Source organism: Pseudoalteromonas sp. XI10 (assembly GCF_001469895.1).
GTDB lineage: Bacteria > Pseudomonadota > Gammaproteobacteria > Enterobacterales > Alteromonadaceae > Pseudoalteromonas.
The window spans coordinates 1-57,671 of sequence record NZ_LOPY01000006.1; the positions used below are offsets into that span (position 1 = coordinate 1).

Annotated in this window: 55 protein-coding genes, 3 tRNA genes and 1 rRNA gene (1 of these 59 running past the window's edge); 37 read left to right on the plus strand and 22 right to left on the minus strand. The window is 41.2% G+C overall.

Features of this window, described 5'->3' with window-relative positions; translation table 11 throughout:
- Window positions 1–179: 179 nt before the first annotated feature.
- Window positions 180–294 (plus strand): 5S ribosomal RNA (rrf, locus tag AUR67_RS00335).
- 592 nt (window positions 295–886) lie between these two features.
- On the opposite strand, the gene AUR67_RS00340 is transcribed toward rrf, so the two are convergent.
- From AUR67_RS00340 to uvrD, 4 genes are all read right to left on the minus strand, one after another.
- Window positions 887–1,735: a CZB domain-containing protein gene (locus AUR67_RS00340; protein ID WP_055199374.1), complete on the minus strand. Its 849-nt coding sequence runs from the start codon at window positions 1,733–1,735 to the stop codon at window positions 887–889.
- Between the two features lie 67 nt (window positions 1,736–1,802).
- On the minus strand, window positions 1,803–2,927 hold the full coding sequence (locus tag AUR67_RS00345) for an ABC transporter substrate-binding protein (protein ID WP_152996448.1): 1,125 nt from the start codon (window positions 2,925–2,927) through the stop codon (window positions 1,803–1,805).
- Window positions 2,890–4,959: a GNAT family N-acetyltransferase gene (locus AUR67_RS00350; RefSeq protein ID WP_058583695.1), complete on the minus strand. Its 2,070-nt coding sequence runs from the start codon at window positions 4,957–4,959 to the stop codon at window positions 2,890–2,892. The genes AUR67_RS00345 and AUR67_RS00350 overlap by 38 nt, the downstream gene beginning before the upstream one ends.
- Window positions 4,937–7,102 (minus strand): DNA helicase II, encoded by a 2,166-nt coding sequence (uvrD, locus tag AUR67_RS00355; protein ID WP_058583696.1) that lies wholly within the window; start codon window positions 7,100–7,102, stop codon window positions 4,937–4,939. Before uvrD ends, AUR67_RS00350 begins: the two co-directional genes overlap by 23 nt.
- 259 nt (window positions 7,103–7,361) lie before the next feature.
- On the opposite strand from uvrD, the gene AUR67_RS00360 reads away from it, so the two are divergent.
- Together AUR67_RS00360 and AUR67_RS00365 are read left to right on the plus strand one after the other, a co-directional pair.
- Window positions 7,362–7,586, plus strand: coding sequence for a hypothetical protein (locus tag AUR67_RS00360; protein ID WP_054554878.1), 225 nt, complete (start codon window positions 7,362–7,364; stop codon window positions 7,584–7,586).
- A 122-nt stretch (window positions 7,587–7,708) separates the two neighbouring features.
- Window positions 7,709–8,077 (plus strand): YacL family protein, encoded by a 369-nt coding sequence (locus tag AUR67_RS00365; RefSeq protein WP_058583697.1) that lies wholly within the window; start codon window positions 7,709–7,711, stop codon window positions 8,075–8,077.
- A 32-nt stretch (window positions 8,078–8,109) separates the two neighbouring features.
- Here AUR67_RS00365 and AUR67_RS00370 read toward each other — a convergent pair whose 3' ends face one another.
- Window positions 8,110–8,739, minus strand: a complete 630-nt coding sequence (locus tag AUR67_RS00370; protein WP_058583698.1) for a peroxiredoxin-like family protein — start codon at window positions 8,737–8,739, stop codon at window positions 8,110–8,112.
- A gap of 133 nt (window positions 8,740–8,872) precedes the next feature.
- On the opposite strand from AUR67_RS00370, the gene AUR67_RS00375 reads away from it, so the two are divergent.
- Complete coding sequence (locus AUR67_RS00375) at window positions 8,873–9,493, plus strand: dUTP diphosphatase (RefSeq protein ID WP_058583699.1); 621 nt, start codon at window positions 8,873–8,875, stop codon at window positions 9,491–9,493.
- Here AUR67_RS00375 and yrfG read toward each other — a convergent pair whose 3' ends face one another.
- Window positions 9,494–10,150: a GMP/IMP nucleotidase gene (gene yrfG, locus AUR67_RS00380; RefSeq protein WP_058583700.1), complete on the minus strand. Its 657-nt coding sequence runs from the start codon at window positions 10,148–10,150 to the stop codon at window positions 9,494–9,496.
- 61 nt (window positions 10,151–10,211) lie between these two features.
- Here yrfG and nudE point away from each other — a divergent pair, with 61 nt between their 5' ends.
- The 10 genes from nudE (at window position 10,212) to AUR67_RS00430 (ending at window position 22,991) form a co-directional block, all read left to right on the plus strand.
- Window positions 10,212–10,784, plus strand: a complete 573-nt coding sequence (gene nudE, locus AUR67_RS00385) for an ADP compounds hydrolase NudE (RefSeq protein WP_171040476.1) — start codon at window positions 10,212–10,214, stop codon at window positions 10,782–10,784.
- Complete coding sequence (cysQ, locus tag AUR67_RS00390; protein WP_055021754.1) at window positions 10,777–11,574, plus strand: 3'(2'),5'-bisphosphate nucleotidase CysQ; 798 nt, start codon at window positions 10,777–10,779, stop codon at window positions 11,572–11,574. The genes nudE and cysQ overlap by 8 nt, the downstream gene beginning before the upstream one ends.
- Window positions 11,575–11,814: 240 nt before the next feature.
- A tRNA-Met gene (locus AUR67_RS00395) sits at window positions 11,815–11,891 on the plus strand.
- A gap of 44 nt (window positions 11,892–11,935) precedes the next feature.
- Window positions 11,936–12,012 (plus strand) — tRNA-Met (locus AUR67_RS00400).
- A 46-nt stretch (window positions 12,013–12,058) separates the two neighbouring features.
- Window positions 12,059–12,135, plus strand: a tRNA-Met gene (locus AUR67_RS00405).
- Between the two features lie 412 nt (window positions 12,136–12,547).
- Window positions 12,548–16,534 (plus strand): two-component regulator propeller domain-containing protein, encoded by a 3,987-nt coding sequence (locus AUR67_RS00410; protein WP_058583701.1) that lies wholly within the window; start codon window positions 12,548–12,550, stop codon window positions 16,532–16,534.
- A 296-nt stretch (window positions 16,535–16,830) separates the two neighbouring features.
- On the plus strand, window positions 16,831–20,331 hold the full coding sequence (locus AUR67_RS00415) for a PKD domain-containing protein (protein ID WP_152996449.1): 3,501 nt from the start codon (window positions 16,831–16,833) through the stop codon (window positions 20,329–20,331).
- 53 nt (window positions 20,332–20,384) lie between these two features.
- On the plus strand, window positions 20,385–20,756 hold the full coding sequence (locus AUR67_RS00420) for a hypothetical protein (RefSeq protein ID WP_058583703.1): 372 nt from the start codon (window positions 20,385–20,387) through the stop codon (window positions 20,754–20,756).
- Between the two features lie 70 nt (window positions 20,757–20,826).
- Window positions 20,827–21,441 (plus strand): trimeric intracellular cation channel family protein, encoded by a 615-nt coding sequence (locus tag AUR67_RS00425; RefSeq protein WP_054563935.1) that lies wholly within the window; start codon window positions 20,827–20,829, stop codon window positions 21,439–21,441.
- Window positions 21,442–21,479: 38 nt separating this feature from the next.
- Entirely contained in the window at window positions 21,480–22,991 is a 1,512-nt protein-coding gene (locus AUR67_RS00430; protein ID WP_054563934.1) for a YifB family Mg chelatase-like AAA ATPase, read from the plus strand.
- 8 nt (window positions 22,992–22,999) lie between these two features.
- Here the strand turns inward: AUR67_RS00430 and AUR67_RS00435 are convergent, their stop codons facing one another.
- Together AUR67_RS00435 and AUR67_RS00440 are read right to left on the minus strand one after the other, a co-directional pair.
- Window positions 23,000–23,704, minus strand: coding sequence for a response regulator transcription factor (locus tag AUR67_RS00435; protein ID WP_054563933.1), 705 nt, complete (start codon window positions 23,702–23,704; stop codon window positions 23,000–23,002).
- A gap of 165 nt (window positions 23,705–23,869) precedes the next feature.
- Window positions 23,870–26,365 carry an alpha/beta hydrolase family protein gene (locus AUR67_RS00440; RefSeq protein ID WP_058583704.1) on the minus strand — a complete coding sequence of 832 codons (2,496 nt, stop codon included), beginning with the start codon at window positions 26,363–26,365 and terminating at the stop codon, window positions 23,870–23,872.
- 144 nt (window positions 26,366–26,509) lie between these two features.
- On the opposite strand from AUR67_RS00440, the gene AUR67_RS00445 reads away from it, so the two are divergent.
- Entirely contained in the window at window positions 26,510–27,574 is a 1,065-nt protein-coding gene (locus AUR67_RS00445) for a hemolysin family protein (protein ID WP_058583705.1), read from the plus strand.
- Here AUR67_RS00445 and AUR67_RS00450 read toward each other — a convergent pair.
- Window positions 27,571–28,791 carry an EAL domain-containing protein gene (locus AUR67_RS00450; protein ID WP_058583706.1) on the minus strand — a complete coding sequence of 407 codons (1,221 nt, stop codon included), beginning with the start codon at window positions 28,789–28,791 and terminating at the stop codon, window positions 27,571–27,573. The genes AUR67_RS00445 and AUR67_RS00450 overlap by 4 nt on opposite strands.
- Window positions 28,792–28,966: 175 nt before the next feature.
- On the opposite strand from AUR67_RS00450, the gene AUR67_RS00455 reads away from it, so the two are divergent.
- The 7 genes from AUR67_RS00455 to AUR67_RS21095 all read left to right on the plus strand — a co-directional run bounded on the left by AUR67_RS00455 (window position 28,967) and on the right by AUR67_RS21095 (window position 34,853).
- A complete protein-coding gene (locus AUR67_RS00455) occupies window positions 28,967–29,983 on the plus strand; it encodes a metalloprotease (protein ID WP_058583707.1) in 1,017 nt (338 codons plus the stop codon).
- A gap of 195 nt (window positions 29,984–30,178) precedes the next feature.
- Window positions 30,179–31,423 carry an HlyD family efflux transporter periplasmic adaptor subunit gene (locus AUR67_RS00460; protein WP_058583708.1) on the plus strand — a complete coding sequence of 415 codons (1,245 nt, stop codon included), beginning with the start codon at window positions 30,179–30,181 and terminating at the stop codon, window positions 31,421–31,423.
- A 200-nt stretch (window positions 31,424–31,623) separates the two neighbouring features.
- The gene (locus tag AUR67_RS20820) at window positions 31,624–31,767 is read left to right on the plus strand and encodes a class IIb bacteriocin, lactobin A/cerein 7B family (protein ID WP_082422993.1); all 144 of its coding nucleotides are present in this window, start codon (window positions 31,624–31,626) and stop codon (window positions 31,765–31,767) included.
- Window positions 31,751–31,966 carry a Blp family class II bacteriocin gene (locus AUR67_RS00465; RefSeq protein WP_058583709.1) on the plus strand — a complete coding sequence of 72 codons (216 nt, stop codon included), beginning with the start codon at window positions 31,751–31,753 and terminating at the stop codon, window positions 31,964–31,966. The genes AUR67_RS20820 and AUR67_RS00465 overlap by 17 nt, the downstream gene beginning before the upstream one ends.
- Before the next feature lie 49 nt (window positions 31,967–32,015).
- A complete protein-coding gene (locus AUR67_RS00470) occupies window positions 32,016–32,399 on the plus strand; it encodes a hypothetical protein (RefSeq protein ID WP_152968931.1) in 384 nt (127 codons plus the stop codon).
- Between the two features lie 26 nt (window positions 32,400–32,425).
- Entirely contained in the window at window positions 32,426–34,576 is a 2,151-nt protein-coding gene (locus tag AUR67_RS00475) for a peptidase domain-containing ABC transporter (protein WP_082665535.1), read from the plus strand.
- A gap of 106 nt (window positions 34,577–34,682) precedes the next feature.
- Window positions 34,683–34,853 (plus strand): hypothetical protein, encoded by a 171-nt coding sequence (locus AUR67_RS21095; protein ID WP_161936918.1) that lies wholly within the window; start codon window positions 34,683–34,685, stop codon window positions 34,851–34,853.
- Window positions 34,854–35,390: 537 nt separating this feature from the next.
- Here AUR67_RS21095 and AUR67_RS00480 read toward each other — a convergent pair.
- Together AUR67_RS00480 and AUR67_RS00485 are read right to left on the minus strand one after the other, a co-directional pair.
- Entirely contained in the window at window positions 35,391–36,704 is a 1,314-nt protein-coding gene (locus AUR67_RS00480) for a short-chain fatty acid transporter (protein ID WP_058583710.1), read from the minus strand.
- Window positions 36,705–36,819: 115 nt separating this feature from the next.
- A complete protein-coding gene (locus AUR67_RS00485) occupies window positions 36,820–37,773 on the minus strand; it encodes a chemotaxis protein CheV (RefSeq protein WP_058583711.1) in 954 nt (317 codons plus the stop codon).
- A gap of 145 nt (window positions 37,774–37,918) precedes the next feature.
- On the opposite strand from AUR67_RS00485, the gene AUR67_RS00490 reads away from it, so the two are divergent.
- Together AUR67_RS00490 and AUR67_RS00495 are read left to right on the plus strand one after the other, a co-directional pair.
- Window positions 37,919–38,983: a potassium channel family protein gene (locus AUR67_RS00490; RefSeq protein ID WP_058583712.1), complete on the plus strand. Its 1,065-nt coding sequence runs from the start codon at window positions 37,919–37,921 to the stop codon at window positions 38,981–38,983.
- A 163-nt stretch (window positions 38,984–39,146) separates the two neighbouring features.
- Window positions 39,147–39,359, plus strand: coding sequence for a hypothetical protein (locus AUR67_RS00495; RefSeq protein WP_054563926.1), 213 nt, complete (start codon window positions 39,147–39,149; stop codon window positions 39,357–39,359).
- A 26-nt stretch (window positions 39,360–39,385) separates the two neighbouring features.
- Here AUR67_RS00495 and AUR67_RS00500 read toward each other — a convergent pair whose 3' ends face one another.
- Window positions 39,386–40,417: a hypothetical protein gene (locus AUR67_RS00500; RefSeq protein ID WP_058583713.1), complete on the minus strand. Its 1,032-nt coding sequence runs from the start codon at window positions 40,415–40,417 to the stop codon at window positions 39,386–39,388.
- Window positions 40,418–40,502: 85 nt separating this feature from the next.
- Window positions 40,503–40,964, minus strand: coding sequence for an EVE domain-containing protein (locus AUR67_RS00505; RefSeq protein ID WP_058583714.1), 462 nt, complete (start codon window positions 40,962–40,964; stop codon window positions 40,503–40,505).
- A gap of 79 nt (window positions 40,965–41,043) precedes the next feature.
- Here AUR67_RS00505 and tesB point away from each other — a divergent pair, with 79 nt between their 5' ends.
- Window positions 41,044–41,901, plus strand: a complete 858-nt coding sequence (tesB, locus tag AUR67_RS00510; protein ID WP_054552365.1) for an acyl-CoA thioesterase II — start codon at window positions 41,044–41,046, stop codon at window positions 41,899–41,901.
- Here the strand turns inward: tesB and plsB are convergent.
- A complete protein-coding gene (gene plsB, locus AUR67_RS00515; protein WP_058583715.1) occupies window positions 41,898–44,348 on the minus strand; it encodes a glycerol-3-phosphate 1-O-acyltransferase PlsB in 2,451 nt (816 codons plus the stop codon). The two genes, tesB and plsB, sit on opposite strands and share 4 nt — an antisense overlap.
- 431 nt (window positions 44,349–44,779) lie before the next feature.
- Between plsB and rpsJ the strand changes: the two genes are divergently transcribed.
- Genes rpsJ through rpsQ form a run of 11 tightly spaced genes read left to right on the plus strand, consistent with a single transcriptional unit; the run spans window position 44,780 to window position 49,747 of the window.
- On the plus strand, window positions 44,780–45,091 hold the full coding sequence (rpsJ, locus tag AUR67_RS00520; RefSeq protein WP_002957900.1) for a 30S ribosomal protein S10: 312 nt from the start codon (window positions 44,780–44,782) through the stop codon (window positions 45,089–45,091).
- A 27-nt stretch (window positions 45,092–45,118) separates the two neighbouring features.
- Window positions 45,119–45,754, plus strand: a complete 636-nt coding sequence (rplC, locus tag AUR67_RS00525) for a 50S ribosomal protein L3 (RefSeq protein WP_036974218.1) — start codon at window positions 45,119–45,121, stop codon at window positions 45,752–45,754.
- Window positions 45,755–45,771: 17 nt separating this feature from the next.
- The gene (rplD, locus tag AUR67_RS00530) at window positions 45,772–46,377 is read left to right on the plus strand and encodes a 50S ribosomal protein L4 (protein WP_054552367.1); all 606 of its coding nucleotides are present in this window, start codon (window positions 45,772–45,774) and stop codon (window positions 46,375–46,377) included.
- Entirely contained in the window at window positions 46,374–46,676 is a 303-nt protein-coding gene (rplW, locus tag AUR67_RS00535; RefSeq protein WP_054552368.1) for a 50S ribosomal protein L23, read from the plus strand. The genes rplD and rplW overlap by 4 nt, the downstream gene beginning before the upstream one ends.
- A 17-nt stretch (window positions 46,677–46,693) precedes the next feature.
- Window positions 46,694–47,518, plus strand: a complete 825-nt coding sequence (gene rplB / locus AUR67_RS00540; protein ID WP_058583716.1) for a 50S ribosomal protein L2 — start codon at window positions 46,694–46,696, stop codon at window positions 47,516–47,518.
- Between the two features lie 16 nt (window positions 47,519–47,534).
- Window positions 47,535–47,813, plus strand: a complete 279-nt coding sequence (gene rpsS, locus AUR67_RS00545; RefSeq protein ID WP_010376377.1) for a 30S ribosomal protein S19 — start codon at window positions 47,535–47,537, stop codon at window positions 47,811–47,813.
- Window positions 47,814–47,827: 14 nt separating this feature from the next.
- A complete protein-coding gene (rplV, locus tag AUR67_RS00550; protein WP_055016519.1) occupies window positions 47,828–48,160 on the plus strand; it encodes a 50S ribosomal protein L22 in 333 nt (110 codons plus the stop codon).
- A gap of 11 nt (window positions 48,161–48,171) precedes the next feature.
- Window positions 48,172–48,873, plus strand: coding sequence for a 30S ribosomal protein S3 (gene rpsC, locus AUR67_RS00555; protein ID WP_054552370.1), 702 nt, complete (start codon window positions 48,172–48,174; stop codon window positions 48,871–48,873).
- A 12-nt stretch (window positions 48,874–48,885) separates the two neighbouring features.
- A complete protein-coding gene (gene rplP / locus AUR67_RS00560; RefSeq protein WP_036974208.1) occupies window positions 48,886–49,299 on the plus strand; it encodes a 50S ribosomal protein L16 in 414 nt (137 codons plus the stop codon).
- The gene (gene rpmC / locus AUR67_RS00565; protein WP_054552371.1) at window positions 49,299–49,490 is read left to right on the plus strand and encodes a 50S ribosomal protein L29; all 192 of its coding nucleotides are present in this window, start codon (window positions 49,299–49,301) and stop codon (window positions 49,488–49,490) included. Before rplP ends, rpmC begins: the two co-directional genes overlap by 1 nt.
- Window positions 49,490–49,747, plus strand: a complete 258-nt coding sequence (rpsQ, locus tag AUR67_RS00570) for a 30S ribosomal protein S17 (RefSeq protein WP_054552372.1) — start codon at window positions 49,490–49,492, stop codon at window positions 49,745–49,747. Before rpmC ends, rpsQ begins: the two co-directional genes overlap by 1 nt.
- Before the next feature lie 178 nt (window positions 49,748–49,925).
- Here the strand turns inward: rpsQ and AUR67_RS00575 are convergent, their stop codons facing one another.
- From AUR67_RS00575 to AUR67_RS00605, 8 genes are all read right to left on the minus strand, one after another.
- Window positions 49,926–50,810 (minus strand): hypothetical protein, encoded by an 885-nt coding sequence (locus AUR67_RS00575; protein WP_058583717.1) that lies wholly within the window; start codon window positions 50,808–50,810, stop codon window positions 49,926–49,928.
- Between the two features lie 129 nt (window positions 50,811–50,939).
- Window positions 50,940–52,133, minus strand: coding sequence for a dipeptidase (locus AUR67_RS00580; protein ID WP_058583718.1), 1,194 nt, complete (start codon window positions 52,131–52,133; stop codon window positions 50,940–50,942).
- Window positions 52,134–52,193: 60 nt separating this feature from the next.
- Window positions 52,194–52,451, minus strand: a complete 258-nt coding sequence (locus AUR67_RS00585) for a YheU family protein (protein WP_058583719.1) — start codon at window positions 52,449–52,451, stop codon at window positions 52,194–52,196.
- The gene (locus tag AUR67_RS00590; RefSeq protein ID WP_058583720.1) at window positions 52,448–53,428 is read right to left on the minus strand and encodes a hydrolase; all 981 of its coding nucleotides are present in this window, start codon (window positions 53,426–53,428) and stop codon (window positions 52,448–52,450) included. The genes AUR67_RS00585 and AUR67_RS00590 overlap by 4 nt, the downstream gene beginning before the upstream one ends.
- Window positions 53,429–53,570: 142 nt before the next feature.
- Complete coding sequence (locus tag AUR67_RS20990; protein ID WP_119852677.1) at window positions 53,571–53,711, minus strand: DUF3149 domain-containing protein; 141 nt, start codon at window positions 53,709–53,711, stop codon at window positions 53,571–53,573.
- A 229-nt stretch (window positions 53,712–53,940) separates the two neighbouring features.
- The gene (locus AUR67_RS00595; protein WP_058583721.1) at window positions 53,941–56,097 is read right to left on the minus strand and encodes an ATP-binding protein; all 2,157 of its coding nucleotides are present in this window, start codon (window positions 56,095–56,097) and stop codon (window positions 53,941–53,943) included.
- Between the two features lie 117 nt (window positions 56,098–56,214).
- Window positions 56,215–56,871: a helix-turn-helix transcriptional regulator gene (locus AUR67_RS00600; RefSeq protein WP_054563917.1), complete on the minus strand. Its 657-nt coding sequence runs from the start codon at window positions 56,869–56,871 to the stop codon at window positions 56,215–56,217.
- Between the two features lie 230 nt (window positions 56,872–57,101).
- Entirely contained in the window at window positions 57,102–57,473 is a 372-nt protein-coding gene (locus AUR67_RS00605) for a histidine triad nucleotide-binding protein (protein WP_058583722.1), read from the minus strand.
- A 105-nt stretch (window positions 57,474–57,578) separates the two neighbouring features.
- Here AUR67_RS00605 and AUR67_RS00610 point away from each other — a divergent pair, with 105 nt between their 5' ends.
- Window positions 57,579–57,671: the 5' end (the start) of a DUF2057 domain-containing protein gene (locus AUR67_RS00610; RefSeq protein ID WP_058583723.1), read on the plus strand. Its footprint extends 531 nt past the window's final position; only the first 93 of its 624 coding nucleotides appear in the window; its start codon is at window positions 57,579–57,581; its stop codon lies beyond the right edge, outside the window.

The following is a 57,671-nucleotide window of genomic DNA, read 5'->3' on the forward strand; positions in this document are numbered from 1 at the left end:
AAGTGGTGCGAGCCATTAAGCTAACCTGTACTAATTACCCGTGAGGCTTAACCATACAACGCCAAACGCGTTTTATGACAGCGTAACAAACAGAAGTTAAGACACTAAAGTAGACATTTACTTGATATCAGCATTCCGAATTTTAGTTAATTGCCAAGGCGATTAACGAACCAAATTTGCTTGGTGACAATAGCGTTTTGGACCCACCTGACCCCATGCCGAACTCAGTAGTGAAACGAAACAGCGCCGATGATAGTGTAGCAGCTGCTATGTGAAAGTAGGTCATCGCCAGGCTCCAAATAAGAGAAAGCCCGATTCGAAAGAGTCGGGCTTTTTTGCGTTTTAGCTGTCAGCTTTCAGCCGTCAGACGTCAGCTGAACTGTGGGGTTGTCCTGTAAAGAGTCACCCTCAGCAACAAAATCCTGTAGGAGGCACTTCAGTGCCGAATCTAGACTATAACAACCACATTCATGGCTAAAGCCATTCCTACGTGATGCATATCTCAGATGTCAGTTGAGCTGTGTGGTTGTTTAGTACAGAGTCACCCTCAGCAAGAATACCCGTAGGAGGCACTTCAGTGCCGAATCTAGACCATAAAAACACATTCATGGCTAAAGCCATTCCTACAAGTACACTTTGCCTAGAACCTAGAACCTAGAACCTAGAACCTAGAACCTAGAACCTAGAACCTAGAACCTAGAACCTCCAGCAGAGGTAGACGCAGCACCAAACACTTCCACCGCGCGGCTGATCGCTGATCGCTGACGGCTGAAAGCTGATAGCTCTTCTGTGATGTGTTGGGTTTCGCTCCGCTCTACCCAACCTACGCCAGACCTTTCAACTTTCCCCTCACTAACTTTACTCTTTCAAACTCGCTAACTAGCGACTAAAAAAGCCCATACTCTTCGGTTTCTTCTGCTTCGTGGCGCATGAGGTGCTCTGGACGGAAGATGGCACTTGGGTCTAATAATAAGCTGTGTTTATGCTTCATTTTAATTAGTCCGCGCATCATGTTTTTAGTTTGCGGATCAACATCAAAACCAACCGAGGTAAGTTGGTCTAACGGTTTGATGTCTTCTTTTTTTACGTTGATGTTGTCTTCTACTTTGTCGACTAGAAGGCCTATATGAGGTGTTACGCCGTCTTTAGTAGTGAAGATGATGATTGGCTTGTAATCAAGAATGATCTGCTCACGTGCCGATTCAAACAGCCTAATAAGTTGGTTGAATGTTTGGCGTTTTTTCTCTGCAAACAAGCTAATTACCTTATCGTGAGGTTGGCTTTTTTGCAATTCTAATAACTCACCAGCCATGGCATGTAATTCTCGGTGTGGCTTATCAAACTTGGCTAAGATGCTTTGTAAGTCTTCGTTATCGGTTTCGAAGTTGTTATACCAACGACCAAAGGCACATTTGTCTGGATCTGTGGCTTTTGTAAAAGGCGCACCTGTTACTAAGCTATTTTCTAAGGCATCTAGCCAATCTAAATGGTCTTTCTCTCTTTCGACTAAAAGGTCGGATAATTCGGCATTGGTTTCTTTGGTTGAGTGATTGTTTAATACAATTCCTAAATCAAAGATAGGCGTTGGAGTTTCCATATAATCTTTAACTCCAATGAAGCTTTTATTTTCATTTGGCAACGACGTTAAGTTTCCTTCGTAACGCTCGGTTAGAAGAATATCGAGAATTTTTAGTGAAATGGTCTTTTGGCCAACTCGAAAATTAATCAGATCCATATTTCCCTCAAAGCCTTGTTAAGTCTCTATAGCATAGAACATTATTGTAATTTAGTCGTAGTTTAACCTAATTACTTTTAAAATATGAGCGGTAGATTTTTTTGTTATTTCCAGATGTGTGAGTGTTAAATAGATCAGCGAAATCTGATGTATCAGTAAAGAGTCGATTTAGCTCGGTCAGTAGGCATTGATTGTTTAGTGGTGTTGGGCATTTTTGGGCAGCGCTAACCAATGCAACAGCATTCAAATAACCTTCAAAAATAATTCTATTTGCACTAGTGTGATAAGGCTCTATATCTTCAATAAATTGCTTACACCAAGGGTTTTTACAATTATTTGGGTCAGGTACCACTTCAGTGACCATTATGTTGGCGGGCTGCTTAATTCGCTGATATAAATCATGACTCGATACGAAAGACACCGAAGTATAGTCTGGGTTGAAGCTTTGTTTGTTTGCAGCATTAATAAATTCAGCGAGAGGCTCGTAGGTGCCGACTAAACAAATTGCGGTTGCCTTACTTTCTTTTAGAAGCGCTAAAGCTTTTGAAATATCATCACTATTGCGCTTAAACCGTGCGACTTCTACAGGTTTAATACCATGTGTTTTTAGGGCGTTAACGAGATTGCTCTCTACCATGTAACCAAACTCATCGGCTTGGATCATTAAGCCAATTTTTTCATGCTTACGCTCTTTAACTAGGTAGTTAATTTGCTCTATGGCTTCATCTTGGTAGCTCGCACGAAGATTAAATACATTCGGCATTGAGCTGTTATGTAAAAAGTCAGCGCCTGTAAATGGCATGAGAAATGGAATTCGGTGTCTATCTAGTAGGGGCTTAATTGCATGAGCTGTTGGCGTGCCCATAGAGCCAAAAATCGCATGGATCTTTTGGTCAAATAGAAACTCGCGGGTATTCACTACGGTATTTTTTGGCTCATAGCCATCATCAGCTAAGATCAGATCGATACTTTGGCCATTAATACCGTCTTCTTTGTTGATTTTGTTAAAGTAAATATTACTGCCAAGCGCTAGCTGTTCACCTATTTGCTTAGCAGGTCCAGTCAGTGCCGTCGACATCCCGAGTTTAATGGTAGGTTGTTCGTGTTCAGCTAAAGCTAACTGAGATAGTAGCAAGGCATAAAAACATAAACACTTAATGGCTGTTATTTTGAAGTGATTTATAGTGAGCATACCAACCTTGCACTGCGGTTTTGAACTGTGAGTCTAAGTCTTTTTTACCTGTAAAACCGGCTTCTTCGATCAAGCTATTTACAGAGGTTTGCTGTAATACTAGTCGAATAAGGATGAATTTTGTATGTTCATCTAATAAATTTAGACTAATTGGTGTGCTCCAAATCATTTGCCATAGCAATGGCTGTACTTGGAAGAGGTTAATATCACCGTTTAACAGTCGCTCAGCTCTTGTATTTAAGGCAGAAGGTAAGTCAGTTTTTGGTAAGCCTTTGAATAGTTCTGCAATAAGCTGCCAAGGAAGTGAGCTAAAGTGACCAAGGAGTTGCAAAGACAGGTCTTGTTTAAACTCTTCTATTAAGAGTGCTACGCTATCAGTCGTCTGCTTTTCTAACGCTTTAATCACTAAAGCAGCATGTTCAGCCGTTGCTTTGTCATGACTAAATCCAAGCTTAACAATACTAAAGCCATTACTTTGCCAAAAGTTAACTAACGCTGCATTTGCGCCAAAGCTGGCACCAAAATAACTGCAATTATTTAATTGGCTTTCGCAGTAGTTTAACAGGGCTGAGCCAATACCTTGTTGATGACGTTCAGGTGCAACTGCTATTCTCACTACTCTCGCTGAGCGTTTACATAAGTCTTCTGTATTTCGGCTCAATTGAGTCAGAGTTTGCGCCATTAAATGACCATGAGGCCTGCGCTTTCCTTTTATTACTTGCTCTGCGATTTCTGGTGCTAAGCCACCCTCAATAGCGATTAAGCAAACGGCTTTTAAGGCATTTTCTTGTTTGCAGATCGATAGCTGTAACTCTGGGGCATCAAGCAATTGGCGTAAGTCATTTACTGTGGTTTGGTAGTGAGCCAGCGCCAGTAGCGCCATAATTTGGCTAAGCAGCTGCTCATCATCAACAAGTTGCTCTTTGCTTATGTTTTCAAATTGGTAAGACTTACTACTCTGCGTATCTAGGTACTTTGCATCGAGAAGTAATAGTTCGCGTAGGCTATTTTCGAGAGAGTCATGTTTAGCAAAACGAATTGGCTCATCCAAAGTAATAGTCTTTAGCGATTTATATTGGCTACGTAAGTAATGTAAAAAACGTAACGTGTAACCACGCCCATTTCCTTCATAACCAACCATAGTGCTAGCAAATACGATTCGTGGATAACTTTTTAGTATCTCTAATAGCATAGGAACCGGAATCGCCGCTGCTTCATCGACAAATAACAGATCGCAATCAGGTTTTTCATGTAGCAGTATATCTGGCGCAATATAGCTAAGGTTAGCTAGTTCCTTACAGTTTAGTTCTTTGCTAACACCAAGCTCAGTGGCTAAATGCTTAAAACTTGTTTGTACGGATTTGGCTTGGGTGGCACAAATGAGGATTCTTTTATCTTGAAGACTTGCTGCTGCAATCCCTAAAGCAGCTGACTTACCACGACCTCGGTCTGCACTGATCACAAAAGGACGATTAGCGCGCCCTGTTGCGGTTTTAATAATTTGCTCAACACATGCTTGTTGTTGCTGATAATTTATCTCAGCAGTTGCTGGCGATACTGATTGGTAAGCAGGGAGCGAGTGCTCAGTAAAATAATGTGGCTGCAACTTTAGCTTGGCGAATAAACGCTGATTAAAAAAGCTGTGTTTAATCACTTGGCCATAAGAGGTAATACTTGTGAGTGCAGGGTCTTGCCACTTGCGGTCATCGGGCAGCAACAGTATCAGTACACCACCTGCTTTTACGGTACCGGCAAGCGCTGCGAGTTTATCGGCATATAAGCCGCTAAAACCATCAAAAATTGCGTGTTGAAACTCTTGGCCAAGAATTTGGTGAGCATGTTTTGGAAACTTACTATTTGCTAATAATGAGCTGCTACTGAAAACATAGCTATTATTAAGCGCTAATTGGTTTGCAAACTTATAGCACCAAGTTTCGCTGCCTTGCACAATGACAAGCTGGCGATGCTTTGCAATCACCAGCTCATTACACAGTGCTGTTAAGTACTCATTATAAGGCTTGAAGTCTTGCATACTGTGTTACAAGCCATTTGCTGCCTAGGTCATCAAAGTTCACTTGAATACGTGACTGTGCGCCGCTCCCTTCGTAATTGAGTACGGTTCCTGCGCCGAACTTGGCGTGTAATACGCGTTGCCCTAAGTTAAAGCCGCTATCTTCAAATGCGGCATGTGTTACTGATGGACTAAATCGACCTGCCGCAGGCGGTCTTGAAACCTGTGTTTTAATTCGGATTTCTTCGATACAGTCTTCAGGCATTTCACGTAAAAAGCGTGATGGGCTATGGTATTTTTCTTGTCCGTATAAACGGCGACTTTCTGCATGGCTAATATATAGTTTTTCCATCGCGCGAGTCATACCAACATAGCAGAGGCGGCGTTCTTCTTCTAAACGACCAGACTCTTCATTACTTTGTTGTGATGGGAACATGCCCTCTTCAACACCAACCATAAATACCAATGGGAATTCTAGGCCTTTTGCTGAGTGTAATGTCATCATTTGCACTGCGTCTTCGTGCTCATCAGCTTGGCCTTCGCCAGATTCTAGTGAGGTATAAGCCAAAAATCCCTGTAGTGGTGAGCTGAACTCTTCATCTTCAGGGAGTTCGTATTGACCACAAGCACTAATAAGCTCTTCTAAGTTTTCTACGCGGGCACGGCCTTTTTCACCTTTTTCAGCTTGATACATTGCCATTAACCCTGAGGTTTGAATGGCATATTTCGCTTGCTCTTCTAAGGTGAGATCGCTGATTTTATCTTCGATATGCTCAACAAGTTCTAAAAATTTAGTGACGGCACTTGCTGCACGGCCAGATAGGTGCTGCTGCTCGATAATCGCTTTTGCGGCATACCAAAGTGGCAATGACTCATTTCGCGCGCAATCACGGATATGGCTTAGCGTTTTATCACCAATGCCGCGGGCAGGAGTGTTAATAACGCGCTCGAAAGCAGCATCATCTTGACGGTTACCCACTAAACGTAAATACGACAGTGCATCTTTGATCTCTTGACGTTCGAAGAAGCGCATACCGCCGTAAATACGGTATTTTAAGCCTTCTTGTAGCATTGCTTCCTCGAGTACACGAGATTGCGCATTGTTACGGTATAAAATGGCGGCGTCTTGTAATGCATTACCCGCATTTAGCCAGCTACGTAGTTTACTGCTAACAAAGCGCGCTTCGTCTAATTCATTAAACGCAGCGTAAACAGAAATAGGCTCACCATCATTGCCGTCTGTCCAAAGGCTTTTACCCATGCGTTCAGCATTGTTCTTGATCAGCGCATTTGATGCTTTTAAGATTGTTGCCGTTGAACGGTAATTTTGTTCAAGGCGAATGGTTTCGGCTTCGAAGTCAGTTAAAAAGCGTTTGATATTCTCAATTTTTGCGCCACGCCAGCCATAGATACTTTGGTCATCATCACCTACGATCATAATACTGTTGGTGTTACCTGCGAGCAGTTTTAACCAAGCATACTGAATAGTATTGGTATCCTGGAACTCGTCTACCAGCATGTGGGCAAAACGCTGTTGATAGTGACGTAAAAGAGTAGGGTGATTCTTAAGTACTTCGTAGCAGCGCAGTAGTATTTCTGCAAAGTCGACTAAACCTGCACGGTCACAAGCCTCTTGATATGCAGCATAGACTTTTAGCATCATTTGCTCATTAATATCGTAGGCTTGAATGTCTTTAGGGCGCAGACCTTCATCTTTTTTCGCGCTGATATACCAACCAAATTGTTTTGCTGGCCACTTTTTATCATCGATGTTCATCGCTTTAAGTAAGCGTTTGATCATGCGTTGTTGATCGTCAGAATCTAAGATTTGAAAGCTTTCAGGCAAGTTCGCTTCACGGTGATGGGCGCGTAAAATACGATGAGATAAGCCGTGGAAGGTACCAATCCACATACCACCAACCGGTGCTTTTAACGTTTCTTCTACACGGGTACGCATTTCTTTCGCGGCTTTGTTAGTGAAGGTTACCGCAAAGATGCTGTATGCAGAAGCTTGCTCAACTTGCATGAGCCATGCGATGCGATGAACAAGTACTCGAGTTTTACCAGAACCTGCACCTGCAAGTACCAGCATATTTTGCAATGGGGCTGCGACTGCATCCCGTTGTTTGTCATTTAAGCCATCGAGTAATTCAGAAACGTCCATCGTTACGCCTTTTCAATCTATAATGGGTGGAGTATAACAGGTGTTTATGCAAGGCTAAATAAAATACTGTTTTTATAAACAGCTATTTTGGCAAGTCATTAAAATTGCAGTATAAAAATTGTGAATTTGACCGATTTTTAGCAAAAAGAACTAAAATTAAAATAACGCTACTTTTTAACACTTTGATTTGTAAGTCATAATAAGTTGGCATAAAGTGTGATTATAAAAAGTATAATCATTAAAAACTACAGAGGTTAGTATGGCAGAGCAAGGTTCTGGCGGTAATGTAATCGCAGCAATATGTAATATCTTTTTTCCCGGTTTAGGGCAATTGGTACAAGGTCGTTTAATGGCGGCTATTGCATTCTTTTTAGCATGGGTTATTAGTGGTGCACTAATTTATGTGGCAGTTGGTTTTATTCTACTGCCAATCGTATACCTATGGGCGATTATTGATGCTGCACGCTTCAAATCGCGACTCTAGCTATTTTAAATAGCATAAACACGAGCGCCATGTTGGCGCTCGAGTTGTTTTAAGACGACTAAACTCGCCACGTTTAGCTGCAAACGGTATAATTAGCAGATAACGTATTAAGAGTACCCTCCATGGAATATCAATTTATCCGCGACCCTATTAGCGGTTTACGCATTAAAATTTCCTCTGAACACGCCATCATAGGCCGTTGGCTAAACGAAGAAGTCGGAAAAGAAAAAATCGCGATGGTGCAAGCGTTGATCTCTGCTGTTAAGAGTAGTCATGAGCCTTTAACCTTACAAGGTCAAGAAATTGATTTGATCTTAAGTAAAGACGAAGCGCTGTTCGAAGCACATGCATTACATCAAGACAACGAAGACTTAGTTGCCTACCAAGATGATGACTTAATGCTTGAAGAAGAAGGCTTATGCAGTGGCTGTGGCTTTGAAGATTTTGTTGATTTAATTGAATCTTGGCAAGAATTTACACAAGGCCGATAAGCAGAAGCATATTCTGCTTATCGGTTGCTAATTTATTGCTCACTCACTGATTTAACAGCGGCTAGTAATAAATCTTCTGTTAAGCGTACTTTGTAATTTGGGTTGGCGTATTGAAAATGAACTAACCCATTTGTATCTATCACGAATACTGCTGGTACTGGCAGTGCTACTTTCGGCTCACCTTCTAACGAGACAAAGTTAACCCCAAGCTTATTGCGGTAAATCTTTGCTGTTTTGTCATCTAAATAAAATGCTAAACCTAACGTTTGCGCCAAAGTAAGGCTGTCGTCAGAAAGCAATTGATAACTAGGAGCTGTAATTTTTGTTTCAGCGAGTTTTTCAGGGCTATCTGGTGAAACGGCAATTAGTTGCGCGTCTAAGCTTGCTAATTCTTTCTCTATTTTTTGCACGCTGGCCAATTGTTTTGAACAATATGGGCACCAGCCACCACGATAAACAATCAGCACGGTAGTTTTTTCTTTAAAGCGCTCAGCTAGCGAGACGGTTTTACCGTATTGGTCTTTCAATTCAACATTTGGCACCGTTAAGCCCGGTAATAACGGACTAACTTGCTCTGCTGATTCGGCAATATTGGTTGCAGTTGCAGCGATAACGTGGCTTGATAGTACAAACAGTGCACTAATGAGTAGAGATTTAAACATGGGCTTCCTCGGTTATTTTTATCAACTGCAAAGATGACCTGATTGTTGCGGGATTTATTTCATCTTTACCTACATCAAACTCAAATTTAACTGTAGTATATAGGCAAATAAAAAATGCAAGTTGGGATAAAGAATGTCTGCTAATTTAAAAAAACTCGTTGTTATGCTCGAGATGCAAAATGCGATGAATACCAAAGTTCATGAGCAATGGTTTAGCCAAGGTTTTGAATGGTATCGTGCAATTTGGGTTGAGTGTGCTGAAATGCTGGATCACTACGGTTGGAAGTGGTGGAAGAAACAAACCCCAGATACAGAACAAGTTATTTTAGAGTTAGTTGATATTTTCCATTTTGGTTTATCTTTACGCATTGATGGTGAAACTAGCTATGAGCAGTTAGCTGCGAAACTTGAAGCTGAGTTAAGTGCGCCAGTTCAAGCCGATGACTTTAAACAAACACTCGAATTATTAGCCGCATCAGCTGTTGCTGAAAAGAGTTTTAATGCCGCTGCATTTGCAGGTTGTATGGCGCAAATCGGTATGGATATCGATGATTTATACCGTGGCTACGTTGGTAAAAATACCTTGAACTTTTTCCGCCAAGATCATGGCTACAAAGACGGTAGTTATATCAAAGTGTGGAATGGCCAAGAAGATAACGAGCACTTAGTTGAAGTGGTAAAAAGCCTAGATACAGAGCATGCAGATTTTGCAAAACTAGTATATCAAGGCTTAGAGCAGCGTTACCCGAAGTAATCATTCAACGGGTATAAGCTCGCGAAAATCGATGGTTGATAAAAAGCCATCGAACTGCTTATGTGGTTGCTGACTGTCTGGGTTGGCAACCGCAAGAATATGGCCGATACCAAACTCTTTTGCCGCATCTAGCACGGCAGGGCTGTCATCCACAAATAAAGTCCTTTCTTTATCAAACTGCCATTCTTGATGTACTTGTTGCCATAATGGTTGATGCTCTTTACTCACGCCATATTGATGAGTTGAGATCACACCATCTAAGTAATTATCGATAGCAGTATGTTCAAACTTTAACATAGCACAATCTGGGTGCGCGTTAGTAAGCATGATCAATTGTTTGCCTGCTTTTCTCAGTTCAGTTAAGAATGGCGGAACATCTTCACGAATTCTGATTAAATGTTGAATGTCACGTTTCAGCGCCATAATTGGTAAATCAAGTTGTTGTTGCCAATAATCTAAGCAGTACCAATTAATTTGTCCGTGAACTTGTTGATAACGATGTAAAATATCAGCTTTTGCTGCATCTAAGCTGATTTTATGTTTACGTGCATATTGCTCGGGAATAACGGTTAGCCAAAAGTAATTATCGTAATGCAAATCGAGTAGGGTGCCATCCATATCTAACAACACAGTATCGATTTTTGACCAATTTAACATAGGCAATTCACTTTAAAAGATTTATGATGAGCATAACTGCCATGATAGCAAATTAATGCCAATGACACAGAAAAAGCATCCTACACCACCGCAAATTTTGTCTAATGAAGTTGTCGCTAAAAGTCGACTATTTACTGTTGAATCTCTCGAATTGAAGTTCTCAAATGATGAGCAAAGGCAATACGAAAGAATTCGTGGCGGTGGCAGAGGGGCAGTTATGATTGTGCCAGTAACGGCCGATAACGAACTGTTATTAGTGCGAGAATATTGTGCAGGCACCAATGATTATCAGTTGGGTTTTCCAAAGGGCTTAATTGACCCAGGCGAAACACCACAGCAAGCTGCAGACCGTGAGCTGAAAGAAGAAGTTGGTTTTGGTGCTAAGCATTTCGCTGAACTTAAAAAAGTCAGCATGGCGCCGAGTTACTTTAATGCCACTATGCATATTTTATATGCTGAAGATCTCTACCCTGAAACCTTACCTGGTGATGAGCCTGAACCGCTTGTCGTTGTAAAATGGCCAATAAGTGATTGGCAATCATTATTGCAACAAGAAGACTTTACTGAAGCACGAAGTGTCGCAGCTTTGCTATTATTAACAAAGTACTTAGAGTCGGGAGCGGGCAATGAATGATTTTTTAGAACCGTGTATTCGGTTAGCTGAGCAAGCAGGCGATGCCATTATGGCCATTTATCAGCAGGATGATATTGGTGCTGAGCAAAAGTCAGATCATACTCCGGTCACCAAGGCTGACTTAGCATCGAACGATGTATTAATGGCTGGTTTGAAAGCCATAGCCCCTGATATTCCAATTATGTCAGAAGAAACACCCATTCCGGCGCTGGCAGACAGAAAAGATTGGCACCGTTATTGGCTGCTTGATCCTATGGATGGTACAGGGGAATTTATTCTAGAAAGCGGTGATTTTGCAGTTAATATCGCTTTAGTTGAAAATAATCGCCCAGTACTGGGTGTTATCCATTGGCCAGCGAAACAAGTGACTTATTTTGCTAGTTATCAAAATGGCGCATTTAAACGTGAAAATGGCCAAGATCAGCAAATTTCGGTAGCAACACCTGATAATTTAACCTTAGCTGTAAGCCGCAGACAAAAAATTGAAGCGGTCAGCCAGTATTTAAATACTCAGTTTGCGACGGTGGCATTAGGCTCATGTTCATTAAAGGCTTGTATCATCGCAGAGGGTAAAGCTGATTGTTTTTTACGTATCGGGCCAACGGGTGAGTGGGATACTGGGGCGTCACAAGTGATTGTAGAAGAAGCTGGTGGCTGTATAACCGATGCTGAATTCAACCCGTTAACTTACAATCAACGAGAAAGCACAGAAAACCCTGACTTTATTGTGATGGGTCACCCTGATTGGGAGTGGCAAAAAATGATTAGTCCTCATCAGCGTGCTTTTTAGCTTTGTTTTGTGTGCTTTTTGTTCGTTTGAGTTAAATTTGTCACTATAACCCTTGATTTCTAATCTTATTGCTATATGATAGCGCTCTCTCTGAAACAGGGCAGCAATAACATGCTTATGTTACTCAGAGATTACAGGTGCGGGATAGAGCAGAATGATAAATCATTCGTCGGACTCGCTAATACCTGAAGTCGAAGGTCGTCGGTTTAAATTCGGCTTCTGGGACTCTAAACATACAGGCGCGGGATGGAGCAGCCTGGTAGCTCGTCGGGCTCATAACCCGAAGGTCGTCGGTTCAAATCCGGCTCCCGCAACCAACTTCTTAAATTAAGTGAGAAGTAAAATAAACTTAATATTCAGGCGCGGGATGGAGCAGCCTGGTAGCTCGTCGGGCTCATAACCCGAAGGTCGTCGGTTCAAATCCGGCTCCCGCAACCAACTTCTTAAATTAAGTGAGAAGTAAAATAAACTTAATAATTTCAGGCGCGGGATGGAGCAGCCTGGTAGCTCGTCGGGCTCATAACCCGAAGGTCGTCGGTTCAAATCCGGCTCCCGCAACCAACTGAAATTAAAAATTAATATGTAATACTAGACACGCTAAAGCGTGTTTTTTTATGCCTGAAATTCAGGTTCAGAGCCCGAAGGTCGTCGGTTCGCTCTCAAAATTCACCCGTTCATTCTACGGGTAGGTTGGTTTGAGCGTAGCGAAACCCAACACAATCCATGTAAACCTTTTCTTTAGTAAACCCAAACCACCATAAAGCACTCCCACGATTAGGCTTGACCTAGCACCTAGCACCTAGCACCTAGCACCTTTACCCTCGCTAACTCGCTAACTCGCTAACTCACACCTAAATCCAACCCCTTGATATCTATCCTAGTTATTAATCCCTAAATTGGGAAATGATTATGAATGTTAGCTGAACTGAACTACGCTTGATTAATAACTAATAATAAATGTGTAGATTTAGGGATGATCCGTTTTTTAATAGCGCTGTTAGCACTTCTGTTTTTACCTTCAGCTTTGTGTGCATTTCAAAACTACGATATTGATGATGGTCTATCGCAAAGTGTTGTGTTTGATATTGTACAAGATCAGCAAGGTTTTATCTGGATCTCAACACAGGCAGGTTTAAACCGTTTTGATGGTAATGAATTTACTGTATTCACAGCCTCTGATGAGACGAATAGTCTAGCGAATAACTATATTTACCCATTGGCAATCGACAACGAGTCAACGTTGTTTATAGGCACTCGAAATAGTGGTGTAAACCAACTCGCATTACATAATTATCAATTTTCTGAGCCGCTTTTAAAAGAGCGCCGAATAACCAGCTTATTAGTAGCGCAGCAGCAAGTTTATATTGGCACTTACGACGGCAGCCTGTTTCGTTACGATAAGCGAGCAGAGCAGCTTGAAACCTTAATAACAGGATTAAAAAAACCTATTTATGCGCTATCAAAAATCGCTGACATACTTTGGATAGGAACGCATGGAGCTGGGTTACTTCATTATGACCTTATTAATAATCAACAAATCAATTCGGTTTTTTCTGGCTTTGCTGAGCCTGTAGATATTCATGCTAGTATCTTTGCTATCAAACAGTCTCCTGATGGCAGTATTTGGTTGGCAAGTCAGGGCGGCGGCTTATATAAAATTGCGTTAAGCACCCAAACAATAACGCAGTGGTTGACTTCTAATGATGATAATTCTGGGCTTAGTAGTAATGAAATTCGTGATATTGAGTTTGATAGCCAAGGCCGAGTTTGGCTGGCAACGCGAGGCGGCGGAATTAATGTTTACGACCCTATTGATGCAAGCTTCACCGTTTTAGCGCATGACCCGTTTGATAAATATAGTCTTGCTCATGACCGGGTATATAGTATCTACCGAGACAGTAGCGACATTATGTGGTTTGGTACTGCACATGGGATCAGTAAGCTCGACCCAGCATCATTGCAATTTAGTAAGTTAAAAAAGCCAACGCCACTTTCAAGTAACGATGCGTGGGCGTTATTTGAAGACTCAAAGCAACGTATTTGGTATGGCAGCTGGGGTGGCGGTATCGATATTCTTGATCAGCAATTAAATCGTTTAGATCGCATAACCACCGAAAGTTCACCGTATTCAATCAGTAGCAATGCAATTAAAGCCATCGCCGAAGATCGTAATGGCGATATATGGATTGGCAGCTGGCAGCAAGGGATTGATGTTTTGCATACCGATGGCAGCATCAGTCACTTTCGGGCAGATGAAGGCGGGCATGGCTTAACTGAAAACAGTATATATGCCCTTTTAGTTGATGAGAAAAATAATGTTTGGGTCGGCACTAATGGAGGGGGGTTGTTTTGCTTTGATAGGCAGCGCGGCAAATTTATTAGTTTTGCACAGCCTGTAGCGAATACACAACTTGTAATTCCAACGGCGCGGGTGACGAGTTTATACAAAAGCTCGCAAGTAGATTTATGGGTAGGCACAGATGGTGATGGGGCTTATCACTACAACGCAGCAACCGATACTCTCACTAATTATCGCAAAGGCAACTTGGCTTTATCTGATAATACAGTGCGAGCGTTTTTAAAAATTGATCAGCAAATGTGGCTCGCAACATCGAACGGCTTAAATATTATTGATTTGAGCAACCAGCAAGTTCATCAGCTTAATGTTGCTCAAGGCCTTCCTAATCAAGTCGTATATGCGTTGCTAAAAGACAATGAAGATAGGGTCTGGCTAAGTACTAACAACGGCCTCGCTAAAATAGACCCTGCAACCATGAGCATAAAAAATTATAAAGCTCGACATGGCTTACAAGGTAATGAATTTAATGCCGGTGCTTATTTAAAAACCCGTGATGGCCGTTTGATGTTTGGTGGCACTCAAGGGGTTAGTGTCATTAATCCTGCTGACCTTGAAGTTAATACTATTGGCGGGCAATTAGCACTCACTAGTTTGCAGTTTGATGATGAGGATGTGGTAAATCAGGGAGTCAGCCGTTTAGGCAGCTTATACCAAATAGAAAAAAGCCGTTCAGTGACTATTCCTGCGGGAATTAAACGGGTTCATTTTCAGGTTAGTTACCTACACTACTCTGAGCCACAGACTAACCAGTACTCCTATCAGTTAGCGGGCTTTGAACAGCAATGGCGAAAAGCTACAGGGTCGTTTTTATTTGTTGACTACACTAATCTTCCTGCTGGTAAATATCAGTTGAAAGTTAATGCTAGTAGTGAAAATGGGGCAAATGCGCTCACCCCATTACTGTTAAACATAACGGTTCTTGCGCCTTGGTGGCAAACAAGTGAGTTTTATCTGCTAGCAGTCATGCTAATTTTGGCGATGGTGTGGTTATTTACAGTGCTTTGGACTCGCCGTATACGCAAACAAAAATATTATCTGGAGCAAATTGTTAGCGAACGCACTGACGAAATCGCAGAGCAAAAAATGCTAATCGAACAGCAAGCTGACGCTCTGAGTGACTCACTCGAAAATAAAGTGCGTTTTTTCACACATGCATCCCATGAATTACGTACTCCTTTGAGTTTGTTAATTGCGCCGTTGCAAAAGCTCATAGCAGATGAGCGAAATACTGAAAAGCGTGAGCAACTGAATTTGGTATTGCGTAATAGTAGGCGTTTAGAAAACTTGGTCGATAAGCTACTAACCTTGACTCGCTATGATGAGCGCCATGAAGAGATTATTAAAGTTGTATCATTATCGGCAATAGCCAGAGAGGTCGCGGGGCAGTTTGCTGTGTTAGGTGAAAAGTCCATCGACTTTAAGGTTGATATTGAAGAGGCTGTATTTATTGAAAGCACCCGAGAAGGGGTGATCACGATTCTTACTAATCTATTAAGCAATGCTTTTAAATATACTCAGCAAGGCCAAGTCAGCTTAATCGTAAGCGCATCAGGTGAGCTTGCCTACATAGAAGTAACAGACACAGGTAAAGGCATCGCAGACGCTGAAAAAGACAAGGTGTTTGATACTTTCTACAGAGTAAGTAGTCATGCAAATGTAGAAGGCAGTGGCGTAGGTTTAGCTATCGTTAAACGTCTGGTCGATAAATACAAAGGCAATATTGTGTTGGCAAGTCGTTTAGGAGAAGGAACCAACTTTAAGCTCGCATTTAAAACAGCACAATTTGCAGAGCAAGTTCCTGTTGATAGTACAAGCCTAAAATCAAAAGTGAGTCATGACAAAGCGAGTGTACTAATTATTGAAGATAATGACGAGTTGCGTCATTACCTAAAAACAGAGTTACAGCACTGCTATCAAGTATTATTAGCTGAAGATGGTCAGATCGGTTTGCAAATAGCGCTGAGCCAAGTACCAGATTTAATTATTACTGATCTAATGATGCCAAAAGTCGATGGCTTTACTGTTTTAGATTCATTACATAATTCGCCCGTTACTTGTCATATTCCGGTGATTATTTTGACCGCCAAGGGAGACTATGAAACCCGAGTAAGTAGTTTGCAACAGCATGCGCTAGATGTGATCACTAAACCATTTGATAGAGAAGAGCTCTTTTTAAAGGTTGAGAATTGGATACATTGGGTCAATTTATATTCTCAACAGCAAACTATGGATGCACCTGCTCATGTTGAGACAAAGCAACCGGTTGTGGTTGATCCTCGTGACAAACAGCTGCTTGAAAAGCTTGAGTTGTATGTTACTGAGCATTACCAGCAACAAGGTTTCTCTATGGTGAATTGTGCGAAAGAATTAGCGCTTAGTGAGCGTCAATTACAACGTAAGTTAAAAGTTCTATTAAACATTACTCCCAGTGAGTATTTGCGTAATTATCGACTGAGTAGAGCAGCTGAATTACTAAGACAAGGGCGACAAATAAGCTTAGTAATAGATGATGTGGGCTTTTCGTCACGCTCGTATTTTTCTAAATTTTTTAAAGCAAAATATGGCATGACAGCGAAAGAGTACCAATGTCATTACATATAACATTTTGTTTATATAGGAAATGTCGTATTTGAGTACATTTTTGTCGGCATTCAGCATACTTATTTCTTGTATCTAATCTACCCTTGAACCTTAACGTAAAATGAATCGCTTTGATGGGATCTCGGGTGTTCATATTTGACGGGCAAACATGACTGAATTCAGATTATGGTTAAGGACGACACTGAGATCCCGCCTTTATTCATGTTCAAAATAGGTTTTGCTTCCCTTGAGTTATGGCAACTGTGCATGCAGTTGCCTCTTTTTAGGGGAATACAACACACAATGTAAGGATTAGCATGATGAGCCCCCCTAATTTTCATTCCATAAAGTATCTAAAGCAATTATTACTAGCGACAAGTCTTGTCGCTTTAACCGCTTGTGGTGGAGGCGGTGGAGGTGGTGATGATGATGATACCCCTCCTGTCGTTACAAACAAAAATCCCACGGTATCTATTAGTAGTGATAGCAGCGTAACAGAAGGTGGCGATTTAGTCCTACAAGCGACGGCAACAGACAGTGACGGCACAATTGCAAGTTACGCATGGCAGCAAACATCAGGTCCAGATCTAACACTTACCGGCAGCGATACAAGTACACTTACGATCACCGCGCCTGAGATCGAAGATGATGCAGATGTCGTTGTTTCACTGACAGTCACCGATGATGATGGTGCAACCGCCACAGCAACAGTAACGATTGAGCTTAAACGTAAAGTGCTCAGCGTAACGATCACCGGTATTGTAACCGATGAGCCGATTATCAACTCAAGTATTGTGGTGCAGATTGGTGATGAACAATTTGAGATTACCGCTGATGCACAAGGCCGCTATAGCATAAACATTGAGGTTGATGACTCAGATGCTGATGAACTGGTTAAGCTGGTGGCGCTGGGTAATAACTCCATTGATCCTGGTGTTGAATTTGTATCCCAACTGAAGTCTATCGCAACGCTTGTTTCACAAGCAGGAGCCGATGGCACATTAAGCAAAGATGAAAACTTTGGCGTAAACATTACTAATGTCAGTACTGCAGAGTTTGCACTTTTAAGCCGCGACGGTACAAACATCGATTCTGAACAAGCATTAGATGAAGCTTTACTCGCTGTTGATGCTGACGAAAAACTGCTACTTGCAGCGTTAATTAAGATCATTGTAGATAATGATGACTACGAACTACCTGAGGGTGTCGATTCGACCCTTGATTTAATATCTAGCGCTGAACAAATTGATGACTTTATAAATACAGTTGAAAGCCAAGACCCAGGATTAATCGACTCTACAAAAGAAGAGATTAAAGATGATGATGAACTAGTTGATCAAACAATCAATAATCTGACCGGCAACTATTTATTAATGCAGCCACAATATTATCGAACTTCAGTTGGCCAGTTTGAGTTTAATAATGATGGTACCGGGTATGTCAGTTTACTGGATGTTGATACTGACTTTAGTTGGTCGCAACAAGAGCAAGACATCACAATTACTTTGGCTGAGCCTGCATTAATGAGTTGCTTTGTGGTTACTGATGGAAACGATGAACAGCTAGATGTTTGTGAGTACTTAGTTGAGTTAGACCTAACTATTCTTCTTGAAAACGATGCAAACAGAACGGTTGAGTTTTTCCGTAAAAGCGAAACACGCATAACCAGTTCAGATGTTGTATATAGAACTACAGAATCAAACTATAACGCCACCCTTATTGAACAACAGCAAACACTTGCTGTGACAGCTGATGAACTTATTGGTAATTGGGTTATTGATAACCTAAGCGAGTTTGGTGGATATAGTAGTGCAGTAAGTGTTGAGTTACTTTCTGGTGGAACAGGAACGCTCATTGATAACGATAACGCGCCTGTTAGTGTGACTTGGCAAGTTGATAGGAATCGACTGCTTATAAGCAATAGTACAGAAACTATTAGTTATGACATCGCTATTTGGCTCGTTAAAAATGTACAAGTGGGCTATCAATTTGCGGCATCACTCGAAGCTAAAGCGGACGATAGCTCACGTACGGTAACTGGTTTAATGGTGAGAGATAATCAGCTTTCATTTACTAAGCCAGACCTATTGGGTAAATGGACTGTTTACCAAGGCTATAACTCACCTCAAACAGACCTCCACTATGATGTGTATGATGATGGTTTAATGAACTTTAACTTGAATCAAAACTTCCGTTCTTGGCAAGTAAGCAGTGAGGGAGTGTTCTTAAGATATAACTATTTTACGAGCAATGGTGTTCAGCCAATTTGTCCTGAAGGGGAGGTTTGCCAAGTATACAGTGAGTTCTCACAGCGATTATTAGCGACTAACAATGGTCAAAACTTTACCTATCGTAAATATCGCTTTTTTAACTATGATGGTTCGGAGCGTGTCGAAGATTATTCATCTCATCTACGTAACTTCTCTGTGTCAGATGAGTATGGGGTAACTAAATTCGCACCATATTGGTTAGAAGAAAACGCAAGTTTTGATAATAATGGCTACCCAATTACAACTAACTACATTGAACTTTATTCACCTAGAGAGCTAGGTGTAGAAACTATTAAAATAGCGACTATTTATGATGAGATGACGGCTGAGTATAGCCATCAAATCACCTTCACTTACCTTGGAGTGGTCAATCAATACGACTACAGTTTAGCGTCAGGGAAATTACTATTTGATAGCATGAAGGCTGAAGTGAGTGACTTTGATCGAAACTTCTTAACTATTTGCGTGTATGAGCAAGCAGGTAGTTGTACTGAAGATGCTAAACAAGCGTGGTACTTTGATAAGGCAATGGCTGAAGAGCAAGTTGTTGTAGAGCGTCCAGCAACGGATCATCCATTAGATGGGGCTTGGCAGCTTGCTGATGAGCCTGATGTCGCGGTAATTATTCGTGATGGAAAATGGTTACAAATTCAAGGAATGGACGACCCTGATGATGATACCGCATTCCCTGGTTTTGAAATTGGTGACTTTACTTGGGATGAAGCAACAGGCGCTTTTGATGTCACTATTACGGAAGATACCAATGGTAGTTTCGGTATAGATGATGCTGGCAGTATTGTTGCCAGTGTTGATGGAGATACGCTGACATTCGATATCGAAGGTGAGGGTATTATTACGCTAAGTAGAATCTACAGTGAATCAAACCCGCTAATAGGGGGTTATACATATGGCTCTTACGATGGAGATTTCTTCATTGCTGTATTTAAAGAGGATGGCACTTTCTTAGAGCTTGCTCATGATACTGAGTTTGATGAGTTAGGTATATCAGGTGGTTACTACAGCTATGATGCAGAAACTCAAAAGGTAGTGGTTGATTTCTATGTAAAAACCTATGGTGACCCAATTGAATTTGCTGACCCTTATTTTATTGTGAAGCCACAAGGTAACTTTATACAGTTCAAAGACGGCGATGATTTTGGCCTCTTCGAACGCGTTACACGAGTTATTGATCAAGCAGCTTTCACTGAAGCAGATCTTATTGGCTCACATGTGTTTACCTTTATGGCTGATGATGGCAGTGGTTTAGAAACCTCTAATGTCATTATAAATAACAATGGTACTGCAACATTTGAGTTAGATGGTGAAGTACGCTCAGCAGAGTGGGCATTAGATCTTGGGTCGTTGATGATGTATAGCGAACCAACAGCTACGCAAAATTATGGCTATGGTGTGACTATGACACCCATGATAACCATTGAAGGTGGTTTTAGTGTAGCAACGCTAGGTTTCGAAGTACCTGAAACCTACGATGATAATGATGATCCCGAGTTACACACTTTTGTATCGGGCAGTTTAATTAAGCAGTAATTTTCTGAGCCCAGTGGCAGCAATGCTACTGGGCTTTTTTGAGGAGTTAGTTTATGAAAGCGTTATATTTCTCAGTATTACTTCTTACCCTTGGTGGGTGCCAAACAATGGATGCAATGCAAGAAGACATTAGTGATCTAAGTAATAGCTTGTTTTCAAGTGAGGATATGAGCGAAGAATCACAAGATGCATTCTTAAAAGCACAAGAGGCGTTTTATGAGGCTGACAATGTTCGTAAGAAGCATGCGAAATTAAATGCCCAAGAGCGAAGCTTGTGGGTCGAGTTAGAGGATGATTATAACATCTTGTTGGCAGCTCCCAGCAAAGCAACTGAGAAGGAGTCTTACTTTTCAGACTCTACGCTTGCAGATAACGTTATGATGCAAAGTTTAAAGTTTATTGAGCTGGTCGAAAAAGGCGAGTAATAGAAACTTCGCTTAAAAGATTGAAAAGTTTATGTTACAACGGCACTAACATTACTTTTTAGTTACAAACATGACTGAACTTTACCATTGGTTTGATTTATTCGGCGTAGCCGTGTTTGCAGTTTCTGGAACGCTACTGGCGTACAACAAAAAAATGGATGGCTTTGGGGTTGTTGTGTTAGCCACAGTCACAGCTATTGGCGGTGGGACTGTACGCGACGTTATTTTAGATGTTCCTGTATTTTGGCTACATGATCAAAGCTATTTCTGGGCTATTTTATTGTCTGTATTTGTCACCACTCGATTAATCAATAAACAGCGATCGATTTCACTTAATGCGCTGCAAGTTGCTGATGCTTTCGGTTTGGCATTTTTTGCGGTGATGGGCACACAAAAAGCCATGCTCGCAGGTATGCCAGATACCACCGCGATTATCATGGGTGTAATAACAGCCTGTTTTGGCGGTGTTATCCGCGATGTGCTCGCTGGAAATATGCCGATGCTATTAAAGGGCGAGCTCTATGCCATTGCTTGTATCGCTGGTGGCATTGTTTATACATTAAGTATCTCGTTGGGTTTAGTGACCGAGGTAGCTATGATATTAGCCATGCTTATGACCTTATCACTGCGTTTAGCTGCAATGAAATGGCAACTGACATTACACGTTTTTAAATATCCCGACTAAACTTAATTTAAGGATAAATGATAGGGACATCATGGATCGTGTCTTTAGCTAGAATATTTTCACGTGCACAAGTGGGTGTGCAAGCTCCTGAAGTGATTGTAGAAGTACACTTAGGAAATGGCTTGCCAGCTTTTCATATCGTTGGCTTACCTGAAGCGTCAGTCAAAGAGTCAAAAGATAGAGTGCGTAGCGCACTCGAAAACTCTCAGTTTGGTTTTCCAGATCAACGAATAACCGTCAACCTTGCGCCTGCTGATTTACCTAAAGAAGGTGGTCGTTTTGATCTGGCTATTGCTGTGGGGATTTTAGTCGCCTCTGGGCAAATAAACTGCCCTGATATTCATCGCTATGAGTTTTACGGAGAGTTGGCTTTAAATGGTGAAGTAAGAGGGGTAAATGCTATTTTACCTTCGGTGTTAGGAGCGAAAGAGCAGGGTCGCTGTTGTTTCTTACCCGCTGAAAACGATAATCTCGCAAGCCTTGTTTCGGGCGTCGCTCGAAAAGCCGTTTACTCCTTACAAGATGTTTGGAATGACTTATTAAATCAGCAACCCCTGCCACTTAATATTTGTTATCCAGAGCAGCAGTCGCAGCGTGACTCGCTACTCGATTTAAGTGATGTGAAAGGCCAACCTGGCGCGAAAAGGGTACTCGAAATAGCAGCCGCTGGTGGCCATAATTTACTGTTTCTTGGCCCTCCAGGTACTGGCAAGTCAATGCTTGCCCAGCGTATGCCTACGATTATGCCAACCATGTCGGATGATGAAGCAATTAGCACTGCCGCGTTATATTCGATAATTGGTCAATCGGTTGATTTATCGAATTGGCGTGAACGCCCCTTCAGAAATCCACATCATACTTGCTCTGCTGTTGCCCTTGTTGGTGGCTCTTCGAATCCTAAACCGGGGGAAATTTCTCTTGCTCATAATGGCGTATTGTTTTTAGACGAGCTGCCCGAATTTGAGAGAAAGGTGCTCGATTCACTGCGTGAACCAATGGAAACGGGCGTGGTGACTATATCGCGAGCGGCACGACAAATGGAATTTCCATCGCAATTCCAGCTGATCGCCGCATTAAACCCAAGCCCTACAGGAAGTCATACTGATAAGCGTGCTACGCCAGATCAAGTCTTGCGGTATTTATCTCGAGTATCTGGACCATTTATCGATAGGATTGATTTACAAATTGAGCTGCCGAGACTCACCAGTAGCCAATTACAGAGCACGCAAGTAGAAGAAAGCAGTGAACAAGTAAGAGCCAGAGTTGAAAGAGCTTATGCAATTCAACTTAACCGGCAAGGCAAAGTGAATGCGCGCTTGAATAATAAAGAAATGAGCATTCATTGTGAGCTGGCAGCTGCTGAGCTGCAGTTTTTAGCAAAAGCCAGCGAAAAACTGGCTTTGTCACCACGCTCGTATCATCGTGTTATTAAAGTTGCACGCACAATTAGCGACTTGAAAGCACAGCCAGCGATTACCTTAAATGAATTAAAAGAGGCGTTGAATTATCGCGCCTTTGAACGGTTAATTAGCCAATTAACGCAGTATTAGTAAGCTTGCTAAATAGACAGCATGTAGCCTTTGCCGCGAACGGTAACGATACGCTTTTGATCTTTTTCATCGCTTAGTTTTTTACGTAAGCGGCCAATAAGCACATCAACGGTTCGATCGCTTGGGCTCCAGTCTGGTTGACCTATTTCTTCGGAAATTTTTTCACGTGATGTCGCTTTACCTGCATTTGCAATAAGGCAAATAAGTACCTTGTGCTCTGCTTCTGTAAGACGAGACTCTTCACCATTAGGGGTCACTAATGTGCGGTTATCTGGGTGCAGTTTAAAGTCGGCATATTCAATAAACTCTTCACTCTCATCATCTTGCTGAGAGCCTTTTATGCGCTTAAAAAGAGCGCGCATTCGAAGTTCAAGTTCAAGTAAGTCAACCGGCTTGCAAATATAGTCATCGGCACCTTGTGCAAGGCCTGCAATACGATCAGCTTGCGAGTCACGACTAGACAGCACAATAACACCAATATCTGTTAGTGCATTAAGTTCTTTGGCAAGCAAAAGCCCATCGCGTTTTGGTAACACAATGTCGATAACGGCTAGAGAAATTGCTTCTTTTGATGAAGCACGCGATTGCACAATGCTTAATGCATCGGCCCCCGTTGAATCTACCTCAATATTAAACTCAGTTTCTTTGAAATGATTAAGAATGCGTTTAACGAGTAGTTCGTCGTCTTCAACCAATAAAACCTGAATAGTCATTCGCTTTAATTTCACACTTGATTTGTTGTTATGTTAGCACTGTATGGCAAAGGCTGAGAAGTGTATTGGCGAGGTTTGTAACTATTTCTTACAATTTAATGGCTTAGCTATAGTTGAAAAGGGTGAAAGCTGAGCACTTAAACAGTGCCCAGCCAAGTGATTAAACTATTTTTCAGGATAAAGATATTGCCACCATTGTGGCTGATCTTTTAAGTTTTTATCGAAATAAGCCAACATGGTATTCCACCAGTCGAAACGTTTATCTCGAGCAAAAATTTGGTGATCTGCACCTTTGTACTCAATCAGGTCAACATCTTTACCTAATAACTTTAATGCCGTGTACATATTGTGGCTTTCACCAACCGGTACGTTGGTATCCGAATCACCATGAAGGAGTAATAGCGGCGTTGTTACTTTGTCAGCATGAAACACCGGGCTGTGTTGGCTATAAAGTGTAGGATTGTTCCACGGGTAGCTATTTTTAGATGCCTCTGCTGAGTATAAGTAACCCCACCAACCTTGGCCCCAGTACGAGGTAATATTTGAGATTCCAGCATGGGCAATTGATGCACTGAACATATCTGTTTTAGTTGCGAGTAGCATGGTCATAAAGCCACCGTAAGAGGCTCCTAAATTACCCACACGTTTACTATCTACAAAGCTATATTTATCTAAAAAGGCTTTTGTGCCGTCGATGATGTCGTTGGCGGTGTATTCACCCCATGCGTTGACGTGTTTAGCCGAAAATTCTTGGCCAAAGCCGGTTGCGCCAGTAGGTTGTACAACGTAAACAACATAGCCATGCTCAGCCCATAGGTTAAATGGGTAGCGACCGGTAAAACCACGAGTTACTGGTGATGTACCGCCATAATAATAAACCAGCGCAGGATATTGTTTATTGCTATCTAAATCATGCGGTAAATAAACACGCCCCTTTATTTCAATGCCGTCTTTATTAGTAAAGTTAAACTCTTCTAGTGAGGCTACTTGCGTATTTTCATAGCCAATTGGCTTAGAGTCCCACATTACTTTAGCGCGGCTCTTACCTAAGCTTAGTTGTTTTAACTGCTGAGGTGTTGACGCTGTGGTGCCGGTAACCAAAATGCTCGGGATGCGTTCGTGTGAGTAGCTAACTTGCTCAACAACATCAAAACCCGTATTTACTTTATTAAAACGCTTTTTGCTTAAGTCGAATTGATAAAGTTGTACAGTATCTTGCTCGGTAACTTTAATCAGTGCATCACCGTTTTTAAGTACGTTTAACTGGCCGATAGCCGGGTTAAACTCTTTACTTAAAGCGGTTGCCTTTTTACCGTCACGGCTGAGTAAATAAAGTTGACCGTCATAGTTATTAGCAAGCATTCCTTCAGGAAGATCACGACCTAAGCCATTATTAAAATCTGGTCCGGCAGTGACATAAATTCCGTCGTCAGTATATTTGGCCTGATTAAATGTATTGTATTGACCAAGTACCGTAAGAGCCGATGTAGCTAGGTTTAGCTCAACAAGTTCTGTTGCTGGCTGTGGTGATAGCTGCATTGCTTGTGCTGAGCGGCTCATTAAGACGCGACCGCTTTTAGCGTCAAAATCTTCAAGTGAATGGCTAAGTGGTCCTTGGCTTAAGATTTTGCTAAGACCTGTTGCGATATCGAGTAAATATACTTGCGATGTGGTACGAGCATAAGACCAACGGTCTTGCAGGCCTTGATAATGTTTAGTGAGCTTGCCATTGTCTGTTGGAGACTTTGACCAACTAAAAATTAAGCTGTTGTTATCAAAAAACTGAAAGCCACTTGCACCAGAAAGGTTTTTAGCAATGACGCTAAGTTGCATGGTTTTTAGGTTCAAACGCTTAAGCTCGCCATTTAATAAATACACTAAACTTTTGCTATCTGGACTCCAAGTAATGTTACTCGGTTGGGCAGACTCAAAGCGATAAAGTGTATTGTTTTTTGCGTCTTTAAGTTCAGTAACATATTGCGCTTGATTAGCGCTTGCATCTTCGTAATGACGTTGGCTAGTAATGAAATAATCACCCTTTGGTGCCATTGAAATATAACTGACTGTTGGCGCATCAAATAATTGCTTAGCAGACAAACCGTGTTGTTGTTTAGCGCTAAATTGCACAGTATCTAGTTCTGACTTAGCCGTAAAATCAAGCTCAACCTCATTCCAGTTGGCTACTTGCTCAGTGATGATAACAAACTGATGATCGCCTTGGCTTAAAGCTAGCTCATAGCTTTTATTTTTTTCTGTTTGCTTTTCACCATCAATAAATAGCTGCGCGTTTTCAATGCCTTTAAGTGTTAATGAGCCTTGGCTAAAACGTTCTGTCGAGGCGGTAAATTTTAGTGCTTGCAAACCACCGAGTGTTAGCGCGCTCACTTTGTCGAATGATTGCCAGTCAAGCTCATTACCAAAAACGCGTATGCTATCGCTGCTTTTTTGCAAGCTAGGTAATAGGTTAGCAATAATGGCATCGCGATGATCCGTTTGATATGGCTTAAGTTGCATATCTTCGCCAAGAGGGCCAATAAATTGCACCGCTGATTTATCAATGGCAGCGGCCATTGCTGTATTGCTTAACGCACATAGCGCTAATGCACTGAATGTTGTCTTTAGCTTGGCTGATTGGCTTAGCCAAGTAGTTGAAAGTGTCATAGTTTCGCCTGTTGAAGGTAATTTAAACCAATATAGCACGCTGCAAATTACCCAAAAAGTGCTCTGCGTTAGATTGCAGTCGGGTTTGAGCTTGTGGTTTTCAATTGCTATGGTGAGCAGGTTAACTTTTTAAGAGGGCTTACAGTGACATTGTTACTTGTTTATATGTTTGTTGCCATTGCGGTTTCGTTTTTGTGCTCAGTGATGGAGGCGGTACTGTTAAGTATTACACCAAGTTATGTTGCGATGCTCAGAAAGCAACAACCACAATTGGCAAAACGTGTTGGTAAGCTTAAAGATAATATAGACCAACCTTTAGCAGCAATACTCACGTTAAATACCATAGCGCACACGGCAGGTGCCGCTGGCGTTGGCGCACAAGCTGCGGTGGTGTTCTCTGATGCTGCGGTTGGTGTTGCTTCTGCAATTATGACGTTATTGGTACTGGTGCTTTCTGAAATTATCCCTAAAACATTAGGGGCTAATTATTGGCGAGGATTAACACCCATTGTTAGTGTGAGCCTAATTTGGTTGGTGTTTATTCTAAAACCTTTCGTATGGTTTGCAGATATTCTAACGCGCTTTTTAGGGCGTAATTACGATGAAGCCTACTATATTCGCCAAGAGATTGAAGCTATGGCTGATATTGGTACTGAGTCTGGAGCGCTTGGGCAAGATGAATCTGAAATCATACGCAGCCTGCTGCATTTTCGTCATGCCAAACTCGATACCTTAATGACACCACGTACGGTGCTTTTTAAAGTGCATAAAGATTTAACCGTAAACCAATACTTGGCGGAGCATGGTTCTTCTTCGTTCTCTAGGGTATTGGTTTATGACAAAAATGGTGATGACATTATTGGTTTTGCACATAAAAATGACATTATGCTGGCTTATCATCGTTTAGGTGAAGACTATAAGATAAGTAAACTCGTTAAGCCTATTTACACCGTACCAGAAACCTTGCATGTACCTACTTTACTCGAAACCTTACTGTCTGGACGCACGCATATTTGTTTAGTCGTGGATGAATACGGTGATGTGCAAGGTATTGTCACTCTTGAAGATTTAATTGAAGCATTAATGGGGCTCGAAATTGTTGATGAGCATGATCAATCAGCCAATATGCAAAAAGTCGCCAAACAGCGTTGGCGACAACGTTTAGAATCCAGTAATACCATCGTCAGTGACGATAAGCGTAAACCTTAGCGGCGATGTCCTGCTGCAGTTTTTACCATTTGCCGCCATGAGAGCGACCAGTTTAAAAAGTCTTCTTTGGCTTTCGGGCGGCACAGCAAAAAGCCCTGCATTAAAATAAACTCTTTGTAGCGGTCGAGGTATTCAAGCTCTTCAACGCGTTCAATGCCTTCGGCCACAATAGCGAGATCTTCTTGTATCGCTATATTCACCAAGCTACTGACAATCACTTGGGAAAACTGATCGGTTTCAATATTGCTAATCAAGGTGCGATCTATCTTAATTTCGGTAAATGGTAATGTTTTTAGCTGCTGAACATTGGTAAAGCCAGTGCCAAAGTCATCAAGTGAAATACCAAAACCACGCATTCGTAAGCGGTTGAGTGTTTCGAGTTGTGCAGTGCTGCGAAGAGCATACTGTTCGGTAATTTCTAAAATCACTTCATTGGGTGTTAGGTTGTTAAGGTGCAGTATTAAAGCCAGTTTATCTGGGCAGCTTAAATCCTCGAGCTGCGAAGGAGATAAGTTAAACGCCAGTTTTAAATTAGGATCAAACTGCTCTTTGATTTCTGCAAAATCGTTAGTGGCTTTTTCAAATAATTGAAAAGTAATAAGGTTTATTAAATCCAGGTCTTCAGCGATACAAATGAAGCGCTCTGGTAAGATAATTTCATCTGCTTGGCTTGTGTTGATACGGGCAAGTACCTCAATACTTTCAACCCGATTATCGTGGCGATTTATCTTAGGTTGGTAAAACGGAATAATCTCATTATGACTGATGGCATGTAGTAGCAGTGACTCAGAAATAGGGGTTTTTGTACGCTCAACATGAATGGCAAAGTGCTCAAGCTTTTGCAGTAGTAAATACACTTGATTAAGTTGCACTGGTTTAGTGACGTTACCAATTAAGTGAGCGTTATGCTTACGAGCAAGGTCTGCGGCAAGGTCTATAACTTTAGGATCCATCTCAGAAATAATGGCAATTGCACCTTGATACTTCATAGCGCCTAAGTGGCGAATAAGCTCCATACCATCCATGTCAGGCATATTGAGGTCGGTAAAAATTGCATCAAAGAATCGAGGTGCTTTTTTAATTTTTTCTAAAGCTTCTTCTGCACTTAGGCAGGTTGTGATGTGCGGAACCTCAAGCTCATTCAAAATGGCATGCATAACAATCAGGATGGCTTTTGAGTCATCCACTACGAGAATGTGTCTATTTGACTTCACCATATTCACTCCATGAACAAGAACGCTATAGTTAAAAGTAGTAGATAAACGGTGTTTCGTCATGTTTTTTGCTTGTTTTGTGGTGCGAAAAATATACCTCTTTGTACCTAAAGGAAATTCGTAATTTTGTAAGGCCTCAGTATAATAGCCGCACTTTTTATTCGTATTTATAAGAACTATGGTCAGACTTCAGCTGAGCCTCGCAGACGAAACCTTTATTTTGCATTTAAACGGCTCACAGTTAATTCAGCTTTTTCATCAACAACAAGCAATTGCCTTCGATAATCCAGAGTCAGAACTTTATGAGTTTGATTTTCAGGGGCAGCGTATTGGTCTTGATACTAGTAAAGTGCACGAAAAAAGCTTAGCAATCTTTGTTAACCAGCAGCAGGTGAGCCAACTTGCTTTACCTGAGTTACAAGAAGCAGAACCAAAACGCGGCATTATTGGTTTGCTGGCACTGGGCTTTAAATTATTCAAAAGTGCAAAAGTCGTGAAAGCGGCTTTAGCGGGTGCTTCGGTGGCAGGCTATGCGTGGTTATTTTCCATTGAATTTGCCTTGATGTTAATTGCTTGCTTGGTGGTGCATGAATATGGTCATGTGCGCGCGATGAAATATTTTGGCATTAAAACTAAAGGTATTTACCTTATTCCCTTTGTCGGTGGTTTGGCTGTTTCTGATGATAAAATTACCACCAGATGGCAAGACGTGGTGATCTCACTCATGGGGCCCGCTTTTGGATTAATTACCTCAGTGCTGGGAGTGGTGCTTTACTACGCCACCGAAATGGAAATATTCGCCGGTGTGGCGGTACTTAGTGCACTGTTAAACCTATTTAACTTGTTACCTATTCTGCCCTTGGATGGCGGCCATGTACTTAAAAGTATTAGCTTTTCAATGCGTTCATGGATTGGTCTAAGCGTGTGTTTGTTAGGCGTGTTATTTGGCCTGTGGTTAAGCTATACCTTCGGCTTGATGCTACTGGTGTTTTTCTTATTTGTAGGGGCGCTTGAGATTATCTTTGAGTGGCGCGGACGTCACTACTCACACCTCATCCCTCTCGATACTTATGGACAAGGTTTTTCAGCGGTAATGTACGCACTGGTTGTTGCAGGTCACGTTGCAGTAATGATGCACTTTGCTGATTCAGAAAGCCCAATCCTCAGCTTACCAATGAAGATTTTAGCAAGTTAATTAATATTTAAGCACTAAGTTATATTCAGCTTGGTGCTTAAATTTAATTAATGTATTTTAATTAATTTTCCACTTTATTTTAGTAATTAAACCTTTAATTTTTGCTTTGTTTTATTTTTAGGAAAATTCTGATTTACAAAAATTAGAATGTCCCGCTAATTTTAAATTCAAGAGATATAGCAAAAGGATTTTGTTATGAGCTTGTTTAGAAAGGAAGCGATTGCACAACAAAGTGAACGTTTAACTGGCGTAATCACTTTAGCGCAACCATTATCGATTAAATTAACTGTTGTAACCCTAAGCTCTGTTGCAGCTGCGGTTATAGTATTTCTTTTTACAGCAGAATATTCCCGCAAAGAAACCGTACGTGGTTTTCTCATGCCTAGTAAAGGCGTCATTCAAAGTTTTGCTAATCAAGGCGGAACAATTGAAAAACTTCATGTAAAAGAAGGTGACTCTGTCATTAAAGGACAAGCACTTGCTTCAATTGTTGTTCAGCAAAATGATAGTCAAGGTTTAGATCTCAGTTCACAGTTAGTTGAACAATTAACAGAGCAAATTAAACTTTTGAATCATGAGGTTATGCAAACGAAAGTGTTGCAAAAACAAGAAATACTAAACCTTGAAGCACAGCAAACGCTTTTAAATGAAGAAAAGCTTGCACTACAAAGTCAATTAACACTCGCAGATGAAAAGCTTGATCTATTGCAAAGTCAACAAGCTAATTTCAACCAGCTTAATAAGAGTGGCTTTTTATCGAATATAGAACGTGAGCAGCAACAACAAGCTTTACTCGATGTTAAGCAAGAAAAGCAAAACTTAGCTCGAATACTGATGCAGCAAAATAACCAACTGAGTCAATTACGCTTTAATCTTGCTAACGTTCCACAACAATATGCACTTCGCATCAGTAACTTAAAACGAGAAATCTCAGATACACAAAACCAACTATCGCAGTTAAAAAGCAACTATAGCTACACAATTACGGCTAGCAATAATGGTGTTGTTACAGGCATCCAAGTAGTCGAAGGAGAGGTGTTAAGCCAAGCAAAGCTTTTACTGCATATTATACCTGAGGGTTCTGAGTTAGTTGCTGAATTACTATTACCAACGCGCTCCGCAGGGTTTGTAGAAATAGGCAACGAAACTAGGTTACGTTTTGATGCCTTTCCATATCAACGCTTTGGTTTTATCAATAGCACAATTAGCCGTATTGATAAGGCACTTATTACACCAAACGAAGTGCGGTTACCTATTACATTGCAAGAGCCAGTATATCGACTTAGGGCTACCTTAAGTCAGCAGCAAATGTCTGCGTATGGAAAGGCCTTTGAGTTAAAAAGCGGCATGTTGTTTGAGGCAGACATAATGTTAGAACAGCGCACATTAATTGAGTGGTTACTAGAGCCACTGTACAGCCTCAAAGGGCGTGTGAGTTAAGTCAATTAAATTTGAAAGTTTTGGTGGTTTGCTAAATGCAAATTACTAAAAAAGCGGCCAGCTTTAGTTAACTTTAGCGAGCAGCTAAAGCTAGCCTATTAACAACCTATTTTGCCTATATTTTTATATTGCAAAATAAATAATCAACATTTGCTGAGTATAGATATAAATAATCAGCTATACAAATTTGGAGCATAGATATGCGCGAATTAAATGTAAATGAAATTAAAGAAGTTAGTGGGGGACCATTACCTCTATTTGTTGCTATAGCGGTATACGGGGAAGTAGCGTGTTTTGCTGCAATTATAAGTGGTATAGGAACCTATAATGCACTTAGAAAGTAAGGAAAATAAAATGAGAGAATTAACCAATAATGAAATACAAGAAGTAAATGGTGGTCCCTTACCAGTGATCATTGCTGGCTTATATGCTAGCTCGTCTATCACTACTGGTGGTTTAGCTACTGCTCTTGGAATTGGGGCTGGCTTTGGTGCAATAGTGGGCGGTATAGCAGCCATTTACCATAATGCTTCTGAGAAATAAAACGAAAGGGATAGAAGGGAAGTAATTCCCTTCTTTTTTGAAAATGAAATTGTCTGCAATAGTATCAATTTTTGCAATGTGTTTTCTAATAGTTTTGGGGTCTACATATGTAATTATAAGAGACGTTAATTTATTGCTTCGTGATGCTGTAATTTCTTACGGTGAATTAGCTTTCTTTACTGTAGTTCTCGGTTTTTCTTTAGCTATTCTAACGGGGATATACAAAAATAAAAAATGGGCATTATATGTTTTTATCTCATTAGTTTTTTTCATGGGAGGGAATTTTATTATGTTAAGAATAAATCTTAATGGAAGTTTGGAATTAATTGATTTTTGGATTGTTATTTGTACTTTAGGTGTGTCTGGGATAGTAATGCGAGTTGTGCAGGGGTTAGACTCAGAGGTTATCTTCTCAAAAAATGAGCTTGATTAATAAACAGTATTTTGACTGAGGTTACTATGAACTCTGTAAATGGATTTATAACGTTTTCTCTCTCAAAAAGAGTACCTGTAATTATCCAATCCGAAATAGCTGAATGTGGTCTCGCCTCTATGGCCATGGTGGCAAGTTATCACGGCCATCAACTAGATATGCCTGCCATGCGAAAGCGCTTTTCGGCGAACCTAAAGGGGATGAATTTACAGCAGCTAATTGAGCTTGGGGATAGCTTAGGATTAGCGAGTCGTGCGTTACAGTGTCCATTTGAAGAGGTACATAAACTTCAGACTCCTTGTATATTGCATTGGGATATGAATCACTTTGTAGTTTTGACCAAAGTTTCTGGGAAGGGAAAATCAGCTAAATTAGCGATTAATGATCCAGCCCTTGGGGAGCGGAATCTAAATAGCGAGGAATTTAGTAAGCACTTTACCGGTATTTGTTTGGAGCTCACGCCAACCAGTAAGTTTGAAGCTAAACAAGAACAGGCACGAATGAGGTTTAGTCAGCTTTGGAGTGCTGTTACTGGTCTAAAAACTGGCTTAATTAAATTAGTTGCGCTGTCGTTAGTTTTACAGCTATTTGCACTGATGACACCCTATTATATGCAGTGGGTCGTGGATGAAGTGTTGGTGAGCTTTGATGAGTCTTTGCTCACAGTGCTTGCGCTAGGCTTTGCATTCATTGCGATCATTTCAGTTATTACTAATGCAGTGCGGAGTTGGTTGATTTTAAGGCTTTCGAGTCTGCTAAACATGCAAATGGGGGTTAATCTATTACGTCATTTACTGCGTCTTCCTATGAACTACTTTGAATCCCGCCACATTGGCGATATTGTTTCGCGTTTTGGCTCACTAGCACAAATACGTGAGCGTATTACCATAGGGTTTGTAGAAACATTTGTTGATGGCGTTATGGCTATCACCGTATTGATTATGATGTTGATTTATTCACTTAAGTTGACAGCTGTTGTTGTAGGCGCAATTACCCTTTATACGGTTGTACGCTTAGTGCTGTATCGACCACTGCATCAAGCCACAGAAGAAATGATTCAAAACTCCGCTAAAGAGCAATCAAACTTTTTAGAAAACATTCGTGGTATGCAAACAATTAAATTGTTTGGTAATGAAGCGCAGCGCCAAGGTATTTGGCAAAACCGTTATGCTGAAGTAATAAATAGTGAAATACGTTTAGGGCGATTAAATATTAGTTTTGAGTCTTTTAATAAACTACTGTTTGGTCTTGAGAATGTAGTGGTTATTTACCTTGCTGCACTTTTGGTTATGAGTAATAGCTTATCTGTCGGTATGGTGTTGGCATTTATAGCCTATAAAAATCAGCTAACAAGTCGCTTTGCAAATTTCATCGAGCAAATTATTCAATTTAAAATGATGCGCTTACACCTTGACCGTATCGCTGATATTGCGCTTACTAAGCAAGAAGCGAATCGCGATGGTGACTTGGCCTACAGAGGGAGTAACGACAATAAAGTGAAAGGTCAGCTTAGCCTTAAAAATATCAGTTTTAGTTATAGCGATGATCAAGCACCTATTTTAAAAGATATAAATTTAACGCTAAATTCAGGCGAGTCTATTGCTATTACTGGGCCGTCTGGCGCGGGTAAAACGACGTTAATGAAAATTATGTTGGGTTTATTACAACCCACATCAGGCAAAGTGCTACTTGATGGCATGGATATTACCCAACTTGGCCTTAAAAATTACCGCAAACAAATAGCCGCAGTAATGCAAGATGACACGCTATTAGCTGGCTCAATCGCCGATAATATTAGCTTCTTTGATCCACAACCTAATTACTTAAAAATAGAACAGTGCGCTCGTCATGCAGCAATTCATAGTGATATTACTAAAATGACTATGGGTTATAACTCATTAGTGGGCGATATGGGTTCTAATTTATCCGGCGGACAACTTCAACGGTTATTACTTGCTAGAGCGCTGTACCAATCTCCCAGCGTCTTATTTTTGGATGAAGCAACTAGTCATTTAGATCAAGAGAACGAAGCAAAAATCAGTGAGCAAATTAAGCACCTAGAGATGACGCGAATAATGATTGCTCACAGGCAAGAGACTATCAATATGGCGGATAAAGTGTTTGAGTTACAAGGTGGAGCTTTAACAAGTACAGTAGCTCAAAATGAAACTGCGTAATCGAATGTGATTTTAGTAGCTTGTATTTTACAAGCTACTAAAGCAAAGGCTAGGCACGTTAAATTTTGTAGGAAAACGGCCTAACCTATTAACAATCCGGCAAAAAATGCGAATACATGGAGAGTATATTATGCGTGAATTAACCACAATTGAAATTGAACTGGTTATTGGTGGAGTGCTATCGAATACAACAGTTAATGAAGGAGACTTTGAAAGGAAAGATAGGCCTGGGTTTGGCATGCCACACTTGCCTGTACCAACAGAAACTGATGATTGAGTTATTTTTTAGATAAGGAGTAATGTTCTCCTTATCTAAATATCATTTAAAGAATAGTAACCTGGTTAGTAACTATTACATGCTTAAGTGAGTAGCTTTTATTACGCGCTTATTTTTATGCTGAAATGACTAGATGAGTTTGCTCTACTATTAGCTATTGAAAGTTCTGTTTATGAAACAATTTTTATTAATTTTCTTTATCACTTATATCATAACCAGAGTTGCTTTTTTTTGATTTTTCTATTTCAAAAAGTAGTAGCTTGGTAGATTATTTTATCGATATATCTGCGTTCATTTTAGTGTACTTCGTTGTTTCTAAGATCGTTTGCTTTGTATTAAAAAGAGATAAAAGAAGCGATAGCAGTGATTCTAATTGTAAGTGATAGACTGTTGTTTTCGTAGAATGAAGCCCTGTTTCGGCGGTGATTGCAGACCGAATTTGAGTTTTGGTTACCTTTGATAAACAAACCGTTTTGAAGAGGGACTCTCGCTATGAGCTTTTACCCCTCTCTAATAGGTGATGTTTATAAAGCTTTCTTAAGGGTAAAAACTCAGCATTAACGATATAAACACGCCGGTGATGATCAGCTGCACAAGGCAAAAGCCCATGATGTCTTTGGCTTTTAAGCCGGCAATAGCAAGTACGGGGAGTGCCCAGAACGGCTGAATAAGGTTAGTCCAGGCATCGCCCCATGCGACAGCCATAGCAACCCGTGGCATATCCGCGCCAAGTGTTTGTGCTGCAGGAATGACAATCGGCGCTTGCACTGCCCATTGGCCGCCACCTGACGGCACAAATATATTTACAAACCCTGCGCTTAAAAAGCTCCAAAATGGCAGAGTTTCGGCTGTTGCAATGGCAATAAATCCTTCAGAGATTTGTTGAGCAAGTCCTGTATTTACCATAATGGCCATGATCCCCGCATAAAAGGGAAATTGAATCACAATACCAGCGCCACTAGGGATTGCTTGCTGTAAGCTGCTAAGTAAATTATGCGGCGTTTGATGCAGTAAAATCGCGCTAAATAAGAAAATAGCGATCACGCTATTTAAGTTTAAGCCGCCTTCGTTTAGCACAAAATAATAGAATAAATAGGCAAGTCCAACGGCACCTATACCCATGCCTAACAAACGGCTATGTTCAATTACTTCGGCAGGGCGGGTAGGTTTATCTGCTTGCTTTGATTCATCTTCAAGCTTTACAGGTTCAACATAAACGCTGTCTTTTTCGCTTGGCAACATGTAGCGATTTACCAGCGGCATGATAATAAATAAGCCCACAACAATAGCGATATTAAATGCCGAAAAAATCGTGTTTTCGGTGCCTATTACCCCAATACTTTGCTCTGCAAAGTGGCCATCGGTTGCGATTGTTAGCGGCACTGAACCGGCTAAGCCGCCATGCCAAACAATAAAACCTGAATAGGCACTGGCAACTAATAAACGGTAATCAACGCGGGTTTGTTTCGCAATTGCTTTGGCGAACAAAGCGCCAATCACTAAACCAAAGCCCCAATTTAGCCAGCTTGCCAATAAAGACACGAGCGTAACGAGTATGATCGCTTTAGCAGGGCTGTTGGCAAGAGTCGCGAGTTTGTTGAGTATACTGCGCATCACCGGGGTACTCGCTAGCATGTAGCCTGTTAGCAGTACTAGCAGCATTTGCATGGCAAATTGTAATAGGTTCCAAAATCCACCACCCCAAGCCGCGAGCACTTGCGTGGGCGTTGACGGCGTAAAGAGGCTCGCAACGATAAAGCTCAGCAAGGTGAGTAATATAACAAATACAAACGGGTCGGGTAGATAACGCTCTACTAGTTTAGTGAATGGTTTAGCAACGCGATTTAGCATAGTTTTTATTGTTGTCGTCGAATCGATAATGCCAATAAATCATGAATAACGATGATTGGCAAATTGCGACGTCGTTGCTTTAGCTTATGCCTTTAAAAACTGATGCTAAATGCGTTTACTGTGAATCTTGCTCTAGCACGGCTTTTAAGCGGGCTTGAACTTCTTCTACTAACAGTATTGGCTGGAATTTTGATAAGAACGCATTACAACCAACCTTCTCAACTAAAGCTTGGTTAAAGCTACCACTCAAAGATGTATTAAGCACAATATGTAGGTTTTTCATGCGGCTGTCGTTACGAATTTCGTGTGTTAAACGGTAGCCATCCATTGCTGGCATTTCAGCATCGGTGATCACCATGAGTAACTCTTTCTCTACATCTTTACCTTGATCTGCCCATTCTTTTAGCATTTCGAGTGCTTCAAGTCCGTTACGAGCAGGTATGATTTCGATGCCAAGTTGCGACAAGGTATCGCTTACTTGCTTACGAGCAGTTGGCGAGTCATCGGCGTGAAGAATTTTGCGGCCTGCAAATTCGTTCACGATGCTTTTATCTAGAATGTCTTCAGATATTTGTACTTCGTACTCAACGATTTCGGCGAGCACTTTTTCTACGTCGATAATTTCAACCAGCTGCTCTTGGCCATCGCGTTTTACTTTAGTTAAGGCTGTTAGGTAATGATTTTTACCAATTGCAGTTGGTGGTGGCATGATATCTGACCACGTCATATTGATGATTTGATCAACTTTACCAATTAAAAAGCCTTGCACGGTACGATTGTACTCGGTGATAACGAGGTTTGTATCTTCGATGTGTTTAGCTTCAGGCATGTTTATCGCTCTGCGCAAATCAATCACTGGAATTGATTCGCCACGAATATTTACAACCCCAGAAACTTTAGGGTGGGCGTGGGGAATTTTGCTAATTTGCGGTAACTTCACCACTTCTTTAACTTTAAACACATTGAGAGCGAATAAGTGGCGACTGTGTAGGTAAAATAGTAAAAGCTCTAAGCGGTTTTCACCGACCAGTTGCGTACGCTTATCGACGGAAGCAAGAACACCTGACATATTTCACCCTAAACACCTAATACAGAGATAGTATAGTCTACTATCATTTTTCATCGACATGCATTAGTAATTTTCCATCAGTTGCCAAAGAGCAAGCATTACAGTACCGTATCGATAATTTCTTCCACTATAAATCGCAAGGATTATGCATCATATATTTAATCGTTTAGTGGTACTTATTCGCAGCCACATTGATCAAGTAAGTTGGCAGGCTGTGGTATTTACTACGCTTTTGCATATGCTACTTATTTGGTGGCTGCTTATGCTTGCAGGAGAGCAAGCGCTCACACCACTTAGTACTTATTTTTATTATTATGTAGTAACTACATCTACAGTTGGCTATGGCGATTTTAGCGCGAGCACCGAGCTTGGCCGTTGGATTGTCGCATTGCTGCAAATACCTTTTGGTTTAGCATTATTTGGCGTTCTGTTAGGAAAAACAGGGCAAACAGTAACTTATTTAATTAGGCGCGCTATGACGGGTGATAAAAGCTTCGCACATATAAACAATCACATTATTATCTTTGGTTGGCACGATACACGTACTAAAAAGATGGTTGACTATATATTGGCCGATCATAAACGCTTAGATCGTCGTATTTTATTGGCGGTTACTGAGCAAATGGAACATCCGTTTTTAGCAAATCCTATGGTTGATTTTGCTCGTCTAAGTAGCTTTACTGACTTAGATGAGTTGAAAAGAATTGCCATTGATCGCGCCGACAAAATTATCATTGATGGCCAAGATGATGACCAAACGTTTACAACAGCCCTGCGCATTAGCAAGTTGGTCAATGAACAGTGCCACATTAGCGCGCACTTTACTGATGAAACTAAAATCGAAATGCTACATGAGCATTGCCACAATGTAGAATGTAGCAGTGCTAAGTCAGCCGAGATCTTAGTGCGCTCAATGCAAGACCCAGGTTCAAGTCGTGTGCAAGAAGAGCTGTTATCGACACTACATGGGGATACTCAATTTAGTTTACCTATTCCAAAAGGCGTGCAAGCAATGGAATTTGGCAAGCTGTTTCATCACTTTAAATATAGTCATGATGCTATACTGCTGGGTGTCGCACATAATTTGAGTGCAAAAAATATGGACTTAAACCCGCCACTTGATTACGTGGTAAGTGAAGGAGATATTTTGCATTATATAGCTGCGGAGCGTGTTTTGAATGACGAAGTTGATTGGTCAGCGTTGGTATAGTACCAATCCGCAATAATACTTAATCATTTTGAGGGATTAAACCTGTTGCTAACTGCGTTAAAAATTCCTCATTTAGAACAACTAAATAACAAAATTTTTGCCTTGCTATCAACAAGGTTTCATTGCCTCAAAATGGACCACTTAATTAAGCGAATTGGTATTTATGAACGAAGTTGTGTTTTTAATTATTGTACTCAGTGCCTACATTTTACCTGTGGTCATTGTGCTCAATAGTAAACGCACTCAAGGCCACGAAAAGAATGCTTGGTTAATCGGTATCATCTTCTTTTCGTGGTTAGCTTTAGTAATGTATTTAACAATCATCCCTAAACATGGGCGGGTCAAAAAACACCGTAAAGTAAAGCCTAAGGGTTAACTTACCTAAAGCTGACAGCAGGTGTATCACTTCAACTGTTTTAGTTTATGATCTATCACAGGATCATCAGGTGAGAGTTGCTGCGCCACTTCTAAGACCTTAATTGCATCGTTTGGGTGCTCATCTTGATGTTTGATTGCAACATCAATCAGCGGCTGCACATCAATCGCATCTTTTTGCTCTTGAATGTGCTCGGCTTTTTCTTCAGCTAAAATTGTATGCGCGGTGCTTAGTAAGGCTAAACGATGTGGCGAACTCTTATTTGCCTTATTTAGGCGACGATAATAGTCTTCTTTAAAGCGCAGCGTTTTGGTTTGCTGGCGGAATTGGGCTATATCAACTTGCTGGTGGCTAATAAAATCAACAGCAACATCTTTATAAAAGCCAAACTTATTTAAATATGTTGCATGAACACTATGGCCCATACCAAACACGCGTAAGTGGGTTAGTTGTGGGTAACGTTTAGCATGAGCTCGGTCGATGCGATTCGTTGGGTCGTAAATAATATAACCCTTTGCATGGCCTAAATCTAAATCGTGGTAGTCACCGTTCCAATCAAATTTTTGCGCGATGTCGGTACTTGAACGATCATCCCATGGCGCTTTTTCTTTATTTTTTGTGCTAACAGGGTGAAAGAGCAAGACTTTATCAAGCTTTAATAGATTGGCAAAGGCACCAACGGCAAAGCCTCCTCGACTCAAACCATAACCTAATCGCTCTTTGAACCCGCCAATCAGTGGTGCTAGCTGCTCAATGAAAAACAACAGATTACGGTGCCTAAACCAGTTGCTAATGCCTAAATGTTGAAAGGCGATAATATTCACATCTTGCTTTTTCGCGAGCTTATAAGCCCAAGGCGAAAAATCATCAGTGATATCATGTTCTTGATAATTGGTTCCAGCAGGAGAGAAGGTAATTAGCAGGGGCTTATTGGCATCAATGATATGGTATTTCACATAAACATCACCGAGCAAATCACCGCCAGTCATAGGGACAAGGCTTTGTTGCTCATCGCGTGGGAGGTTGGTCCATTCCTCTAACCAATACAATAATTTCATACATCCCCCACGTTACCTCTAAAATAAAGGGGCAAAATTATAGCAAAAATAGCAGCTAATTAAAAATGGCTTCCATTTTAGAATCTTAGCTTTCGCTCATTGCTATGATCTGTTGCCAGTCATGTTCGGTGACTGGCATTACTGACAATCGGCCACCTTTTTTAAGGGCGATTTCGGTAATTGAGTGATTGGCTTTAATCGCTTGCAGACTAACTAGCTTTTTAAGGTGTGATTGGTATTGCACATCGACCACAAACCAGCGCGGGTTATCAGCGGTTGCTTTGGCGTCGTAGTAATCGCTATTTAAATCAAACTGTGTTGGGTCGGCATAGGCTTCGCGAGTCACCAAAGCGATACCTGCAACACCCACCTGTTTACAACTTGAATGATAAATCATCACCAAGTCACCGTGCTTGATACCATCGCGAAGAAAGTTGCGAGCTTGATAATTACGCACGCCATCCCACATAGAGGTTTGCTCAGGTGCGTTTTTTAGATCATCAATTGAAAATGCATCGGGTTCGGTTTTAAAAAGCCAATAAGCCATAATAAGGTGCTCTTACAAAGATTTACTTCCAATTAGTCTATAGTATCATTAAACGCTTGTCGGGATTGAGGATAAATAAATGAGCCAAGTATTAGATGACCTACTGTCATTAATGTCGTTAGAAGAGATTGAGCAAGGCTTGTATCGCGGGCAAAGCCAAGATTTAGGATTTAGAGCTGTATTCGGTGGCCAAGTAATGGGCCAAGCTCTATCTGCCGCAAAAGAAACATTACCACAAGGGCGTATTGTTCACTCTTTACACTCTTACTTTTTGCGCCCAGGTGATGCTGCAAAGCCGATTGTCTATGATGTAGAGAATATCCGTGATGGTAAAAGTTTTAGTACTCGCCGTGTAAAAGCAATTCAATATGGCAAGCCGATTTTTTACATGACCGCTTCTTTCCAAGGTGAAGAAGAGGGCTTATCACACCAAGCGCAGATGCCTGATGTACCTCAGCCTGAAGAATTAAAGTCATCGCTTGAATTTTACCAAGCAAATGCAGAGCTTATTCCTGAACCAATTCGAAATAAGTTCATTCGTGAAGTGCCAATTGAAATGCGCCCTGTGACTTTTCATAACCCATTTAAACCACAAGTGATGGAGCCAGTTAAGCATATTTGGTTTAAAGCTAATGGCGAGATGCCTGACGATCAGCGCATTCATAATTACTTACTTGCGTACGCATCTGACTTTGAATTTTTACCAACTGCATTACAGCCGCACGGCGTATCGTTTATGCAGCCGAATATGCAGGTTGCGACGATTGACCATGCGATGTGGTTTCACCGCCCGTTTAGACTAGACGATTGGATTTTATATTCGATTGATAGCCCAAGTGCGAGCTCTGGTCGTGGTTTGGTGCGAGGTCAGTTCTTTGACCGTCAAGGCAATTTAGTTGCCTCAACGATCCAAGAAGGGGTCATGCGTCAGCGTTAATCTTTTGTGTGCTGAGCTTGGCTTTGCACTATATCGTCAATTGACTGCCAGACCCGTGCTGGCAGCAATGCTTTAAGATATAAATACACTTCACACAGCTCATTGCTGCCCGTTAAGCCTTGCTCTGTTTCGGTAATTAGCTTTTGCTCTCGCAAGCTTGAAATAAAACCAATCAGTACTTTTTTGTCGAAGAACTCAGGGGTTTTAATGCCGTGCAAGGTACCTAAGCGCTCAGCTAACACTTGGCTTTCGTGTTCAAGTTCTTCACGCTCAATACCACTGCTAGTTTGAATAAAGCCAACCACGATAGCGTAGCGTTGCAGTGTTAAGCTTAGGGCGCGACCGAGCATTTCGAGTTTCGCTAAGCAATCGTTGCTGTTAGTGATCTTGATATTATCGCCATCAATTTCAATCAGGTCTTGATCAACGAAGCTTGCGAGTACGCGAGTAATGTAGTTTTCATCTAGCTCGTGTAAGAACCACTCTTTGGCAAACAACGGGTAAAAACGTGCAATCAAGGCTTGGCAATCAGCCATGGTCGTTTGATGTGCTTTGAATAAATGCAGCGCTAATAAGCTCGGTACTGCAAATAAGTGCAACACGTTATTACGGTAGTAGTTGAACAGTGTTTTTTCTTTATCGTTAATCGCGATAATTTCACCAAACTCGTCACTGATAACATCAAACTTATTAAGTTTAAGTGCATGTTCTAATAGCTGCTCGGCGCTTTCGTCTGGTGTGGTAACCTTTTCGCTGTAGCTTGCGCTGCGCTGTAAATGAAGATAAAACTCTAGCTGAGCAATCAGCTTAGGTTTACTTAACGCGTGCTTATCATTAACCAGTAAAATCATCGCAAGTAGATTCACCGCATTAAGTGCTGCAGCGCTATTAATATTAACCATTACTTTATCAGCAAGGTTAGCGACTTGTGGTCCAAGCCACTGTGGCTTTTGCACGTCGGTTGGGTGAATCGATTCTCGCCAATCAGGTTGTTGATCATTGAGGTATTGGTTTATCGATATAGGGTCGCCAAAGTTTAAATAACCACGACCATAGTTTTTCAGGTTTTTAATTGCCTTAAAGATACCTAATACAGACTCACCTTTTTTATCGTTACCGGCAAGCTCTTTTAAGTAAGTATTAATTTCCATTACGTGCTCATAACCAATGTATACAGGCACAATCGAAATAGGGCGATCAATGCCGCGTAACATAGCTTGTAATGTCATAGCGAGCATACCTGTTTTTGGCGGTAACAAGCGACCAGTACGGCTACGACCACCTTCAGTGTAAAACTTTACTGAATAGCCTTTGATAAATAACTGGCTCAGGTACTCTTTAAATACTGACGAATACAATTTATTGCCCGCGAATGAGCGGCGAATAAAGAAAGCACCACTGCGACGGAAAATCCCCCCTGCCGGGAAGAAGTTTAAGTTAATACCCGCAGCGATATGTGGCGGAACTAGGCCTAAATGGTAAATAGAATAGGTCAGCAATAAGTAATCCATATGCGATCGGTGACATGGCATATAGATAATCTCGTGGCCTTTATCTGTAAGCTCATGCACCTGCTCAGAAAACTTAATATCAATACCGTTATAAAGCTTATTCCACAGCCAAGTTAAAATACGATCTGCAACACGAATGGTGGCATCGCTATAATTGGCGGCAATCTCATCAAGTAGCTTCAGCGCATTTTGGCGAGCTTGCTCTTGACTGATGTTTTTTTCTTTCGCTTCTATTTGAATTGCTTTTTTTATTGTTGGTGAGGCAAGTAGCGAATTAAATAGCTGTTCACGTGATGGCATTTTCGGGCCTGTCGCTGCCAATTTTTGACGACGAAAGTGCACGCGGGCTACACGTAATAGTTTATGCGGTAGCTCATCAACTTCAGCTTTTTCATTGACCAATAACGATAAATCGAGCGGCTGACTAAAGCGGATAAAATTATCGCGCCCAGAAAATAGCAACACAAAGAATTTACGAAACCAGCTAGGTGTTAATGAATGAGACACCAAAGTACCTAAACCTGGCTTTTCTTTACCCGGATTACGACCCCATAAAATCGTCACCGGGATCACTTGGACGTTTTTCTCACCTGATTGCATCAGGTGGTCAATAATTTGTTTGCCTTGCTGCAAGGCATTGCTTGGTTTGCTTTTGTTACCAAATAGCGGTGGTGGGTTTTGAATACCGATAAAGCGATCAAGTTCTGCATTACCTAATAACTGCTCTTCGGTCGGGTTAGGTAAGCCGTATTTTTTACATACCCTTGCCAGTGCCGCTAAATCAGAGCGTGCATTTAGCCTAACAATATAAAAAGTAGGGTTGGCTGGGTTTAGGTTGTATTGTTCAATCGGATTTTCTGGCAGCACCTTACTTTTTACAAACAAGCGGTTCATACCGGCAGAAATGAAATTTAAACAACGATTAATGATACGCATCAACTCACCAAAGTTATTAGTAGATATTAAATAGACCGAGTCTGGTCAAAAATAAGCGGCATAGAATAACAATTATTAACTGGACTGACCATTTAAAAGCGATTTTCTAGCCTCTTTACTCGCACAAGTATAATTTAAAGACGCTAATGTTATTGATAAAGTTCGAAAATTAAACAAAATTTAATTTAGGCCTTTGAGATTTTCAAAATAGTTGTTGCATTTATCACCAATCTATCTATAATACGCAGGCTTTCAAAATTCCCTCGGGAACTTGGAAGGAAAGATTAAGCTTGGATTTCAAGCTAATAAACAGGAATTCCGATTTGGAATTCATCGTAGATATAAGAAAGCAGCCGACATCTTAGTTATTAAGATTGTTTCGGTCGTTTTTTTATGCTCTTTTTAAATGCTCTTTATATTGAGGTTTAAGAATGTCAAATCAACGCATTCGTATTCGCCTAAAAGCTTTTGACCACCGTTTGATTGACCAATCAACGGCGGAAATCGTGGAAACTGCGAAACGCACTGGCGCACAAGTACGTGGTCCAATCCCACTACCTACACGCTTTGAACGTTTTACTGTACTAACTTCACCGCACGTTAACAAAGACGCGCGTGATCAGTACGAAATCCGCACCCATAAACGTCTGATCGACATCGTAGAACCAACTGACAAGACTGTTGACGCTCTAATGCGTTTAGATCTTGCTGCTGGTGTTGATGTTCAAATCAGCCTGGGTTAATCGGAAGATTAGAGAGGTTTTAGGAAAATGGCATTAGGTCTAGTCGGTCGTAAAGTGGGTATGACACGTATCTTCACTGAAGATGGTGTATCTATCCCTGTGACAGTTATCGAAGCGACACCTAACCGCATTGCTCAGATCAAATCTGAAGCAACTGACGGTTATAACGCGCTTCAAGTAACCGCAGGCACTAAAAAAGCAAGCCGTGTAAACAAAGCAGCAGCGGGTCACTTCGCTAAAGCTGGTGTTGAAGCGGGTCGCGGTCTGTGGGAATTCCGCCTAAATGGTGGTGAAGGCGATTTTGAAGTAGGCGCTGAGCTTACTGTTGAATTATTCAACGAAATCAACAAAGTTGACGTAACCGGTACTTCTAAAGGTAAAGGTTTCCAAGGTGGTGTTAAGCGCTGGAACTTCAGCATGCAAGACGCTACTCACGGTAACTCTCTATCTCACCGTGCTCCTGGTTCAATCGGTCAAAACCAATCACCTGGTAAGGTGTTTAAAGGTAAGAAAATGGCCGGTCACATGGGTGCTGAGCGTGTAACGACTCAAAACTTAGAACTAGTTCGCGTTGACGCTGAGCGTAATCTGCTTTTAGTTAAAGGTGCAGTACCTGGCGCTATCGGCGGTGACGTTATCGTTAAACCAGCTGTTAAAGCATAAGTCCTGGAGATTTAGTGATGGAATTAGCAATTAAAGACGCTTCTGGCGCTCTTGAAGTTTCTGAAGCTACTTTTGGACGTGAGTTTAACGAAGCATTAGTACACCAAGTAGTTGTTGCTTACGCAGCAGGTGCTCGTCAAGGTACTCGTGCTCAGAAGACACGTTCTGAAGTTAGCGGTGGTGGTAAAAAACCATGGTCTCAAAAAGGTACTGGCCGTGCACGTGCTGGTACAATTCGTAGCCCAATTTGGCGTTCAGGTGGCGTTAGCTTCGCAGCTAAACCACAAGATCACAGCCAAAAAGTAAACCGTAAAATGTACCGCGGTGCGATCAAAAGCATCTTATCTGAATTAGTTCGTCAAGAGCGTTTAATCGTTGTTGAGCAGTTTGGTCTTGAAGCACCAAAAACTAAAGAACTAGTTTCTAAGCTTAAAGAACTTGAGCTTAAAGATGTTCTAATCGTGACTGAAGAAGTAGATGAGAATCTTTTCTTATCGGCACGTAACCTATACAAGGTTGACACGCGTGATGTAGCTGGTATCGATCCTGTAAGCCTAATCGCTTTCGATAAGGTACTTATTACAGCTGCTGCTGTTAAGCAACTTGAGGAGGCGCTAGCATGATCCGTGAAGAACGTCTTTTAAAAGTGATCCTTGCTCCACACATCTCTGAAAAAAGCACGATCGCTGCTGAAGAGAACAACACGATTGTTTTCAAAGTAGCTTCTGATGCAACTAAAGCTGAAATCAAAGCTGCAGCAGAAAAGCTTTTTGAAGTAGAAGTAACTGGTGTTCGCACACTAAACGTTAAGGGTAAAACAAAACGTACTGGCATGCGTTTCGGTCGTCGTTCAGACTGGAAGAAAGCTTACGTTACTCTTAAAGAAGGTAGCGAGCTAGACTTTGTCGGCGGCGCCGAGTAATAAGGGGAGTTAGAATTATGGCACTTCAAAAGTGTAAACCAACTTCTGCGGGTCGTCGTCACCTGGTTAAAGTGGTTAACCCAGATCTACATAAGGGTAAACCTTACGCACCACTACTAGAGAAAAACTCTAAGTCTGGTGGTCGTAATAACAAAGGTCGTATCACGGTTCGTCACATCGGTGGTGGTCATAAGCATCATTACCGTGTAATCGACTTTAAACGCACTAAAGATGGCATTCCAGCTGTTGTTGAGCGTCTAGAGTATGATCCAAACCGTAGCGCAAACATCGCTCTTGTATTATATGCAGACGGTGAGCGTCGTTACATTATTGCACCTAAAGGCTTAAAAGCTGGTGATTCAATCCAATCTGGTATTGATGCACCAATCAAAGCTGGTAACACGTTACCAATGCGTAACATGCCTGTAGGTTCGACTGTTCACAACGTAGAATTAAAACCAGGTAAAGGCGCGCAAATCGCACGTTCTGCTGGTGCATACGTTCAAATCCTTGCTCGTGAAGGTCAATACGTAACTCTACGTCTTCGTTCTGGCGAAGTACGTAAAGTTCCAGCTGACTGTCGCGCAACACTTGGTGAAGTAGGCAACTCTGAGCATATGCTTCGTTCACTAGGTAAAGCTGGTGCAAATCGCTGGCGTGGTATCCGTCCGACAGTTCGTGGTGTTGCCATGAACCCGGTAGATCACCCGCACGGTGGTGGTGAAGGTCGTACATCTGGTGGTCGTCATCCTGTGTCTCCATGGGGTAAGCCGACTAAAGGTGCTAAGACACGTAAGAACAAGCGTACTGATAAATTTATCGTACGTCGTCGTACTAAATAATAGTTGAGGAATAGCCATGCCACGTTCTCTCAAGAAAGGTCCTTTTATTGACCTACACTTGCTGAAGAAGGTAGAGAAAGCGTTGGAAAGCGGTGACAAGAAGCCAATTAAAACTTGGAGCCGTCGTTCAATGATCATACCTAACATGATCGGATTGACCATCGCTGTCCATAATGGTCGTCAGCACGTTCCTGTGTTCATCACAGACGAAATGATCGGTCACAAACTAGGTGAATTTGCACCAACTCGTACTTACCGCGGTCACGCTGCGGATAAGAAAGCGAAGAAACGTTAAGAGGGGAATGATAAATGCAAGCATTAGCTAAACATAAATTCGCCTCTGGTTCGGCGCAAAAAGCACGTCTAGTTGCAGATCAGATCCGCGGACTTCCGGTTGATCGCGCTCTAGAAATCCTGGCGTACAGCCCTAAAAAAGCGGCTGTATTAGTTAAAAAAGTACTTGAGTCTGCTATTGCTAACGCAGAGCATAACGAAGGTGCTGACATTGATGAGCTTCGCGTAGCTACGATCTTTGTGGACGATGGTCCAACAATGAAGCGTATTATGCCACGTGCTAAAGGACGCGCAGACCGCATCCTTAAGCGTACAAGCCACATCACTGTTGTGGTTTCAGATAGCTAGGAGTATAAGTAATGGGACAAAAAGTTCATCCTACTGGTATTCGCCTAGGTATCTCTAAACCTTGGGTTTCTACCTGGTACGCGAATTCAAAAGATTTCTCTGATCAGCTTTTTGGCGATCACAAAGTACGTACTTTCCTTACTAAGGAATTAAAAGCGGCTTCTGTGTCTAAAATCGTTATCGAGCGTCCAGCTAAATCTATCCGTGTAACAATTCACACAGCTCGTCCTGGTGTTGTTATCGGTAAAAAAGGCGAAGACGTTGAAAAACTACGTCAAGCAGTAACTAAGATTGCAGGTGTTCCGGCTCAGATTAATATCGCTGAAGTTCGTAAGCCTGAACTTGATGCACAACTAGTAGCTGACGGTATTGCGTCACAGCTAGAGCGTCGTGTTATGTTCCGTCGCGCTATGAAGCGTTCGGTACAAAATGCAATGCGCATTGGTGCAAAGGGTATCAAAGTTGAAGTTAGCGGTCGTCTTGGCGGTGCTGAGATCGCACGTTCAGAATGGTATCGTGAAGGTCGTGTACCTCTACATACTCTTCGTGCTGATATCGACTACGCAACTTCTGAAGCCTTAACCACTTATGGTATCATTGGTGTTAAAGTTTGGATCTTCAAAGGCGAAGTTATTGGTGGTTTACCACTAGTACAAGAGCAAGAGAAGCCAGCTAAACGCGCGCCAAAGAAAGCCAAAAAAAGTGCTAAGTAGAGGTAGCGAGTAATGTTACAGCCAAAACGTACAAAATTCCGTAAAATGCACAAAGGCCGCAACCGCGGTTTAGCGCAAAACGGTAACAAAGTAAGCTTCGGTACTTTCGGTTTGAAAGCTACTGGCCGTGGCCGTATGACTGCTCGTCAAATCGAAGCAGCTCGTCGTGCTATGACACGTCACGTAAAGCGTCAAGGTAAAATCTGGATTCGTGTATTCCCAGATAAGCCAATTACGAACAAACCATTAGAAGTTCGTATGGGTAAAGGTAAAGGTTCTGTTGAATATTGGGTTGCTGAAATTCAACCTGGTAAAGTACTTTACGAAATGGAAGGTGTTTCTGAAGAGCTTGCTCGTGAAGCATTTAACCTTGCAGCGCGTAAATTACCATTCACAACAACTTTCGTAACTCGGACGGTGATGTAATGAAAGCTAGCGAACTAAAAGACAAAAGCGTAGAAGAGCTAAATGCTGAACTTCTAGGACTTCTTCGTGAGCAGTTCAACCTGCGCATGCAAGCAAGCACTGGTCAGTTAGCTCAGACACACACGCTAAGAACAGTACGTCGCGATATCGCGCGTGTAAAAACAGTTATTAACCAGAAGGCAGGTCAATAATGAGCGATAAAATCCGTACTCTTCAAGGCCGTGTAATCAGCGACAAGATGGATAAATCTTTCACTGTTGCTATCGCACGTTACGTGAAGCATCCAGTATATGGAAAATTCATCAAACGTACGACTAAACTACACGTACATGACGAAAACAACACAGCTCAAACTGGTGACGTAGTTACTATTTCTGAGTGTGCTCCTATTTCTAAGACTAAGTCTTGGACTTTAGTAGACGTTGTTGAGCGTCCAAAGAAAGCTTAATTTTTAATTAAGTTTCCTTACTAAAAAGCCCCGGCATCTGCTGGGGCTTTTTGTTATAAAAAGTAGCTGGAAGCTTTCAGCTGTCAGACGTCAGATTAGATCGAGAAGGGGCTTTCATTTCAGTGTAAGAAAAGTTACTTCAGGTTAAACTGGGTTTAGTTTGTCCTAGCACCTTCAATCATTTCCCCAGCGCTTTATCTATTTCTTCTCTTAACCGTGGGCCTTTTAGATTTTCAGCCATGATTTCGGCAACTTTTGTATTGCTACTATTTTCAAGAGCGGTAATGCGTTCTGCTAAATCACTGGCATAACTATTGTTGCCGTCTCTTGTTGCACGGAAAAATTGGCCGATGAGGGCTGTGGCAGAAATATTGCGAACATAATCATTATCGTCAGTTTGTAACAGTTTTTGAAAGTGCTCAGCGAGCTTAGGCGAGACGTTATTTTGACGAGATAAATTCTCTAAAGTACTGACACGAATCTTAGGGTCATTAGTGTACTCGCTAATGCTTATCATGGCATCGATTACTGCATTTGCTTGGCTGTCGTCCAAGTCGCGTCTGAGCATGCTTAGGGTCATTTTTAGTTGCCCGTAGGCTGCTAATCGCTCATTTTCGGACTTACTCAAATTGAGTAAGGTAGCAAGCGCTTCATTTATTGAGCTGTCGGCATATTGTGGGTCTGCTTTGATGCGCTCGCGGTAGTCATCAGGTAAATTACTTAGCCAGCCAAGTGCCGGATTTCTTTTTTCGATTTCGACTCGTCGCTCTTTTTCTTGCTGTTCCATTGCTTGTTTAACTAATGAGGCAAGTCGCTCAGGATCAATTGTTGGCGCTTTATTTTCAAGCTCGTGAATGCGTGTTTCGAGATCTAAAATATAGCCATGTAAGGCGACTAGATTTTCTCTGTCTTGCTCTGGAATGGCTAACTCTTTTAAGTTAGGTTTTGCTTGCTGAATAACTACAGGCTTGTCAGTCGAGTTTTCTTTTGTATAGCTATAAATAGATAAGCCAAGTGCAATGCTTGCAAATGCCAGCGCAGTATTCCCTTGCCAAGTCGACATATCACATCATCCAAGTTGCTTTGTAATATCAGCAGATTAAAACAAGCTATTTGTATTATCAATTACTTATGATGATAAAAGCAAAAAGCGCAGCTAGTTAGCTGCGCTTTTAAATAGAGTTTATGTCGATTAATGAGCTTTTGCGTATGCTTCAGCTTGTTGCCATACACGTAGCATATTGCCACTTAAAATCTTTTTGATGTCTTTATCACTATAACCACGGTCCATTAGACCTTGCACAAGGTTAGGATAGCTAGAAACATCTTTTAAACCAGTAGGTAGAGAGTCGCCTACACCATCGTAATCTGAGCCAATACCCACATAATCGATACCAATTAGCTCAACTACATGGTCAATGTGATCAAGTACTTGTTCTAAGCTTGCAAATGGAAACGGGTTTTTAGCGCGATAAGCAGCATCAAAATCTTTGCTTAGCTTAGTACCTTCTTTTTTCTTTTCAGCCTTTGCTGATTTAAGTTGATCGTACCAAGAGCCAGCCTTTGCTGTAACAAAGCTTGAGCCGAAGTTAATTTGAATAACACCACCATTCTTTTTAAGTGCTAACAGCATGTCGTCATTCATATTACGCTCAAAGCCTGGGGTGTATTTACGCAGTGATGAGTGTGAAGCAATCACGGGTACCTTTGAAATTTCCATCACTTGGTAAAACGCATCATCAGAAATATGCGATACATCTACCAGCATACCAATGTTGTTCATTTCTTTTACCAGCTCTTTACCAAATGGGCTCAGGCCTTTCCACTTACGACGAATATCATAAGATGAATCAGAAATGTGGTTGCTCTGTGAGTGAGCTAGCGTTATGTAACGTACGCCACGCTCATAAAAGTGCTTAAGGTTTTTAATGTCGCCTTCGATAGGTGAACCGTTTTCCATGCCCATAGCAATCGACATTTTGCCTTGTTTAAACTGCTCTTTAATATCGGCAGTTGAGTCTGCAATAGCGAATTTACTTGGTGCGCGTTGCACAATGGCTTCCATAGAGTCGATTAGCTGATTTGCTAATTGATAGCTTTTACCTTTGCCTTCAAATTCTAGGTTTGCAGGAATGTAAATTGACATGAAAGGAGCGTTCAAACCACCTTGCACAGCACGCGGATAATCAAAATCACCGTCGCTTGTAGCTTTGGTTACGTCAGCCCACTTGTTATGAATACGGTAAGGCACATCGATATGGGTATCGATTAAAATAGTGTCTTTTGCAAGTTTAATGGCTTTATCTGATGCAGTAACCTGATCTGCATTTGCTTGACCAATTAAGGCCAAAGAAACTGCGGCAACCAGTGAGCTTAGTTTTTTCATTTTTTAATGGCTCTTTAAGTTAAAAAGCCATTGTGAAGGGTTACAGTGTAACTTACAAGTTTAGTCGTTAAACGACGCTTGGTACTCTGGGTCAGCTTGTAGAGCAATGAATTCTGATTTAGATATAATCGTAACTGACTCATGTAACTCAGAAAAAAATACCATGGCTTCACCATTTTTAAGCTGTTGATGAACCTGCGCTACTTTGCTTTCAATGCTAAATTCCTGTTCGCCGTAATCAGTGCCTTCACGTAAAACATAACTTTCGATTAAATTATACAGAGTCTCTTTATCGAGGCGTTCGTGGGGAATGATCATAACTGCTCTTTTTTAACTAATTGTTGAAAATACTCAGGAACAATTCGTTCAAGCCAATATTCGGGCTTAAGAGGGTTTTTACCGCTAATAAATCCGACATGGCCCCCTTGTTCTGAGATGCGCAGCGTAACATGTTCACTCACATCTAAGCTATCTGGCACGGCTTTTATTGATAACATAGGGTCATCTTTAGCGTGCACAATCAGCGTAGGCGTTACAATGCTTTTTAAAAACGGTTTTGCACTCGCTTGCTGATAGTAATCTTCAGCACCCTCAAAGCCATGTAATGGTGCCGTGAGCATATTATCGAATTGCCATAAGTCATCAATCGCCATAAGTTTTTCTGGCGTTAGGCTAATTTGCTGTTCGATTTGTGGCAGCTTTCTTTGCATCGACTTTTTCATACGGTCGAGCAAATACTTTTGATAAATCTTGCCTAAGCTTTTGCGAATTACTTCACAAGATGATGACAAGTCAAATGGTGCAGACACAACGGCTGCGCCAGTTAAGTTCGATTTAGTACCTTGCTCACCTAAATACTTTGCCAGTACATTACCACCTAACGAAAAGCCCACGGCAAATAACGGACGTTTTGGAAATTTACTCTTAAGGTGGTTGATGAAAAAGCGCAGGTCTTCTGTTTCACCGCTGTGATAAGCACGTGCTAAACGGTTAACTTCGCGCGAGCAGTTTCGAAAATGCATTAACACCACAGCAAAGCCTTGCTGCTTAAGTTTTTTCATCATGCCTTTAGCGTAAAAGCTATTTATGTTGCCTTCTAAACCATGCAATACAATAGCGAGGGGTGCTTGTTCGTTATGAGGTGTTGCCCAAGCTAGTTCTAAAAAGTCGCCATCTGGAGTATCGATTGTCGATAAGTCGTAGCGGGTATTATGAAAAGGGCGAAAAAAGCGCGGCATTATGGTTTGTAAATGGCGATTGCGCATCCACCACGCAGGCTTAAACTCAGGTAACATAGCTGACACTTTCGAAACAAAATAAGCGCCTATTGTAGCAAGTTTTTGCTTTTTGAGAACCGCTACAAGATTTTAGCTAGCTGCAAATAAAAAGCCCCTAAACAATAAATTGGATAGGGGCTTTGTGCGTCGTGCTTAATTCTTACTTAGGAACTTCTGCGTCGTGTATTTTCTTAATAAAGAAACCAACATAGAAAAGGCATAAAACGATAACAACTGCCAAAATGCCGAATGACATAAATAAAACTGGGTCGCTAAAAAAATCTCTGAAGAATACGTTCATGGTTGTGCCTCCTAATGTCTATGAGTTAATCATAGGCTGGCTTGAGGGCGGCTGATATGATCCAGATCAAGCTATTTTCCTGATGCTAAATAAGGCGATTTAATAGTTGATTTGGATCAAGTTTATTTGGGGAGTTCGGAGCTTTCAGATATGGAAGAGGGGGAATTTCTACGCATATGAAAAATGTCGCTTGCTTGAGGCTAATTAGGATTAGTCTCGCTAGGAGCTCCTATGCTAATTCACTTCGAACATGCTTTAAGTAGGCTTGTAGGCTTTCTTGCCATAGGACTAATGCGTCGGTAAGTGATTCCTTTAAAGGCTTGTTGTCGAGCAGTTTGCGCTCGATTTTCTTAAGCTCTAAACCATAGCGGTTAAAGCCTAGTTGTAAAGCAGTGCTGGCTTGGCGGTGCAGTAGCTTGATGCACTGCTCTTTATCATCCTCGACGAGCTGTTGGCAGCGGATCAGTTTGTTTCTGGCTGACAATACAAATTCGTTGTAAATCGATGACACTTCATCTTCACTGAATGAGCTGACAAGAGTCGCTGCGGCTGTTTCATCATAGAGTGTATCGCGCAGCTCAACAGCAATGCTTGCTGCTTGATTACTTTGTGAATCACTAAGTGCTTGGCGTAGTTTTTGTTGCTTAATTGGTTTGCCAACAATGTCTTTGATGCCAAGTGCTAAGTATTCTTTTATTTCATCAGGGCTAAGGCTCGCGGTGAACGCTAACACCGGGGTTCGCTGGTTTAAATGGTCGATATTTTTTAGCTTTTTCAGCACTTCTTGGCCTGTTAAATCAGGCAAATTCATATCGAGTAATACCACATCAAAGTGATGTTTTTGCATTAGTTCAATGGCACTAGTACCATCTTTTGCCAGCTTAATTTTGTGCTCGTCATCGGCCATAAATTCAATGGCAATTTTCTGATTTAAATCGAGATCTTCAACTAATAACACGTCTAGGCCAGTAACATAATCTTTTGATTGGTGGCGCTGTTCAACAAGGCTAAGCTCACCAATGGCAAGTGGAATATCAAAGCTGAAAGTACTTCCTTTATTAAGTTCACTCTCAATATTGAGCTTGCTGCCTAACTTTTCCAGTAAGCGGCTGGTGATTGCTAAGCCAAGGCCTGTACCACCTTTTTCTTTACCTGCGCTGCTTTGTACATAAGGTTCTGTTAGATATGCAATTTCTTCATCTTCAATACCAGGTCCTGAGTCAATAACACTAATGCGAACAAGGTGATCTAATTGCCCTTCATTGAGCAATTTTACTTGGATTTTTACGGCTCCTTGGTCGGTAAACTTAATCGCATTACCTACTAAGTTAATAATAACTTGTCTGAGTTTTTGTTGGTCGCAGTAATAACATGCTTGATCGGGCAAGTTGTATATAAGTTCAAACTTTAAATGTTTTTGCTCTGCTAAAGGGCTGAGTAAAAGGCACAGGTTATTGAGCCAGGTTTTAAACTCGACGTCTTCTTCGTAGAGCGCTTCATCACGCTGATCAAGGCTAGCGTAATCGAGTACTTTATCTACCAGTAAGTTTAGCGACTCAGCTGAGTTAATTATTGCTTCGCAATAAGGTTTGTCACGTGGGTCACTCGACTGGTTCATGATTAGCTGTGCACTACCCAAAATGCCATTTAACGGTGTACGTATTTCATGGCTAATAGTTGATAGGAATAAACCACGAATTTCTAAGTCTTTATGAGCTTTTTCTGCTAACTGATTGAGGTTTTGTTCGCGGCGTTCATTACATAATAGTGCCATACCAGTTGCATAAAACATCGGCGCAATAACACCATTAATAAATAAAGTGATACTAAACCAATCCGCTGACAATAAGCTTGCTGTTGTGACATCTCCCATCATTAAGGTTCGGCCTGTAAATATAGCCAGAATAATGCTGAGAATTAAAATGTAGACAATGCTGCCATTAGGGTAACTTTTACGGCCATTTCGAATAAATAATGCCAGTAAAAACAAGGCTTCAACTATATGCTGAAGATCAGAAACCAAAATTCGACTACGTAACTCTGCGCTATCAGTGGCAAGGTAAATCATGGTAATCGCGAGCGCCACCGTTATCGCAACAAAGGTTTTAAAGCCAACGCATTTGGCATTTAAAAATTGGCAAATCGCAAGTACATGAATAATGGAAGCACTAAAGAGTAGGGTGTTTGCGATAGCAACACTGGCAATATTATTGATATGACCATGCAGTGCAAAACTCATTACCGATGCAAACATCACTAGAGGGTAGAAAATATAGAGTAAGGTGCCCGGAGTATTATTATTGGTTCGCCATGTAAGGTAATTAAGAAGAGTCATCACTGCCATCATGGCAGCACTGGCGTAATATAAAGTGGCTGAGTCGAGCATTGTATTTCCGGTGTTTTGCAATCAGTTTGAGCATAAAGTCAATTACAGTGTTTAGCAACCAGAAACAAAAACAGACGCGGCTGCGTCTGTTTTAACTTGTAGGATGTTTTGTTTAGTTTAGCGAATTTCGTCTGGAATATTCTGCTGTGCCCAAGACAATAGCTCGATACGGTTACGACATTTAGTTTTTCTAAATGCACTATATAAGTGAGTTTTAACTGTATGTGGGCTGATGCTTAAGTCTTCAGCAATTTCTTTATTCTTCGAACCTTTACTCATTAGTGAGATAATTGCTTTTTCACGTTTAGTAAGTTTAACCGGTTCGATGTCACCATCTGTCAATTTGTGGAGTGCGTCTTTATTGAACTGCAACATACGATTTAGTGCATTACACATGATGTCGCGGCGATACCATAGTTGATCTTCAAGTAATAAACGAATGCCTTTCATTAACACATCAGCATTATCTGTTGTGTAAAACACACCACGAATACCACTTAATAGAGCACGGTTTGCAAGTTCAGGATTTTCATCTAGGTTAAACAGCACGATATCGCATTTTAATCGTAAATTAACTAGCTGCTCTTTTAACTTGCCCCACGGATCTGTGCTTGACGTTTCAATAAATAACAAGCGTGTTCCTTCTGGTACTTCAGAGATATCAGTACCAGATGTCACTGCTAGTCCTTGTGTTTTTAACAATGGCTCTAATACGTTAATGCCAATAGTGTTAATTGGCTCTGGATCTAATAATAAAAAGGCTGAACTACTCATATATATACACTCTTGAATAAAGTTGACAGTTAAATCCTATCACGCAATCCACCCCTTTCGTATTAGAAATTTCTGAGAGTTGTGCAGGAAAAGTACAGTTTGTGTCTGTTTTGTGTCAAAAATTACAGTTAGTTAACTAATCGCAATATGTTAACTAACTGATATATATTTATTATAGCCAAAAATAATATGTTTGTGCTACTTTTTACACTTGTTTACATATCAAAGTATTAGATTGCTGTTTTTTTCTTGTCCTGATATGGAGGCCAGCCCATTTCTTTACCTGCTAACATGTGTAGGTGTATATGGTACACAGTTTGTCCGCCGTGGTCATTACAGTTCATTACGACGCGAAATCCGTCTTCACTAAAGCCAAATTGTTTAGCGAGTTTTGCAGCAACTACATATAAGTGACCGACTAAACCTGAGTTTTCTTCCGTAACATCATTAATCGTCGCTATTGGCGTTTTTGGGATGATCAGCACATGAAAAGGGGCTTGTGGGTTAATATCTTTAAAAGCTAAAGATAGATCGTCCTCATAAACAATATCAGCAGGGATCTCTCGGTTAATAATCTTTGTAAAAATAGTCTCTTGGCTCATACTTAGCTCTCTTATAAATGTGGTTAAATGACCGCCCACTAATGACAAACTTTATTTGCAGTGTCAAACTGAAACTGCCGCAAGTTGAACAACCAAGGAGTGAACATGCGTAAGTTAGTATTACTGAGTAGTGCGTTAATGCTATTTAATAGTTTCAGCAGTGTAGCTGAGACTATTCACTTTCCCGAAGAGTTTGTA

Excerpts from the sequence above, each read along its gene's own strand:
- AUR67_RS00340 (WP_055199374.1), bottom strand. The coding sequence starts at position 1,735 with ATGGATCTGATTAATTTTCGAGTTGGCCAAAAGACCATTTCACTAAAA.
- AUR67_RS00345 (WP_152996448.1), bottom strand. The coding sequence starts at position 2,927 with ATGCTCACTATAAATCACTTCAAAATAACAGCCATTAAGTGTTTATGT.
- AUR67_RS00350 (WP_058583695.1), bottom strand. The coding sequence starts at position 4,959 with ATGCAAGACTTCAAGCCTTATAATGAGTACTTAACAGCACTGTGTAAT.
- uvrD (WP_058583696.1), bottom strand. The coding sequence starts at position 7,102 with ATGGACGTTTCTGAATTACTCGATGGCTTAAATGACAAACAACGGGAT.
- AUR67_RS00360 (WP_054554878.1), top strand. The coding sequence starts at position 7,362 with ATGGCAGAGCAAGGTTCTGGCGGTAATGTAATCGCAGCAATATGTAAT.
- AUR67_RS00365 (WP_058583697.1), top strand. The coding sequence starts at position 7,709 with ATGGAATATCAATTTATCCGCGACCCTATTAGCGGTTTACGCATTAAA.
- AUR67_RS00370 (WP_058583698.1), bottom strand. The coding sequence starts at position 8,739 with ATGTTTAAATCTCTACTCATTAGTGCACTGTTTGTACTATCAAGCCAC.
- AUR67_RS00375 (WP_058583699.1), top strand. The coding sequence starts at position 8,873 with ATGTCTGCTAATTTAAAAAAACTCGTTGTTATGCTCGAGATGCAAAAT.
- yrfG (WP_058583700.1), bottom strand. The coding sequence starts at position 10,150 with ATGTTAAATTGGTCAAAAATCGATACTGTGTTGTTAGATATGGATGGC.
- nudE (WP_171040476.1), top strand. The coding sequence starts at position 10,212 with ATGACACAGAAAAAGCATCCTACACCACCGCAAATTTTGTCTAATGAA.
- cysQ (WP_055021754.1), top strand. The coding sequence starts at position 10,777 with ATGAATGATTTTTTAGAACCGTGTATTCGGTTAGCTGAGCAAGCAGGC.
- AUR67_RS00410 (WP_058583701.1), top strand. The coding sequence starts at position 12,548 with ATGATCCGTTTTTTAATAGCGCTGTTAGCACTTCTGTTTTTACCTTCA.
- AUR67_RS00415 (WP_152996449.1), top strand. The coding sequence starts at position 16,831 with ATGATGAGCCCCCCTAATTTTCATTCCATAAAGTATCTAAAGCAATTA.
- AUR67_RS00420 (WP_058583703.1), top strand. The coding sequence starts at position 20,385 with ATGAAAGCGTTATATTTCTCAGTATTACTTCTTACCCTTGGTGGGTGC.
- AUR67_RS00425 (WP_054563935.1), top strand. The coding sequence starts at position 20,827 with ATGACTGAACTTTACCATTGGTTTGATTTATTCGGCGTAGCCGTGTTT.
- AUR67_RS00435 (WP_054563933.1), bottom strand. The coding sequence starts at position 23,704 with ATGACTATTCAGGTTTTATTGGTTGAAGACGACGAACTACTCGTTAAA.
- AUR67_RS00440 (WP_058583704.1), bottom strand. The coding sequence starts at position 26,365 with ATGACACTTTCAACTACTTGGCTAAGCCAATCAGCCAAGCTAAAGACA.
- AUR67_RS00450 (WP_058583706.1), bottom strand. The coding sequence starts at position 28,791 with ATGGTGAAGTCAAATAGACACATTCTCGTAGTGGATGACTCAAAAGCC.
- AUR67_RS00455 (WP_058583707.1), top strand. The coding sequence starts at position 28,967 with ATGGTCAGACTTCAGCTGAGCCTCGCAGACGAAACCTTTATTTTGCAT.
- AUR67_RS00460 (WP_058583708.1), top strand. The coding sequence starts at position 30,179 with ATGAGCTTGTTTAGAAAGGAAGCGATTGCACAACAAAGTGAACGTTTA.
- AUR67_RS20820 (WP_082422993.1), top strand. The coding sequence starts at position 31,624 with ATGCGCGAATTAAATGTAAATGAAATTAAAGAAGTTAGTGGGGGACCA.
- AUR67_RS00465 (WP_058583709.1), top strand. The coding sequence starts at position 31,751 with ATGCACTTAGAAAGTAAGGAAAATAAAATGAGAGAATTAACCAATAAT.
- AUR67_RS00475 (WP_082665535.1), top strand. The coding sequence starts at position 32,426 with ATGAACTCTGTAAATGGATTTATAACGTTTTCTCTCTCAAAAAGAGTA.
- AUR67_RS21095 (WP_161936918.1), top strand. The coding sequence starts at position 34,683 with ATGCGAATACATGGAGAGTATATTATGCGTGAATTAACCACAATTGAA.
- AUR67_RS00480 (WP_058583710.1), bottom strand. The coding sequence starts at position 36,704 with ATGCTAAATCGCGTTGCTAAACCATTCACTAAACTAGTAGAGCGTTAT.
- AUR67_RS00485 (WP_058583711.1), bottom strand. The coding sequence starts at position 37,773 with ATGTCAGGTGTTCTTGCTTCCGTCGATAAGCGTACGCAACTGGTCGGT.
- AUR67_RS00490 (WP_058583712.1), top strand. The coding sequence starts at position 37,919 with ATGCATCATATATTTAATCGTTTAGTGGTACTTATTCGCAGCCACATT.
- AUR67_RS00495 (WP_054563926.1), top strand. The coding sequence starts at position 39,147 with ATGAACGAAGTTGTGTTTTTAATTATTGTACTCAGTGCCTACATTTTA.
- AUR67_RS00500 (WP_058583713.1), bottom strand. The coding sequence starts at position 40,417 with ATGAAATTATTGTATTGGTTAGAGGAATGGACCAACCTCCCACGCGAT.
- AUR67_RS00505 (WP_058583714.1), bottom strand. The coding sequence starts at position 40,964 with ATGGCTTATTGGCTTTTTAAAACCGAACCCGATGCATTTTCAATTGAT.
- tesB (WP_054552365.1), top strand. The coding sequence starts at position 41,044 with ATGAGCCAAGTATTAGATGACCTACTGTCATTAATGTCGTTAGAAGAG.
- plsB (WP_058583715.1), bottom strand. The coding sequence starts at position 44,348 with ATGCGTATCATTAATCGTTGTTTAAATTTCATTTCTGCCGGTATGAAC.
- rpsJ (WP_002957900.1), top strand. The coding sequence starts at position 44,780 with ATGTCAAATCAACGCATTCGTATTCGCCTAAAAGCTTTTGACCACCGT.
- rplC (WP_036974218.1), top strand. The coding sequence starts at position 45,119 with ATGGCATTAGGTCTAGTCGGTCGTAAAGTGGGTATGACACGTATCTTC.
- rplD (WP_054552367.1), top strand. The coding sequence starts at position 45,772 with ATGGAATTAGCAATTAAAGACGCTTCTGGCGCTCTTGAAGTTTCTGAA.
- rplW (WP_054552368.1), top strand. The coding sequence starts at position 46,374 with ATGATCCGTGAAGAACGTCTTTTAAAAGTGATCCTTGCTCCACACATC.
- rplB (WP_058583716.1), top strand. The coding sequence starts at position 46,694 with ATGGCACTTCAAAAGTGTAAACCAACTTCTGCGGGTCGTCGTCACCTG.
- rpsS (WP_010376377.1), top strand. The coding sequence starts at position 47,535 with ATGCCACGTTCTCTCAAGAAAGGTCCTTTTATTGACCTACACTTGCTG.
- rplV (WP_055016519.1), top strand. The coding sequence starts at position 47,828 with ATGCAAGCATTAGCTAAACATAAATTCGCCTCTGGTTCGGCGCAAAAA.
- rpsC (WP_054552370.1), top strand. The coding sequence starts at position 48,172 with ATGGGACAAAAAGTTCATCCTACTGGTATTCGCCTAGGTATCTCTAAA.
- rplP (WP_036974208.1), top strand. The coding sequence starts at position 48,886 with ATGTTACAGCCAAAACGTACAAAATTCCGTAAAATGCACAAAGGCCGC.
- rpmC (WP_054552371.1), top strand. The coding sequence starts at position 49,299 with ATGAAAGCTAGCGAACTAAAAGACAAAAGCGTAGAAGAGCTAAATGCT.
- rpsQ (WP_054552372.1), top strand. The coding sequence starts at position 49,490 with ATGAGCGATAAAATCCGTACTCTTCAAGGCCGTGTAATCAGCGACAAG.
- AUR67_RS00575 (WP_058583717.1), bottom strand. The coding sequence starts at position 50,810 with ATGTCGACTTGGCAAGGGAATACTGCGCTGGCATTTGCAAGCATTGCA.
- AUR67_RS00580 (WP_058583718.1), bottom strand. The coding sequence starts at position 52,133 with ATGAAAAAACTAAGCTCACTGGTTGCCGCAGTTTCTTTGGCCTTAATT.
- AUR67_RS00585 (WP_058583719.1), bottom strand. The coding sequence starts at position 52,451 with ATGATCATTCCCCACGAACGCCTCGATAAAGAGACTCTGTATAATTTA.
- AUR67_RS00590 (WP_058583720.1), bottom strand. The coding sequence starts at position 53,428 with ATGTTACCTGAGTTTAAGCCTGCGTGGTGGATGCGCAATCGCCATTTA.
- AUR67_RS20990 (WP_119852677.1), bottom strand. The coding sequence starts at position 53,711 with ATGAACGTATTCTTCAGAGATTTTTTTAGCGACCCAGTTTTATTTATG.
- AUR67_RS00595 (WP_058583721.1), bottom strand. The coding sequence starts at position 56,097 with ATGCTCGACTCAGCCACTTTATATTACGCCAGTGCTGCCATGATGGCA.
- AUR67_RS00600 (WP_054563917.1), bottom strand. The coding sequence starts at position 56,871 with ATGAGTAGTTCAGCCTTTTTATTATTAGATCCAGAGCCAATTAACACT.
- AUR67_RS00605 (WP_058583722.1), bottom strand. The coding sequence starts at position 57,473 with ATGAGCCAAGAGACTATTTTTACAAAGATTATTAACCGAGAGATCCCT.